Here is a 54,473-nt window from a genome sequence, read left to right as displayed (position 1 = left end):
CTCTACCCGCCGATCCAGTAGTTGGCGCAGATGGGCTGGATTGGCGGCCTGCTCCAGGAGCCAAAGCAGGGCACCGCTACGGGGATTGAGGGTCCGAAGTTGCAGCTCCCCCAGGGAGCTGGGGGCTGCGGGGCTGGTGGTGGAGCCGGGGGCAGTGGCGCCGGAGGCTTGCCAGCACCAGAGCTGGTCCGTGCGCAGGGGTTGGAATCCCTGCTCCCTCAGCATCGCCAGCCGCTGGCTATCGAGGCTGGAGGCGGAGGCAATCCAGCTAGCCGCATCTTTGGCCCGGTGAATGGCCTCCCTCAGCAGGGTTGTGCCCAGGTCCTGCTGCCCTGCCGGACCGGCCAGGCGCAGGTGCTGGACCTGCCAGCAGCTGCCGCTGCGGTTCAGACGTCTGGTGATGATTAGTGCCAATGGGACCTGGTGACTGAAGGCCACCAGCACCACCGGGGCTATTGCCTGGCGGGCGGTCAGGGCGTGGATCAGGCGCTCCGGCAGCCCCAGCAGCACCGCCCTTTGCAGGACCGGCTGCAGGGGTACAAAGGCCGGGTCGCTCAGCAGGGGAAGGTGCCAGCCCGCCAAGGGCTCCAGACGCCAACTGGTTGGTATGGGTTGGGGCTCAGCTGCCATGGCGGGTCCAGTGGTAGCTCTCGCTGCAACTTTAGGGCGGCCAGACCGGCGCTATGGGCGCACTAGCACCAGGGGTGTGCGTTCGTTGGCGTTTCCGGCCGGATTTGGGCGCAGGGCCCGCTGCAGCAGGGCCTCATCACACCCCCTGCTGGCGGCCAGAACCTTGACCCGGCCCAGGTCGTTTACGTCAACCACGGCCACGGCCACGCCCAGGGCCCGGGCCATCTCAGCGCAGAAGGCGGCGGGCTGTTCTGGTCCAAGGACAATCGTCTGGTCGTAGGGGGGAGTGGTGCCGGTGATGTCGTCGATCAGGCGGGCCTGGTCTCCGGCCAACCGGTAGAACCAGCCCTTGGATCCCAGGGCCTTCAGGGCTGTGCCGATTAACCAGGCCCCAAGCACCCTGGCGGGCCCTTCCACGTCGATCAGGCTCTGCAGTCCGCAGGCGGTGGCCAGGCTGCTGGTGGGGTGGAACACACGGCAAAGCAGGCGTGCCAGGGCCGAGGGCTCCACGGTGGCAGGGTGGTGGTAGCGGCCCTGCATCACGGCAAGGGGGGTTTCACCAATCGTGAGGACATCCCCTGGCTGGATCAGGTCGCTGGCATAACGGCTCAAAACTTCCCCAGGGCTGTCGAGTACGCCAAGCAGGTGGGTACGCAGGGGCAGAACCTGGCAGTTATCGCCTTTGCGCCATTGGGCGCTGGCGGCATTGATGGTTTCGGGCTGGCGCAGGGGCACAAGCCAGCCATCCCGGCGATTCAGGCGGCCGAATGGTCCGTAGTTGATCCAGTGGAGATCTAGCCAGAGGCTGTCTACGAGGCGCTCCAGGGATAGGCCTGGAGCTGCGCTGAGCTGGATCTCGATCCTGGCCCTGGTGCTTTTGCGGCCTTTAACGATGTAGGCCGCCCAGTAATTGTCGGGCCGTGTTTCCTCGTCGGGGTGGAGGGCCACAACCCGGCTTTTGATAATCACATCACGCAGATCACCCTGGCCAAGCAGCACGGGCTCCACTGCTATCTCAGGCACCATCACCTCCATCCGTCGATGGGGGTTGCTGATCGTGATTTCGCCCTGCACTGTGACCCCCTGGGGGCTGGATTGAACGCTGAAATCGTGGGCCTTCAGCTCCAGTGGCGAGGCGGGCCGCAGCCGATGGCGTAGCTCCAGCCACACCAGGGTCAGGCCCAGGGCCAGGGCGGCCAGGAGGAGGACCGAAAGCAGGGGGTTCAGCAACAAGGCCGGCGGGGCGTTAATCGCCGGAGCGTAATGGCAGCTCCACCTGCTTCAGACCATCAGCTCAGGCTTTACCCACTGGTCAAATTCCCCGGCACTGATTTCGCCCAGCACCAGGGCGGCCTCCTTGAGGCTCAGCCCGTGTTTATGGGCATGCTTGGCAATGCAGCAGGCCCGGTCGTAGCCAATGGCCGGGGTTAGGGCAGTCACCAGCATCAAGCTCTGGTTGAGCAGCCGTTCGATTCTTGAAATATCCGCTTCCAATCCCTCTAGGCAAAAGGCCCTAAAGCCTTCGCAGGCGCCAGTCAGCAGCTCGATGCTCTCCAGCACGTTGTGGGCGATCAGGGGTTTAAAAACGTTGAGCTCAAAATTGCCCTGGCTGGCTGCTGTTTGAACAGCACTGTTGTTGCCCATCACCTGCACGGCCACCATGGTCAGGCTTTCGCACTGGGTGGGATTGACCTTGCCCGGCATGATCGAGGAGCCCGGCTCGTTCTCCGGGATTACCAGTTCGCCGAGGCCGCAGCGGGGTCCGCTACCGAGCCAGCGCACATCGTTGGCGATCTTCATCAAGGAGCCGGCCAGCACCGTCAGGGCCCCGTGGGTGGCGGCCAGGGCCTCTTGACCGGCTAGGGCCTGAAACTTATTTGTTGCACTGGTGAAGGGCAGTCCAATCCGTTCGGCCAGCCTTGCCGCCACCGCCTCTCCAAAGCCGCTTGGGGCATTGAGGCCGGTGCCTACGGCCGTGCCCCCAATGGCCAGCTGGTAGAGCTGCGGCAGGGAGTGGCGCAGGGTCCCAAGGCCCATATCCAGTTGGGCCCCATAGCCGCCGAATTCCTGGCCCAGGCTCAGGGGCACGGCATCCTGCAGGTGGGTGCGGCCGATCTTGATGATCGAAGTAAAGGCCTCGGCTTTTATGGCCAGTGCGGCGCGCAGCGCCTCCACGGCGGGCAGCAGAGTGCGTTCCAGCTCAATCGCCACGGCCACATGCAGGGCGGCCGGAAAGGTGTCGTTGCTCGATTGGCTCAGGTTCACATGGTCGTTGGGGTGCACGGGGCTCTTGCTGCCCAGCACGCCCCCGGAGGCCTCGATCGCCCGGTTGGCGATCACCTCGTTGGCGTTCATGTTTGTTTGGGTGCCAGAGCCCGTCTGCCACACCTTCAGGGGAAACTCCCGATCCAGTTTTCCGCTCGCCACCTCTTCTGAGGCGGCCACAATTAGGGCAGAAATTTCCGCGCTGAGCTTGCCCCTATCGCGATTCACCTCGGCGCAGGCCGCCTTTAGCTGGCCGAAGGCATGCACCACCTCCAGGGGCATCAGCTGGCCGAAGGGGAAAAAGTGGATCGAGCGTTGGGTTTGGGCGCCCCAGTAGTGCTCTGAGGGCACCTCAATGGCCCCCATGCTGTCGGTTTCGCGCCGCATGCCGCCATCGGGCCCCAACCCAGCCATCACCTGCTCACCACTTCGGAGTTGAGTTCGTTGAAGCTCACGGTGCTGCTGTTTGTGCCCCCCTCGGGCAGGGCAATGCCGGTGATCTCGCTGACTACCCCATTGATGCTGTCCACGTCCACCTGGCCACTGGCGTCGAAGCGCACCTTGCCCTGGCCATCGAATACGACCACCTGGGGTATTTGGCCTTTCCAGTAGTGGGCAGGATCAGTGGGGCCCAGCTCGGGCCGGTTCTGGAGTGGGTCGGTGACCAGGGGTATTAACTCGATGCTGTTGCCCCATAGGCGCTGCAGTTCCGAGACAACCGGGGAAAATTGCTTGCTCTCGGCATCGTCGTCGAGGTAGAAGATCACCACCGCTGGCCGCTGGTCGGCCATGGCCTGGGCCAGGCTGCTGCGGGGGGGCACCAGGGAGCCGTTGCCGGCATAAAGGGCGTAAATGTTGCCGTCGTAGCTGTTGGTGGTGAGGGCAGCCAGGGCGGGCTGGGAACCCCAAACCTGAAAAGCAATGATTAGGGCCAGCAGGGCCCTTGGCAGCCACCAACCCAGGTTGGGCAACAGGTTCAAAGCAGCCTTTCAGTTGGCGCCATTTTGGCCTCTGGCCAGGCCCTGGCGTATCCCCCTGCCCACAAGGCCAATCGATCTCCCCATCACCTGGGTGAGCAGCACCACCAGCAAATCTCCCAATCCCTTGATCAGGCCCTGAACCTGGGGTGCAAGGGCGTCGCGGCTCTCCAGGGCCAGGGTTACTAGCTGCTGGAGCCAGCCCAGTTGGCGCAGCTCCCCATCCCTGGGCTCAGTGAGCGAAAGGGTACCTATGGCCTTGGCCTGCAGGATGAAAAGGTTGCGGCGACTCTCGTAGAGGGCCACCGGCCGGCCATACCAGTTGAGCCAACGTTGTTGGGCATTGAGCTGGTTGCGGAGCCGCTCGAGCTGGCGGGTCGCCAGCAGGTTTGGCTGCAGCAGGTAGCGGCGCAATTCGGGCCAGCTTGAGCAGCAGGAAAGCAATTCCGCGCTCACCAACTCGGCGCTGCGCACCAACCAATTGCTGAGCAACTGCTCAAGGAACAGCACTGCCCTCGGTTCATCAATGGCCACCAGTTGGCCTTCTATTAGCAGGGGATTGCCATGAACCAGGGCACCGAGCATGGCCAGGGGGGCAGGCAGCTCCGGGTCGGCGCCAGCCAGTTCGGTGCTGCTGATAAGGGTTTCGGCCACGGAGTGCATGCCGGCCCCGTAGGGCAGCTGCACATAGGGGCTCACGGTGGTTTGCAGGGCCTGCTGCCGCAGTTCGAGCTGGAGGCCATTCCAGCGTTCTTGAAGCTCCTGCCCATGGAGATTTTCAGCCAGCAGGCGCTCCCGCAACAGGGCGCACTGCTCAATCAGGGCCAGGAGTAAATCCCTACGCCTTTGGGGAGTGAGGCCCTCGATTGCTAGCAACTGGCCGCTGCCATTGGCCAGCTCAGTGCGGACCCCAGCCTCCAGCCGGCTGCGCAGGGTTTGCCAGATGCCGGAGGCATTTGGCTGGGCCAGGGTGAGCTGGGTCCCCAGGGTTGGGCGGCTGGGGATTGGAGCGAGGGCTGCCGGATAGGCGCTGACAAGCGAACTGATCGGCCCCCAGAGCACGATCAACAATTGGCGGGCGCTGGCCAATTCCCGCAGCCTGCCCTGGAGCACCAACAGGCTCACCAAGCCCGTAGGTGGTGGATTCAGCAGGCGCTGGCAGGCCAGCAGATCCGCGTCTATTTGCTGCAGACCTCCCAGCAGCAAACGGTGGCCCAGGCCCACGCCCGCAGGAATTGGCAGGCGCTCTGGCAAGGGGCCATCGGCCAGGCTGACCACTCGGCCGCCCTGGAGCAGGGTGGTCAGTGCTTCCAGCAGGGTGGTTGTTTCAGGGGCCTCCAGTAGGCCCTGCACTGGCAGCTGCAGCAGCTCGTTGGTGGGGTGGCCGTGGCCACTGGCCAGCAAAAGGAGAAGGGGGGCGGGCTTCCAGCGCAGCCTGAGGGCTTCGAGCTCCTCGCCCAAGTTCTCTAGGTGCTGGTTGGCCCCTGCCTGCCAGATCACCAGTTTTGGAGCACCCTCTAGCTGGTCTGCAGCCGTAACCACCTTGAAATCGCCAGCCGAGCGCTCCAGCAGGCGCACCAGGCCTTCTCGAAGGAGCGGCTCAGCGAACAGCAGCAGCTGCGACGGCACGTTGGCAGAAACTTTCAATTGAACAACGCTAACTAAGGCGAGCCCTTTTCTCCAGGGGGGCTGGCTGGGATTTAGGGGCTTTGGCGGGGCCTGCCGCTCAGGCTGAGGGTGTATCCCTCGATGGCGAAGCCTGTCTGGGCTTCGATTTGTTCGAGCAGTTCCGCAGGCAGCTGCACATCCAGATCCTGGATCGCCCCTGTTTGCAGGCAGGTGAGATGGCTGTGGGGGTCGCTGCGGTAGCCGTAGAGGCGGCCATTGGCCCGGTCAAGACACTCAATCACCCCTGCGGATTGGAGTGCCTCGAGGTTTTGATAAACGGAAGTGTGGCCAATATTGCGATCAATGCTGTTGAGCTGCTCAAAAATATCCCTCGCACTCAGGTGGCTCTTGCCACTCCAAAGCAAATCGAGCACAAGCTTGCGCTGGCGGCTCAGGCGCATGCCCAGGTCCCGGCAGCGCCGGTACACCTCATGGACATCTTGGGGGGTGCCGGTGCTCACGCGACCCGCCTTGCTTACCTTTTTTAGTTATAGGTCAACAGGCAAGGGCCTGCTATGCCAATCGGCCAGGGGCCTGCTAAGCCATTCCTTCCAATGGGCTGAGGGGATCCTGCAGACGGCCATCGCCAATGGCCTGCAGGGCTTCGGCAAGGTCGACTCGGCCGTCGTAGAGGGCCCTCCCGACGATCACCCCAGTTACCCCGAGCGGTTCAAGGGCCAGTAAGGAGAGCAGGTGCTCCAGGTTGCCGATCCCACCGGAGGCAATTACCGGCACCGCACTGGCAAGCGCCATGGCCCTGAGGGCCCCCAGGTTTGGCCCGGCGAGGGTGCCATCGGTGGCAATGTCGGTGCTGATGATCGCGGCGATGCCTGAGTTGGCAAAGCGTTGCGCCAGCTCGGTTGCATCCGTATGGCTTTGTTCGATCCAGCCGCGGGTGGCGACCTTGCCGTTGTTGGCGTCGATGCCCACAATTATTTGGCCGGGGTGGTCGGCGGCCAGCTGTTCCACCAGCTCCGGTTGCTCCAGGGCCACCGTGCCCAGAATCACGCTGCTGAGGCCGTAGGCAAGTAGCTCCTGGGCCCGCGCCACCGTTCTGACCCCACCCCCCAGTTGGACGGGAATGGAGAGGGCTGCTGTGATTGCCTTGACGCTGGCGTCATTGCTGGCTTGGCCGCTCCTGGCGCCATCGAGATCCACCAGGTGCAGCCGCTGGGCCCCCTGCTCCTGCCAGCTCAGGGCCTGGGCCACCGGATCGTCGGAGAAGCGGGTCACCTGGCCGTAGTCGCCCTGGTGCAGGCGCACGCATTGGCCATCGAGCAGGTCAATGGCGGGAATTATCTGCATGGGCGGCGGCGGTCTTGAATGGCGCCCAGTTTGCGCGGCCGCTGGCGCCCCTTAACCGATGAAGATCCTTGTGATGGGTGGCACCCGCTTTGTGGGCAAGCCTCTAGTGGCCCATTGGCTGCGGGCTGGCCATTCCCTAACCCTGTTTACCCGGGGCAAGAAGGCCGCTCCAGAGGGGGTGGAGCACCTGGTGGGGGATCGCACCGACTCTGAGTCGCTCGACCAGCTCAAGGGCCGGCAGTTTGATGTGATCGCCGATAGCTCCGGCCGCAGCCTCGAGGATTCCCGGGCGGTGATTGAGCGCACCGGTGCCCCCAGCCATCGCTTTGTGTATGTCAGCTCGGCGGGGGTCTATGCCGACAGTGAGCTCTGGCCCCTCGACGAGGACAGCCCCACCGATCCGGCCAGCCGCCACTCCGGCAAGCAGGAAACGGAAACCTGGTTGCGCAGCCAGGGCATTGCCTTCACAAGCTTTCGGCCCACTTACATCTATGGCCCTGGCAATTACAACCCAGTTGAGGCCTGGTTTTTTGATCGGATCGTCCATGGCCAGCCGATCCCCCTTCCCGGTGATGGCAGCACCATCACCCAGCTGGGCCATGTGGCCGATCTGGCGGTGGCGATGGCCCGTTGCATCGATGTGGATGCGGCCAGCAACCGGATTTACAACTGCAGTGGCGCCCAGGGCGTGACCTTCCGGGGCCTGGTCTTTGCGGCAGCCAGGGCCTGTGGCAAGGATCCCGAGTCTGTCGATATACGCAGTTTTGATCCATCTGCCCTGGACCCAAAGGCCCGTAAGGCTTTCCCCCTGCGGATTGCCCATTTCCTTACCGATATCCATCGGCTGCAAAGGGAATTGGCCTGGCAGCCCGCCTACGACCTGGAGCGCGGTCTGGCCGATAGCTACCAAAACGACTACGCCAAGCGCCCAGCCACAACCCCTGATTTCAGCGGCGATTCCCTGCTTTTAGGTAACTAATTGCCGAGCTGAGGGCCAGCCCTAGGGAGGGCCAAAACAGCCACCAGCCGAGGCCGTGCAGACCTACGCCCAGCTGGGGAGCCAGACCAAGGCCCATGCCCCAGCTGTTCGGCCAGAGCAGCAATAGCAGCGCCGCAAATTGCAGGATCGTTTTGGCCTTACCGGCCAGGGAGGCGGGTCCGCCACTGCTCTGGGCTGATCGCCACCCTGAAATCAGCAGTTCCCGCGCCAGCAACAGCCACACCGCCCAGAGGGGCAGTGCCCCATTTGCCGCCAGCCAGAGCAGGGGGGCGGAGATCAGGATCTTGTCGGTGAGGGGATCGAGTCGGGCACCCCAGGTCGAGCCACCACCGGCCTGGCGGGCCAGCCAACCATCGGCCGCATCACTGACTCCGCCGAGGGCCAGGAGCCACCAGGCCAGGGATTGCTGGCCCATGGCCAGGGCCACTAGCAGGGGCAAGCCCACAACGGCACGGCCAATGGTGAGTCCATCGGCAAGTTGGCGTAGGCGGCATGGCCCCATTCGAAACCTCAGGCTGGCCCCCAGAATGCTTGCAGTTCAGCAATTCTGCCCGTGGTGCAACAGCCCGTATCTGCCGTGATGTCGAGCCCCGTGCTGACGGTCACGGCCGAGAGCCCCCTGCAGGAAGCTGTGCAGCTGATGAGTGATCACCACGTCAGTGGCCTGCCGGTGGTAGACGCCGATGGCCAGTTGGTCGGTGAACTCACCGAACAGGACCTAATGGTCCGTGAAAGCGGTTTTGACGCCGGCCCCTATGTGTTGCTGCTCGATTCCGTGATCTACCTGCGCAATCCCCTGCAGTGGGACAAGCAGGTTCACCAGGTGCTTGGCAACAACGTAGGTGATGTGATGGGCCATTCGCCCCACACCTGTCTGTCTGATTTGGGCTTGCCCGCCGCCGCCAAACTCCTGCACGAACGCAGTACCCAGAGGCTGATCGTGGTTGACGACCAAAAACATCCCGTTGGCATGCTCACCCGCGGCGATGTGGTTCGGGCCCTAGCGGCGGCCGGCTGAGCTATGGCTGCAGGCTGATCTAGGGCGGTGGCAGTGGCGGTGCGGCAGGGGCCCCGGGTTTAACCGAGCCCACGGTTGGTGGTGGCGGTGCCGTCGGCGGCTGGCTTGCAGCTTCCCCATTGGGGTCGCCACTCTCCTCAGGAGCTGTTGCTGCTGCCGGCTCCGCTGGTTCAGTTAGGCCATATCCATCTGGAAGTAGCAGTGGTGGTGGCAAATCCGCGGGCAGGTTTAGTTCTTTATTTGGTTTCTGGTAGTCGGCTCCCTGGGTCGCCTCTTGCTGCTGCTGACGAAGGGCAAGGGGGTCGGCGCTGATTGGTGTCTCCCGGAAGGGGGCCCTGTCGCTGTTGCTTCCACCCTTGCCCTTGGGTGCCCAGATCAGCCGGGCGATCGGATCAATCCCCTTTTCCATCAACCGGTTGAAGCCGGCTAGGGCCCTATCCACCAATTGGCCGCCGAGGGTCTGGCCGCATTGGAAGGGGTTGCCGCAACCGGATGGACCACTGCGGCTGGCCATGCCCGCCAGCAGTGAACCCTGCAGGATTTGGTTGCGGCGGCTGAGCCGCAGCATGTAGGGCACGTGCACAAAACTGGTGGCCCCGCCACTGATCCAATTGGCGTCAGCATCACTGAAGCCCTTCACCCCGGGGATGATGAAGCGGCTTTTTGAGGCGTGGTCGGGCAGGTAGGCAGCTCTGAGGCCGCGGCTTCTGGCCAGCTCCCTGGTTTGCTCCAGGGTGAGGCCGTCCTTGCTCATCAGCACTTCCACCCTGCCATCAGGCCGCAGGCCGATCACCATTCTGATTCGCGGCAGGAAGTAGCGAATCTGCTGGCCCATGGAGATGCTGTAGGCCCCCTTGTAGGCAGAGGGGGGCCGCTCTAGGTCGTTGTAGAGGCTGTGCAGGCCACCAATAAAGCTTTCGAATTCCCGGGCCCTGGCGGGGGTCAGTTCGCCATAACCGAATTCGACGCTGCCGTCATGGCGAATGCCAATGAAGGCGCGCTGCCGCGCTGCTGTGCGGTTTAGGCCCCGCCAGACCCGATCCCCCAGTTTGATGTCGCCCAACGGCACGGTGATTTCCTGGCCCCTGCGGTCCACATGGCGCTCGTACATCGGCCCGGAGATGTAGGCCAGGGCTGAGCGGTCGTCGTAGGCCTGCTGTTCCCTGTCCCAGCCCTCAAATAGATTCAGCTGTACCGCCCGGGGGTCGAAATCGAGGGCGTAGGTCTGGTCTTTTGGAAAGTACCGAAAGGGCTGGCCATCGGCGGCGGTGATCAGGGGTGCGCCGGCGTCGGGGCGCCCATTGCCGATCGGCGGGGCAATGGCCACCAAAAAGGTGAGTAGGCCCGCTGGAATGGCCACCACCAGGGCCCTTTTCCTCTTCCAAAGGGGTTTGGGCGCTCTCGCCGCAGCGGTTTCCAAGACGGGGGAGCCTGCGGCCGGCTAGCCAGAAGCACCCACGTTGGGAGCAGGTGGTTCCCGGCGTCAAGTGGCCGGCTTTACCCATGTCCCGGGTGTAGAGCGGCTAGACAAAGCCCGGCTCCGATTGCGAGGCTGCCCCATTGGTGATAGTTGGATTATTTATGGATTCTTCCTTCGTGACGATCGGCCTTCTCCTGGCCCTTGGCGGCTCCCTGGCCTTGATGGCCCTGATTGTCAAAAGGTTGGAGAAGGCTTCCTAGGTGCTCATGGCGAGCATCCGCTCGATTGGTGCCAGGGCCCTTTGGCGCAGGCCCTCCTCCAATTCGATGGCAGGGCTGAGGGTCTCCAAACAGCTCCAGACCTTCTCCAGGGTGTTAAGCCGCATGTAGGGGCAGGCATTGCAGCTGCAGCCATCGGCTCCGGGCACCTCGTAAAAGGCCTTGCCGGGCACCTGCAGGCGCATCTGGTGCAGGATCCCCGGCTCGGTGAGCACCAGAAAGCTGCTGGCCTCACTGCTGGCGGCCCGGCGCAGCAGGGCGCTGGTGGAACCGATGAAATCGGCCTGATCAAGCAAATGCTCCTGGCATTCCGGATGGGCCAGCACCTCCGCCTCAGGGTGGGCCAGTTTTAGGCGCAGCAGGGCCTCCTCGCTGAAGGTTTCGTGCACGATGCAGCTGCCTGGCCAGAGGGTGAGCTCCCGGCCGCTTTGCTGTTGAACCCAGCGCCCCAGGTTTTGGTCCGGGGCAAAAAGAATCGGCCGATCCGCAGGTAGCTGCTGCACCAGCGACACCGCATTGCTGCTGGTGCAGATCAAATCGCTCTGGGCTTTCACCGCCGCCGAGCAGTTGATGTAACTGACCACAAAGTGGTCGGGATGCTGGGCCCTAAAGCTGGCGAAGCCATCGGCTGGGCAGGCATCGGCCAGGCTGCAACCAGCCTCCAAATCGGGAATCAGCACCGTTTTATCTGGGCTGAGAATTTTGGCCGTTTCGGCCATGAAGTGCACACCGCAAAACACGATTACCTCGGCGTCGGTGGCCGCGGCCTTACGGGAGAGCTCTAAGGAATCGCCAATGAAGTCGGCGATGTCCTGGATCGAGTTGTCTTGGTAGTAATGGGCCAGGATGATGGCCTTGCGTTGCTTTCGCAGCTCCGCTATTGCCCCTGGAAGGTCAGCCGGAACCGTGTTCGAACCTCTCGCAAAAACCAACGAAATCCCCAGCTGATGCAGGATTATCACAGCCTAGGCACCGGGGTTGGCTGATTTGCGCATCGCCATTGCGGGCGATCTTCACGGCGCCTGGGACCACACCGACCAGGCGCTGCTTGAGACCCTCGCTCCAGATGCGTTGCTGGTGGTCGGCGACCTCAGCGATGGTCAGCAGCGCATCCCCGCCTTGCTGCGCCAGCTGACCCTGCCGGTGGCTTGCATCCTGGGCAACCACGACACGGGCAAGGACTCCTCGGGGTTAACCCTGCAGCGCCAAATTGCGGCCCTGGGCCAGCTCCACTGCGGCTGGCGGCTGCGGGAATTGCCCGGCCTGTCCGTGGTGGGGGGGCGGCCAGCTACGGCCGGCGGCGGCTATCACCTTTCCCAGGCAGCCCTGTCCGCCTTTGGCCCAGTCACTCTGCAGGATTCGGTGAACAGGATCACCACCGCCGCCCAGGGTGCCAACCCCCAATGGCCCCTGGTGCTCCTGGGCCATAGCGGTCCCACGGGCCTCGGCAGTGATGCCACATCCCCCTGCGGCAAGGATTGGAAGCCCCCAGCCTGTGATTGGGGTGATCAGGATCTGGCCCTGGCCGTCCAGCAGATCCAACGCCAGCGGCCCCTGCCCCTGGTGGTCTTTGGCCACATGCATCACGTCCTGCGGCGGGGCCAGGGACACCGTCTGACTTTTTGCACAGATCGGGCCGGCACTGCCTACCTAAATACGGCTTCCGTGCCTCGCCATGGCACCGATGAACAGGGTCGGGCGCTGCGCCATTTCAGCTGGGTGGAATTTGAAGGCATGCACCTGGTGCATGTCAGCCACCGTTGGTTTGGCCTGGGGGGCGAGTGTCTCTATGAGGAGAAGCTCTTTTCTGCCCCATCCCCAGCGCCAGTGCCATCTCCAGCCCCAGCTCTGGCACCGCATGTCGCCACTGGCGTTCTAGGCAAGTGCTGATCCTGGCCTGTATCAGCGGCCACGGCTTTGGCCATGGTTCGCGCAGCGCGGCGGTATTGACGGCCTTGCACCAGCTGCGGCCCGACTGGAGGCTGGTGCTCTCCACCTCCTTGCCGGAGTCGTTTTTAACCATGGCCCTGGGGCCCGTGCCCTTCGAGAGGCGCCATTGCCAGTGGGATGTGGGTGTGGTCCAGGCCGACGCCCTCGGGGCTGATCCAGCGGCGACCCTGTTGGCCCTGGAGGTCCTGGAGCAACAGCTGCCTGGCCAACTGGAAAGGGAGGTGGACTGGCTGTTGAGTCAGGCGGAACCAATCCTGGTGATGGCGGATGTGCCGCCAGCGGCGGCCCTTTTGGCCCAACGGCTCGGGGCGCCGCTGGTGTGGCTGGCCAATTTTGGCTGGGATGGCATCTACGGGGCCATGGGTCCCCACTTCGCTGGCTGGGCCGATGGGGCCCTGGCCCTCTATCGCCAGGGCCAGCTTCTGCTCCAGGCCCCCCTGGCGATGCCGATGCCCTGGGGATTGCCAACACTCAGCTTGGGTTTGACCGCAGGCACCCCGCGACTGGAGGCGTCGGCCCTGGCCACGCAGCTGGGCTTGCCCGCCGATCCGGCTCGCTGCGTTTTGATCAGTTTTGGGGGGTTGGGCATGGCTCTTAGGCCCGAGCTGCTCGACCTTTGGCCCGGCCATACCTTCATCAGCACCGATCCGCTGGTGGCGAGCCGGGCAAACGGCCGGCTGTTACCTCCGGGGATTCGCCCATTGGAGGTAATGGGACTGTGCGAAAGGGTCATCACCAAGCCCGGCTACAGCAGCTTTTGTGAGGCCCTCAGCCAGGGAGTGGGGATCCACCTGGTCCATCGCTCCGGTTTTGCCGAGGCAGGTGTTCTTGAGGAGGCCCTGCAGCGCCATGGCCGCCACCGCCTGCTGAGCCAGGAGCAGTGGCATCGCGGCGACTGGCAGCTCGATCGACCCCTGCTAGCGGCTAGCCGGGACCCCCTGCCGTCAGACGGTTGCGAGCAGGCCGCCCAAGCAATCATTCAAGTTGCCCTAGGCTAGTCGTAGCAGTTGTTTTGCTGTCATGCCAATTGACCTATTGGCATCCAAGACTTGCCTGTTTGACAGATATTCGGCAAATTGGCGCCATGTTGTTGGCCCTGCCAACTAATTGCGAGTTGATTGTTTTGCCAAAGCTCCGCACCAGTTGTTTGTTGTTATCCGCACTGGTGGCGTCAGCTTTTACGGTCCCCCTGGCTTCCGCGTCAGAGGCCTCTGTACCTGAAACGTCTGCATCTCAGCCTGAGGAGGCCGGCGAGCGCCTCGTGTTCAGGTTGCCTCCTCCGGCGCCACGGCTTTTCGCCATCACCCCCGAGCGGCGGGCCCTTTTAAACACCATTCGCTACGCAGAGGGCACCTGGGCTGGCGGCACTGCCGTTGGCTATCGGGTGATGTTTGGCGGCGGCTTGATGCCCTCCCTCGATCGGCACCCGGATCGGGTGATCCGCAAATCCGGCTATGCCAGTGCGGCTGCCGGGGCCTATCAATTCATGCCCTTCACCTGGTCACTGGCCTCCCGCAGCCTGGGGCTCACTGCCTTTGGGCCGGAGGTTCAGGACCAGGCTGCGATCTTTTTGATCCAACGGCGCGGCGCCCTGGCCCTGGCTGATCTGGGGCTGTTTACCCCCCATTTGGCGGCCAGGCTGGCACCGGAATGGGCCTCTTTCCCCACCATGGCCGGCAGGAGTTTCTATGGCCAGCCGGTGCGGCGCTTCCACGATCTCAGGCGCTTCTATGAAGACAACCTCAGCCAGTTGCGAGGCGACGTGGCCCAGGTGGCCGTTGAGCCCAGCTGCCTGCCAGCCGAATCAATTGAGTGTCGCCTTGAGGCCCTGAAGCGGCTTCCTTAGGCCGACCTATTCCTGAGGATTTGGTTTCCCCACGGTCTTTTGGGCCACCAGGTAGGCCACCACAATTCCACCCAGGAAGGCCAGGCTGTTGCGCAGTAGGGGCAGCACCTCTGTGGTGCGGGTGAGGATTGGCCCCAGGCCCAGGGCCCCAAACATGATCAGCCACAGGGGGGAGAGCAGCAAGACCCAGCCCCATTCGAAGCGGCGGCCCTCCTTGCGGGGATAGCCGGCGAAGCCCACCACCAGACCGCCCACAACCGAGGTGGAAAGGGTCAGTAACCACTGCTCCCTGGGCAGGCCGGGCACCACTTGGCAGCCGCCTTTCTCGAGGCAATCCTCCACCACTTGCACTGAATCCAGGATCGCTGCGGCCTGGCCGTGGTCGCGCACGTAGTACTGGTTGCCAAAGCGGGTTTGCAGCTCCACCCAGTAGGTGCGCGGCATTAGGGCAAATAGGCCCTCGCCCACGTTGAAGTTCAACAGGTTGCCGCCCCTTTCATCACCCACCACCAGCAGGCTGCGTTCATCCAGGTTCCAGAAGCTTTTCACTGCCTGGCCAGGGGTGCGGTCGTATTGGGTTAACACCCGCACTTTCCAGCCATTTTCTGCTTCGAACTTGGTGAGCTGCTCCTCCAGGCTGGTGCGCTGGGCGTCACTAAAAATTTTCGCCAGATCAATCACCGGGGTTGGGTGATCGGGCAGCAGATCCGGGTTGTCATAGGCCAGTGCTGGCCCGCAGAAACCAGGCAGAATCAGCACCAGGGCTGCCACCAGCGCGAACAACTGCCGGCCCCATGCCCTGGCTAAACGACCCATGCCCCTGCTTCGATGCTCGCAGCATTGTGTCTGAGCCGGGATATGGACCGTGGTTGAACCCCAAGTGCCCGATTGGCTGCGGCTGCGAATCGCTGCGGCGGGCGGTGCGGTGTCATTTGCCACCTACATGGATTGGGTGCTGCATGACGGTGAGCACGGGGCCTATGGCGCTGGTAGATTGAGGATTGGTCCAGAAGGGGATTTCGCCACCTCCCCGTCCCTCGGCCCCGACTTCGCGGGCCTCCTGGCTGTGCAGTTGGCCGATTGGTTAGGGCAATTCCCCCTCGACCAGCCCCTGGTCCTGGTCGAGACCGGCCCTGGGGAGGGCAGCCTGGCCCTAGACCTGGCCTGGCAAATGCAGCGCCACTGGCCCGATTTGGCCGGGCGGCTCAGCCTGGTGTTGGTGGAGCCCAATCCCGGCATGGCCGAGCGCCAGCGGACACTCCTGGCCAACTGCCCCCTACCCGTGCGTTGGAGCACCTTTGCCGAGCTGGCCGCAGACCCGGTTCAGGGGGTGGTGTTGGCCCATGAGGTACTAGACGCCCTGGCGGTTGAGCGGATTGTCTGGAGTGGTGGCAGGTGGTGTCAGCAGTTGGTTTGCCTGGTGGATGGTGGCGCTGAAGCGTCGCTCCAGTTGCTGCCTGGCCCTGCCCTTTCCCCTGCTGCCGAAGGCCAACTGGTTCAGCTGGGCCTGCTGCCGGCCAATCCCCAGCGGGGCGAGGGCTGGAGTAGCGAGCTCCATCCGGGGCTGGAACCCTGGCTAGGGGATTGCGCCGCCGCCCTCAGCGCCGGGATGTTGCTGGTGGTCGACTACGCCCACGAGGCCTGGCGTTACTACGCACCCCCGCGCAGTGAAGGAACCCTGATGGCCTACCGGGACCAGCAGGCCAGCGGCGATCCGCTGCTTGATCCCGGCAGCTGGGACCTCACCGCCCATATCTGTATTGAAAGCCTGGAGGCCGCTGCCGCCGCCAGTGGCTGGCAGGCCCTTGGCCAGTGCCGCCAGGGGCAGGCTTTGTTGGCCCTGGGTTTGGCGGAGCGTCTGCATGGGCTGCAACAACTCGAACTAGGGGAGCTGCTGCCCCGGCGTGAGGCCCTGCTGCGGCTTGTAGATCCCATTGCCCTGGGCGATTTCCGCTGGCTTGCCTTTAGTCGTAACCAGGCCCCACTCCAGCCCCTATTCAGCCGGGAACCTGGGCCGCCAACCACTGCTGCAGATTCGGGGCAGCCGGATCGGGTCGGCTAGTGATTTCGACAATCTGGCCAATGGCTGCCTGCGTTTCCAGGGCATCCAGGCAGACGCGAGCCACCAGCCGCCGGGGAATGCTGTCGCTTTCCTGTTGGTCTGCGCCGCTGAAAACAACCCCCTCCTTTTCCAGTTCCGCTTCGCTCTCCTTGAGGCCACCTGGGCGGATCACGGTCCAGTTGATACCGCTCTGCTCGAGCCAGCTTTCGCCGAGCCGCTTCCAGACCAGGATGAGACCAAACAGGTTTAGGGGGTGCAGCCAGCGACCGGCGCAAAGTGAACTGACCAGCACCACCCGCTTCAGTCCCACCGCCCGACAGGCCCGTATTTGGTCTGCCACACCAAAGGCATCGACCTTCAGGGGGCCCAGTAAATCCACCGAAGGCCTGGCGCCGGTGGCAATAACCAGGCCATCACAGCCCCGCAGGGCCGCTTCCAGCGCCTGGCTTTGATGCAGCTCCAGCCGCACCACCTCGGCCCCCTCCAGCCCCGCTGGCAGTTCGGATCCTGGCCGCACCAAGGCTTTCACCCGGTAACCGCGCTCCAGGGCTTCCTGCACCACCCGCCAACCGGTTTTGCCCGATGCGCCGCTGACGGCAAGGGTTGATCCAGGTACTGGTGACGCGGCAGGGCTTTGCATTGATCGGTTTGCGCAATCAGCGCCTCAGGCTAGGCAGAGTGACAGCCCCCTGAACCTTTCTGATTTGAGCTGGAGTGAGCAGTGGTACCCGGTGGCCTACGAGGTCGACCTTGATCCGACCCGGCCTACGGCCTTCACCCTGTTGGACCAGGACCTGGTGCTCTGGTGGGATCGCCATGGCGATAGCTGGCAGGCCTTTGCCGATGTTTGCCCCCATCGCCTAGTGCCCCTAAGTGAGGGCCGCATCAATGGCAGGGGCGAATTGGAATGCCCGTATCACGGTTGGAGCTTCGATGGCATGGGGGCCTGTACAACCATTCCCCAGCAGCGGGAGCCGGCCGAAGTCCTTCCCCAACGCAGCTGTGCAAAGCGCTTTGAGACGCGACTGGCCCAGGGGTTGTTGTTTGTTTTTGCCGGGCCTCCCGAGCATGCCGATGCCGTGCCTTTGCCCTTGGTGCCGGAGGTGGAGGCACCGGGCTGGGTGGTGCAGGACATCTTCCGTGATCTGCCGATGGATGCCCTGACCCTCCTTGAAAACGTGCTCGATGTGAGCCATGTCCCCTTCACCCACCACCGCACCGTGGGACGCCGCCAGAACGCTTCACCGGTGGAGGCGGAATTGACCAGCTTTGGGCCTGAGGGGTTTACGGCCTTTTGGCAGGAGGGGCCCCGCCGGGGTGCCCTTGGCAGCCAACACACCACCTTTGTGGCGCCAGCGCTGATGTGGCACGACCTGGAGGCCAAGGGATTTGCCCGCTTCCTGACGGTGGTTTACGCCACGCCGATGCGCCGGGGGGAATGCCGACTGTTTGCCAGGTTCCCCTTTCGCTTCTCCTCGCCCCTGCCTGGCCTGCTGCTGCGCCTGCGGCCCCAGTGGCTCCAGCACATTGCCAACCACACAATCCTCGAAGACGACCAGGTCTTCCTGCACTGGCAGGAAAGGGCCTTGGCGGAGCGGGGCGGCAGTGCCAGCTTTGCCCGCTCCTGCTTCCTGCCCACGGCGGCCGATGTCTACGTTCGGGCCCTGCACGACTGGGTGAATCGCTACGGGGGCGAACCTTTCCCCGGCCAAGAGCTACCGCCGCGCCTGGGCCGTGACGCCCTGATGGACCGCTACCAGGCCCATACGCTCCACTGCCGGGACTGCTCCAGGGCCCTCAAGCGGTTGCGCCGGATCCGCCCCCTGCTGCTGGCTGGTTGCGTGGCTGCAGCTGTGGCCGTTGGCGTCTTACCCAGCTTGGTGGCCCAGCTTGCTGCTGGGGTGGGGCTGCTTCTCCTATTTGGACTGCTGCGGCAATGCGGCATCTGGCAGCAGGGCCTACTCAGGGGAGATGGCCATCCCCCTCGAAACCGCCCAGATCCAACGGATAAGCGCTGCTGATGGCCTGGCTCCCTGGGGTTGGCAAGAACTCCGGGCGCCCCTAGGCAGTGATTACTGCGGGTGATGCCATGGCCCCCCTGCCCGATCCGATGACGCCCCATGCGGCGCCGATGTTCGACACCGAAGGCCACCTCACCTATACGGGCACCGATGGGCTCCGCTATGTGGTTTCCCTGCCACCGGAGGCAGAGCTGGAGAGCGCCGAGTGCTGGATGGCAAACCTGCGCCAGGGCGATGGCTTGTTTCGCCACATCGAGGAGCTCTGCGGCCAATGGCTCGCCAGCGTCAGCGGTGGGGAGCTGGATCGATCTGCGGCCCTGGCCCTACTGCTAACCACCCTGGAGGTGGCCCTGGATCCAGATTCACCGCCCACTGATTCGGCGTGCGCAGATTGATGGCCAGCTGATGCCGCGCTTGATTGGCGTTGATGGCTGCCGCGGCGGCTGGCTGGTGGTGCAGACGACTCCCCCTGGCCAGATCAGCTGGGCTATTCACGCCGAAGCAGAAGCTTTTATCGACCAAGGTGGGCCTGAATTGCCCCTGGTGGCGATAGACATGCCGATCGGCCTGGCAGAGGCGGGGCCCCGACCCTGCGATCGCCTTGCCAGGCAGCGGCTGGGCCCTAGGCGCAGCAGTGTTTTCCCTGCTCCGGTGCGGGCCGTGCTGGGGGCTGCCGACTACCCGGATGCCTGCGGCCGCTCCCAGGCCGCCTGCGGCCAGAAATTGAGCAAGCAGGCCTACTACCTGCTGCCCAAAATTCAACAGCTGGATCGCCTACTTAGGGCAGATCCGGGCCGGATTGATCGGGTGCATGAGGTGCATCCGGAGTTGGCATTTGCCCAATGGAATGGGGGCGAACCGATGGCTGGGGCCAAGCGCACCGCGGGGGGCCGGGCCCAGCGGCTGGCCTTAGTGGAGCAGCTTTTCCCTGGGGTGCCAGGGGCTATTCGCAGCGACTTCCCCCGGGCCCTCCTTGCCGACGACGACATCCTCGATGCCCTGGCCTGTCTTTGGAGCTGCCGCCGTATTTACGAGGGAACTGCCCTGGCCCTGGGCGGAGAGATCGATGGCCAAGGCCTGCCCATGCGAATCCAGGCCTAGGCCTTTGGTGCCCCAATCGCCTTGAGGATGGTGGCCGACTCCACATCACTGCGGATTTCTACCTTGCCAATGGCGGTGGGCAGCACGAAGCGCAGCTTTCCCTCCTTCACTTTTTTGTCGCCCTGGAGGCAGTTCAGCACCTCCCCACTGGCCAGGTCCGGAAAGACAGCTGGCAAGCCAGCCGCGGCAATCACCGCTATCTGGCGGGCCTGGTCGGCGGCGCTCCAGAGGCCCATGGTCTGCGCCACTGCCCCAGCGGCCACCATCCCGATGGCAACTGCCTCTCCGTGCAGATAGGTGCCATAGCCGCAGAGGGTTTCCACCACATGGCCGAGGGTGTGGCCGTAGTTGAGGATTGCCCTGAGCCCGCCCTCCTTCTCATCGGCGGCTACCACCTTGGCCTTTGCTGCGGCTGAGCGCTCCAGCAGGCTTTGCAATAGGTCGGGACCCACGGCCCCAAGGCTTGCCAAGCCGCCCTGGGGGTTGGCCCTGGCAACGGCCTCAAGTTCCGTAAATAGGTCTTTGTCGCCGATAACGCCGTATTTGATCACCTCGGCCATGCCGGCTCGAAATTCCCGCACCGGCAGGGTGGCCAGGCTGCTCGGGTCGATCAGCACCAATTTGGGCTGGTGAAAGGCGCCAATCAGATTTTTGCCGCCCGGATGGTTGACGCCGGTTTTGCCACCAATGGCCGCATCGACCATCGCCAGCAGGGTGGTCGGCACCTGCACCACGGCAATGCCCCGTAGCCAGGTGGCAGCAGCAAAACCTGCCATGTCACCCACCACGCCGCCACCAAGGGCCACGATCAATGAACCCCGCTCGAGCCGCTGCTGGAAGGCGGCATCGTGGATCAGCGCCACCGTGGCCGGGGTTTTTTGGTCCTCTCCGGCCTCAATCACCAGGGAGCTGGCCAGCAGGCCGGCGGCTTCCAGGCTTGTCATGGCCCTGGCTCCGTAGTGCTGTTCCACCACAGGGTTGGTGACCAGCAACACCTTGGTGCCTGGCTTGATGCCCTGGGCAATGATCCGTTCGCCGAGCTGGTCGAGGCTGCCCGTGCCGATCACGATCGGGTAGGGGTTGGCGTCCAGCTCCACCTCGATGCTGCGGATGGTGGATGCGGCGCCCATGGCTCTGGTCAGAGGAATTGGAGGTTACGGCGGCAGCCCTGGTATTGGGCCTAGGGTCTGGGCAACCACGCCAATCAGCGGCCACTTCTGGTCCGCTGTCTCCAGCACCGCCGACCGCTGCTCCCTTTGCGGCAGCGCTCGCCCCTTGACCCACCGCAGTCGCTGGCGGATCGGCCCGGTTTCCTTTGACACTTTTACCTCAGGTCCAGGACCTGACCCCCTCGGCTGCAGTGCGGCTAACTCCGCTGCGTCCCGGCGCCGTTGTCTATTGCGAAGGCCAGTTTGCAGGCCTTGATGGCAAAACCGCCCACGGACTGGTGCGCCATTGCGAAGCCTTTGAGATCCGTGCCGTTATTGACAGCCACTGCGCTGGCCTGGATGCGGGCATGGTGCTCGACGGTGTGGCCAACGGTGTGGCAATCGTGGCCGACCTGGCTGAGGCCCTCGCAATGCCAGGCAGCCGTCTGAATACGTTTATTTATGGCATGGCTCCAGCCAACGGCCTCTATGCGGCAGAGGATCGCAGCGCCCTCAGGCGGGCGATGGCTGCGGGCCTAAATCTGGTCAGTGGCATGCGGGAGTTTCTCAACGACGACTCCGAATTTGCGGCGGCGGCCCAGCTCCATCAGGTCTCGATCCGCGATGTGCGGCGCCCCCCCGAACTCAAGGATCTGCGGCTGTTCAATGGCTCTATCGCCCAGGCCAGTTGCCTGCGCATTGCCGTGCTGGGTACCGATGGCGCCGTTGGTAAACGCACAACCGCAACGCTGTTGGTGCAGGCCCTCCAGGACCATGGCATCCCAGCGCTGCTTGTCAGCACCGGCCAGACCGGCCTAATCCAGGGCGGCCGTTTCGGCATCGCCCTCGATGCGATTCCCTCCCAGTTCTGCTCAGGGGAGGTGGAGGCAGCGGTGGTCGAGGCATACCAGAGCGAGCGTCCCGCCGTGATCGTGATCGAGGGCCAGGGGGCCCTCAGCCACCCGGCCTACCTTTCGTCCGCTTTCATCCTGCGCGGCAGTCAGCCCCAAGCGGTGATCCTGCAGCATGCCCCGGCCCGGCGAAAACTCAGTGATTTCCCCTTCCTGCCGGTGCCCAGCCCGGCCAGTGAGATCCGTCTGATTGAGGCCTTCGCTCCCACCAGGGTGATCGGCCTGACCCTTAACCATGAGGGCCTGGATAGGGCTGCCCTAACCGCTGCAATCGCCCTCTATGAGGCAGAACTGGCCATCCCAGTGACCGATGCGATTAGCCGTGGACCCGAGCGCCTCGTGGCGATGGTGCTGCGCGCCTTTCCCGAACTGGCTGGTGCCTGCAGCGTGCCCGTTTGAGTCCATTGCGCCTCGAGATTGATCTCGGGCTGCTCCATCACAACGCCAGCACCCTGGTGGATCGGCTGGGCCGGCGCGGCATTGCCATAACCGGTGTCAGCAAGGCCACTTTGGGCCTGCCGGAGATTGTCCAGACCTGGGTGGCGGCGGGGGTGGGTTCGATCGGTGAATCGCGGATCGAGAGCATCGAAGCCCTGGCCCGTCTTGGGTTGGCGGTGCCATTGCTGCTGATTCGCTCGCCCCTGCTCAGCCAGGTGGATCGAGTAGTGGCCCATGCAGCGATCAGCTGCAATAGCGAGGTGAAGGTGCTGAAGGCCCTGGCGGCGGCGGCCATGCGCCAGGGGCTGCGCCATGGCGTGCTGCTGATGGTCGAACTTGGCGACCTACGCGAGGGGCTGCTGGTGGAGGAGCTCGAGGAGGTGGTCCAACTGGTGTTGGGGTTGCCCAGCCTGGAACTGAAGGGAATTGGCACCAACCTGGGCTGTCAGCACGGTGTAGCTCCTGATCAGGCCAACATGGCTGTCCTTACAGGCTTGGCCAACACCCTTGAGCGTCGCTTCCAGGTGCAGTTGCCCTGGTGTTCGGGGGGAAATTCAGCCAATTTGCCCTGGTTGGCTAGCGGTGCCGATTTGGGCCGGATCAACCATTTGCGACTGGGGGAGGCCCTGCTTTTGGGGCGAGAACCGCTTGGTCGCACGCCGATTCCAGGCATGCATACCGATGCCATCACCCTGGTGGCTGAGGTGATTGAAGCGAAATTCAAGCCCGTGGAGCCCTGGGGCCACCGCCAGCACACCAGCTTCTCTAAACAGCTTCCGGATCCTGAATTAGGCCAGCTCCCTTGCGCGGAGTTGCCTCCAGCCCATTCCCCTCGAGCCCACCGAGCCCTGTTGGCCCTAGGTGAACAGGATGTTGACCCGGCCGGCCTGACGCCCGCTGCGGGTATCTCAATCCTGGGGGCCTCCAGTGACCACCTGCTCGTGGGCTGTGAAGGAGCGCCCCTGCAGGTGGGCGATGAACAGCGTTTTCAACTCAGCTACAGCGCCCTACTGCGGGCGATGACCTCTCCGTTTGTGGATCGATCCTTTGTGGGGGGCCCAGACCAAGATGGGCCGGCAGAATGGTGAGCATGGCTTCCCGTTACCCATCAGCTACCGCCTGGGGCTTTTTAGGTCCGGCGATTGTTCTTTTGGCCATTTCGGTGCTGATCCCGGCGCTGATGGCCCTATTGATGAGCTTTACCCAAACCGGGCTCGATGTGAGTGAGCCCCTCAAATTTGTGGGCCTTGCCAACTTCCAGCGGCTGCTGGGCGATCCGATGTTTTTTCGGGTGGTGGGCACCACCCTGCTCTATCTGGTGGGTGTGGTTCCGCCCGTGGTGGTTGGGGCCTTGGTGCTGGCGGTGCTGGTCAACCGCAAGTTGCCCGCAATCCACTGGTTTAGGGCCGCTTTTTATACCCCGGTGTTGGTCTCGATCGTGGTGGCGGCCATTGCCTTTCGCTGGCTCTACGCCGAAAACGGCTTGATCAATGGTTGGTTGGCGGCGCTTTTAGGGGATCAGTTCAGCCCCATTGGCTTCCTCACCTCGCCGGCCCTGGCCCTGCCGGCGGTGATGTTCGTGACCCTTTGGAAGGGTCTGGGCTATTTCATGGTGATCTTTTTGGCCGGTCTCCAGGGCATCTCCCCAGATCTCTACGAGGCTGCAGCGCTTGATGGCAGCGAGGGTTGGCGCAAGCACCTAGACATCACCCTGCCGCTGCTGCGGCCATACATCACCCTGGTGGCTGTTATTTCAGCGATTGCGGCCACCAAGGTTTTTGAGGAGGTTTACCTAATGACCCAGGGCGGACCGGCCGATTCCACCCGCACCTTGGTTTATTACGTCTACGACCAGGCCTTTTCCGAACTGGAGATCAGCTATGCCTGCACCGTTGGTTTGGCCTTGTTTTTGATAGTGCTGCTGCTGAGCCTGATTCGCTTTGCCTTCGCCGGTGATCGCGGCCTCACCTAGGCCGACAGGCCGTTGCATGGGATGCGAATCTGGTTGATTGGCGCCGCGTGGGTGCTTTTTTGTTTTCCGTGAAACCCAGCTCTGCTGTCCACGACTCCATTGGGGTAGTTGGGGGAGGTCAGTTGGCCTTGATGTTGGCCATGGCCGGCCAGCAATTGGGTGTGGCTGTGCATGTGCAGACCCCCGGGGCGGCAGATCCAGCCACGGCAGTGGCGAGTTCTGTTGTGTTGGCTGCCCTGAGGGACAGCTCAGCCACCCGCAACCTGGCGTTGCGCAGCGGCGCGATCACCTTTGAGAATGAGTGGGTAGACCTCGATTCCCTGCTGCTCCTCCAGGAATCGGGCATTCTCTTTGTGCCAAAGCTGGAGGCCCTGGCCCCCTTGGTAAGTAAGCGCAGTCAGCGGCAACTGCTGGATCGGTTGCATCTGCCCACTCCCCGCTGGTTTGACCTCCCTGCCGATGGCGTTTTGCCCGAGGGCAAGACATTCCCATTGATGGCCAAGGTTTCAACGGGTGGCTACGACGGCAAGGGCACGGAGGTTTTGCACAGTCAGCAGCAACTTGATGCCCTGGTGGCCGGCGTAAAACCCGAGGAGTGGATTTTGGAGGATCTGGTCGACTTCAGCATGGAGTTGTCCCAGTTGGCCTGCCGTGACCATTCCGGCCAGGTGCATTGCTATCCGTTGGTGCAAACCCACCAGCAGCAACAGGTTTGCGATTGGGTTCTGACCCCTGCGGCAGTGCCCCATGGGGCCCAGGCCTTTGCCCGCAACATTGCTGCCTCCCTACTCACCGCCCTCGACTACGTGGGAGTGCTGTCGGTGGAATTGTTCTATGGGCCTGGGGGAATGCAGGTGAATGAGATCGCCCCCCGCACCCACAATTCAGGCCATCTCACAATCGAGGCCTGCCAAACCAGCCAGTTTGAGCAGCAGGTCCGAATTGTGGCGGGTATGGCCCCAGGCCCCGTGGGTCTGAAGCTGCCTGGAGCCCTGATGGTCAACTTGCTCGGCTTTGAGCATTCCCAATCGGATTACGCCGAGAAGAGAGAGCAATTGGCCTGTTTGCCAGCTGCCTCTGTGCACTGGTATGGAAAGCAGGGATCCAGCCCCGGCCGAAAACTTGGCCATGTGACCTTGGTGCTCGATGGCAATTCGCACGACCACAGACTGGAGCAGGCCCAGCAGCGGCTAGCCCAGGTGCGGGCGATTTGGCCCCTGCTTATGGAACACCCCTTGGCCTCCTGAAAAGCCGTTTAAGCTGGCGATGAACTGCTGTGTTGGTGACTGCCTTTCACAGTTTTCTGATCTGACTCTCTTTCGACATGGGGGGTCTGCAGCGACGGCAAAGTAAACCGGCCTCGTAGCCGGAAACGGAGCCACGCCTTTGACCCCCCTTCTGGTTCTGCCAGGTCGAACACTGGGGCAAAACGGTACGGCGGTTCACCCTTTTCCAGATTGGCTATTTCCGCTTCGATTCAGGTGGCGATCAGGATGGCCTTGGGCCCGATCGCACCAGCAGACCATCCCTGGGAGAAGGGCTGGGAATCACCTTGAGCGTCAGGTCCTGTTCCGGTTCCAATGCCAGGCTCAACTGCTTGAGAATCCCTACTGCCAGTAGGCGAATTTCCAGCTCAGCCAGGGCCTTGCCAAGGCAGACCCGTTCGCCACCTCCAAAGGGCAGCAGGGTTGCAGAACTGCATCGGTCGTAATGGCGCTTGGGCTGGAAGTTTCCAAGATCTTCTTCGTTGTTGCCGTGGAGATGGCTGGCGCTGATGCTTACCTGCACCACCCTGTTGGCCGGTACCAGCACATCTGCCAACACAATTGGCTCCAGGGTTTTGCGAAAGAAGCCGCCCACGGGCGGGGCAAGCCTCATCACTTCCTTCAAAACGGCATCAAGTCTTGGGGCTCGGCTTGCGTCGTAGGCCGTTGCGGCCTCCCCTTCGCTCGGAGGCCAGGCCAATTCAGCCAGCTCCCCTTGAAGCCAAGCCAACTCTTCAGGGTGCTCCAGCAAATTCAACAGCAGACAGCTAAGGGATGAAGCTGTGGTTTCGTAGCCGGCAAATAACAGCAATAGCAGTTGTTCTGCTACGTCTTCATCGCCCAGGCTGAGGCCAGCTTCATCCAGGCCGCCAGCAAGTAGGTCGAGCCCACCGCTGGCGAGGGCAGATCCTTTCGCTGCGGCTTCCTGGGCCTCCCCCAGCAGTTTCAACAGTCTTCTAAGTAGCCGTTGGCGAGCCTGAAGCGCACGGGAGTAGGCACTACCTGGCAGGGCAAATGGCAGGGAAAAAAGGCCCTGACACCAGGTTTCGAAGTCAACGAAGAGGTCTTCGCGATCAACAGCATTGAGCCCTAAAACCGTGCTGGCAATCACGCTGAAAGCAAATCGCCTCAGCTTTGGAACCAGAGCAACGGGATTTGCTTCGGCGAGTAAATCTTGCCGGAGTTCATCTACCAGTTTCACGATTGCCGGGCTGTAGCGCCTAAGGGCAGCTGTAGTAAACAGCTGCCCCACAACACGGCGACGGGCTCTGTGCTCGGCCCCATTTCGATTTGCCAGGGATAGGGGGCCCAGCAGGTTGCGCACGCTGTCTGGCCACCAGCCCTCTATGGCATCGCCCTGGGCGAAGAGGTCCTGGATCGCCCTCTCGCCCCTAATAAAAACTGTGCGCTGCCCCAAAAGGGTGGTGCCATAGACATCGCCGTAGCGCTCAAAGCGCGAAAGGGCGAAATTTGGATCACGCAGGAAGGAGAGGGTTTCGATTATTCCAGTCACAGCAGGTGTGATTGGCATTGGTCGAAGCGTGGCGGCTTCTTTTGTCAACAGGCAACCTCCAGGGCAATTACGAGGTTGTCTAATCGCTACGGCGAACTGCCCGCTTGGGCGCGCCAACATGAACTGCCTTGTTGCAACCTGTCCCCATGTCCAGCCCTGCCAATCCCGGTCCTGCGCCCCTGCTTGAGCGTCTGGCTGGCGTGGCCGAGATGGGGCCTGGGCGGCGCCGCCTAGTGCTACTTCTTCCCCAGCTGGGGGATTTTGACAGCATCGAATACGCCCAGGTCCTGGTGCCTGTGCTGCCGAAACTGGAGTCCGCCGGCATCTCCGTGTTGGCGATCGGCATCGGCCAGGCTGCCGGTGCCGACCGCTTTTGCGAGTTCACTGGATTCCCCCGCGATCGACTGCTTGTCGACGCCGAACCCCAACTGCACCGTGACCTAGGGCTGTATCCGGGGTTAGGCCAGATCGGTGGACCCTGGCCAAACCTACTTTTGATGTGTGCCGGCATTGGCTCTCCCGGCACCTTGGCTGAGGTGTTGCGCGGTTATACGGGCGATCGCCAAGCCCCCCAGCGCATCGCCGACGATGAAACCATCCAGGCCGGGCCCCTGCCGCCGATCAAGGGTTCGTTCTTTGCACGAGCTGGTGGCACTGGATTCCAGCGCCCCTTTGAGTTGGCCACCGTCAGGTTGCGCAACATGGCTGAGGTGCTGGGCCACTGGCGCACCTATGTGCCCTGCGACGACTTCCTCACCCAGCGGGGTGGCACCTTCCTGCTGGATGCAGACGACTCCCTCCTCTATGGCTACCTAGACAAGGGCATCCTTGGTTTTTCCGAAACCATGGCCAGACCCCTCAGCTTCCTGGATCCCTTCCTCGGCTGAATAAGTCGGTACGCCTCCCTATGGGCCCCCTACAGGTTGTGTGGTTTAAGCGGGATCTGCGCACCGCAGACCATCGCCCCCTTGTGGAGGCGAGTCGGCGTGGTGCGGTGCTGCCCCTGTATGTGGTGGAGCCCGACTACTGGCAGCAGCCCGATAGCTCGGAGCGCCAATGGCTGTTTTGCCGAGAAAGCCTGCTGGAGTTGCGCGATTGCCTGGCCCGCCTTGGCCAACCCCTGGTCGTGCGTGCCGGCAAGGTGGAGCAGGTACTGGAGCGTGCCCATCGCCAGTTTGGTATTGCCGGCCTATGGAGCCATGAGGAAACCGGCAATGGTTGGACCTACGCCCGTGATCTGCGGGTGGCGACCTGGGCAAAGCATCACTCGATCGAGTGGCAGGAAATTCCCCAGTTCGGTGTAAGTCGACGGCTGGCAAGCCGGCAGGGCTGGGCACGCCGTTGGGAGGGGCGCATGGCCGAGGATCTGGTTGCTCCGCCGCCCCAACTCGAGACCCTTTCCGGCCTGGAGCCCGGACCCATCCCGAGCTCCCAGGAGTTAGCCCTGGCGCCGGATCCATGTCCTGGTCGTCAGCTGGGCGGTCGCAGCCAGGGGATAGGGGAGCTGCAGAGTTTTTTGGCCAAACGGAGTCGCCGCTACCAATCTGAACTTTCAAACCCGAGCACGGCAGTGGTCAGTTGCTCGCGCCTTTCACCGCATCTCAGCTGGGGAACCCTTTCTTTGCGCGAGGTGGTGCAGCAGACCCGGCAGCGTCGCGCTGGCTTGGCAGATGGAACCGGGGACCGCTACTGGAGCCGCTCCCTACAGCGCTTTGACGAGCGCCTTCACTGGCATTGTCACTTCATTCAGAAGCTCGAAAGCCAGCCCAGCCTCGAATATCGCGAGCTCCATCCCGCCACGGCCCAGCTCCGCAGCAGCGATCCAGAACGACTTACGGCCTGGGCAACCGGTCGCACTGGCCTGCCATTTGTGGATGCCTGCATGCGGTCCTTAATTGCCACCGGCTGGCTCAATTTCCGGATGCGGGCAATGTTGGTTTCGGTGGCCAGCTACCAGCTGTGGCTCCCCTGGCAGGAGAGCGGTCTCCACCTGGCCCGGTTGTTTGTGGATTACGAGCCCGGAATCCACTGGAGCCAGTGTCAAATGCAATCGGGCACCACCGGCATCAATTCAATTCGCATCTACAACCCCCTCAAGCAGGGCCTCGACCACGATCCCCAGGGCCAGTTCATCCGTCGCTGGATACCCGAATTGCGCCAGTTGCCGGCTGTGTATCTCCATCGGCCTTGGACCATGGATCTGCCAACCCAGGAGCGGGTGGGCTGCCTGTTGGGCTCCAGCTACCCACTGCCGATCGTCGACTGGGTAGAAGCTGCAGCCACTGCCCGTAGCAAGATCTGGGCCCTGCGCCAGCAGGAGGGATTTTCGGCCTTGGCCAGTGCCATCCACCAACGCCATGGCTCCAGGCGTGCTGGTGCCAGGAGCCATGGTTCCAGGCGTTCTGGTTCCAGGCGCTCCGGTTCCAGCAGCAGAGCAGCCCGGTTGGAGGCCGAAGGTCAGCTATGCCTTGACCTGGCCTGAAGCTCCGACCCTTTGTAACGACCTGGTTACATTTGCCGGCCCAGGCGGGTCTGGCTAGGGCTTTGGATCTGGGCCTAGGGGCTGAGAGTTACTGGCTTGACTGGAATGGGCGCCCATGGTCCGCCTGCTTCACGATTCTTAATTTGGCCTGCCAAGATTTAATAAATGCTTTTTTGCAATGTCAACTTCCTTGCTGCTGGAGCTGATCGGGGGCTTTGCGGGGGGCTGCTTCGCCCTCTGGCTAGCGAGCCAGAGTCTGCCTTCGCCCCGTAATTCCGTATTGGCGGGATTGGCTCGAATCAGGCCAACCCTCCTCTCCTACCTGACAGGCCCAGGAAAACTTGCTTCCTTTGGTCTTTTGCTGCTGCGTCTCAGCATCGGCGTGATGATGATCCACCACGGCCAGGAGAAACTCGCAGACCCGCAGCAATTTGCCAGCACCTACGTGGCCTCGTTGCACCTGCCTTTCCCCCTGTTTTTTGCCTATGCCGCCGGTTTCTCAGAGTTGATTGGCAGCTGGCTTGTGATCCTCGGACTCCTTACGCCGATTGGAGCCCTGGCCCTCACCGGCACCATGGCAACGGCTGCCTACCAACACATCCTCACGGCTGGCCTGAACATTTACGTGCTGGAGCTGGTGGTGCTCTATCTGGGCGGCAGTTTGGCGTTGCTGTTTAACGGTCCAGGGCGCTTCTCCTTTGACGCCGCGATGCTGCCCCAAGTTTTGGAATCCCTTGATTCAATCAACCCTGCTCCGGAATCTGGGGATTCGGCGGCCTCGGAAGCGTTTACCCCAGCGGCCATCCCGGTGGAGGCCTTCGATCGGGTTGGCTGAATCTGGCAGGGGCATCAGATCCCTGGCTTGCCAACGCCTGTCACAATGCGTTACAGTTTTCGTAACAATCCGCAACACCCATGGCTGATTCCACCTCCCGCTTCGGTTTTGTTGAATTCGCTGAAACCTGGAATGGTCGCCTAGCCATGCTCGGCTTCGTGATTGGCCTGGGCACCGAGCTGCTTACGGGCCAGGGCATCCTTTCCCAAATCGGCTTGGGTTGATAGCCATGGACACCGATTACACCGCTGCTATTGCCTTTTTGATTGGCCTAGTAGTTGTTTTTGGTGGCATGAGTACTTACGTGCTTAGCCGCCCCACCGACCTTTCTCAGAGATCCTGATGGTCGCGGCAATCACCGTTTTGCTTTTTGGCTCTTGGGTGATTACAGCCCTGAGCCAGCCGGATTTAGCTGGTTGATTCTTTCCCCACCCTTACCCGTTCTGGGCACCCGAGAAAAAACATGACCGATTCACCTGCAGGCCGCGAATGGCTGGAGCATCGGGCAGAGGAACTGATCCTTATGGAACAACTCAAGCTAGTTGAACTTTTTAATGGTCGCGCCGCCATGGTTGGCATTGTGATCGGCATCATCACAGAAGGCCTCACTGGTTCTGGTATTGCCCATCAAATTGGCCTGGGAGCTCTGGTTGACGGCTTTGCTGCCTGCCGCACCCAGTTTTTGCCCTTCTGTTTCTAAGGGCTACTTATCCACCTGATGGCTGATCACATCGGGCGACCAACCAAAATTTGCCCGGCCTGTGGTCGGGCTTTTCAATGGCGCAAAAAATGGAAGGCCGTCTGGGAAGAGGTGCGCTATTGCTCGGAGCGATGCCGCCGCAGACGATCCCCTGCCCCGAAAGGTTATTAGATGTGGTCAATTAGTTCGCCCGCCGGGTAGCGCACTTTGGCCAGGCTGGCGTATTTGTCACTTGCATCTCGATAGCCCGCTGCACAGACCACGCAGCTGCGATAGGGGCTTTCCTCCAGTTTCAGGATCCGGTCGTATTCGGCGGGTGAAAAACCCTCAATCGGGCACGTATCCACCTCCAGTAATGCCGCAGCGGCCATAAATGTGCCAAGGGCGATATACACCTGGTTGCTGGCCCATTGGCCAATTTGTTGGCTGCGGGGACCGTTGATCAGGTCCTTGGCGATCATTTCCCGGTAAAAGCCAAGCGATTCACTTTCCACCGCTCTGGTATCGGCCATGCAGCTGATCAAGCGATCGGCTTCGGCCGCCTGAATGGTGCGCTCGGCCAAAAACACCACCAGGTGGGAGCCATCGGTGATTTGGCTTTGATTCCAGGAATGGGGCCGCAACTCAGCCCTCACCGCTGGGTTAGTTATCACCAAAAACTTCCAGGGCTGTAGGCCATAGCTAGACGGGCTCTGGACCAGGCTGTTTTCCAGGGCGGCCCAGGTGCTGGCGTCGATCTGCCGCTGGGGATCAAACACCTTGGTGGCGTAGCGCCAGGCCAGGGCTTCGTTTAGCTGCTGGGCAGTGATCGCCATGGCTCGAACTAGGGATGCTCGAGCGTCATTGTGGGCCTTGGCTCCCCTGACTGCACCACCCTTCCGTTAGCGATGCCTGTCTTCCAGAACGCCTTTGGCTCCCTGCTTTCCCTGGCACCGAGCCCCCTATTTGCCAAGGCACGCCAGCTGTACCTGCGCAAGTACCCCCTCGAAACCACCCCCGCGGCCAGTGCAGAGCCCCTGGCCAACTTCCGAACATTTCTCCTGGAGGAAACGGTTCAGGAATCCAGCGAAGGCGTGTTGCGGGTTCGATCGGAAGGCTTTGCCGTGGTCCATTGGCAGGCAGGCCAAACAACCCTCTCCAACTACCGCACCTATCTGCTGCAGCGCTGGCAAATCGAGCCAGACAGCCTCGAATTGATGGTTGAACCATGGTTTCGAGAGGGCGGAGCCTGGGCCCTCTTTCGCACTCCAGCGGTCTACGAACGCTCGTTTACCCCCGCACCCCAGCCCTAGCAATCAGCTGGCCCTAGCTGGCGTCGGCCGCCAGGTTATTGAGCCGATCCTGCAGCAGCTCCTGACTCCAGTTGCAAACCACAAAAACCTCCTGGGCACTTGTGCCCCGGCGGGCCATCAGCTTGTAGCCCCCCCGAATCGGCGCCGATACCCGTAGCCGCAAACCAATTGACCGCCCCCGTACCCGGCTGATCACCGCCGGGGTGATGGTTTCAATCCCCGGTTCCTTGACCAGCTTTTGCAGCAGGGGGATCAGCCCCTCCACATAGGTGCTGTGGGTGATGACCAGGCGACCCATTGCTGTCCTCGGTTAGGCCGCCTCGAGGGGAGCCATGGTGAGTCCCTCGGCGCCGAGTTGCTGGTGGTAGAGCTCGGCCTGCTCCTGGGGCCCGCTCCAAACGATCGCTACCCCCTCCTGGTCAATCCTGTGGGCTAATTCCCAGGCCTGGTCGGGCTGCATGGCAGGGATGTAACGCACCAGGCAATCCACCACATGCTCAAAGGTATTGACCTCATCGTTGAGCACCACAACCTTGAAATTGGGATAGGGGGCCCGCACCAGGCTTCTCTCTTGAACAGCCTGGCGTCCTTGAACAGCTGCTACAAAATTGGGGGATATGGCCAAGGCAGGGGCTCGCTCCAGATCCCAGCCTAGGTAAGCTGCCGTCAGCTTTTGTTTGACACCATGCTGATTACCGCTGGTTGGGCGTCGCTTGCAGCCCTGTTCAGCTTCTCGATCGCCATGGTTGTTTGGGGTCGCCATGGCGACAACAGCATCAAGTTCTGAGCTGCTGTCAGCGCGATTTTTGAGCCTTCCTTCGGCGATCCCTAGCTTTGGCTGAGCTCTCAATTTCAAGCTCCCAGCTGCTCTCAGGCCTGGCCGTAGTGCTTTTGGTCTTTGTCAGCGGCGGAGTTATCTATCTCTCCACAGTTGAATGGCGCGACAGACGGCGGCGCAAGGCTGGCCCAACTTCCCGTCGCAGCTAAGGGCAACTTCTGCAGCGGTAGGCCTGCTGGTGATCTTGCCGGCCCTATCCCTGTCCCTGTTCCCCAGGCCCAGGGCCCAGGGACTGGAGCGCCTACTCGGCCACGCATCCCTGCTGCAGAGCTTTCCGGTTCAGCCCGGTGTGGCTACGCCGCCCCTTTGGCAGCAGTTGCTGGGCCCCCAACTTGCCAACCAGGCCTGGAATCGCCCCGGTCTGTGGTGGCAATTCTGGGCTGAACACGGCAATGGCCAGCCATTCCTCGCTATTTCCTGGGCGGCCCTTTCCAGCCAGGCCCAACGCCAGCTTCCTGCCAACAGCCTGCGGGTCGATGACCTCCTGGTTGTAGCTCCAGATCCCCTTTCCCAGAAGCTGTTGGGCGGGGAGTTACGCACCAAGCAAAGGCGGGGCAGGGGCCTGGATCAGCGCTGTCTGGGCCGGCTCCAACAGCAACAGTCCGTTTACTGGCGCCCGGCCGGCCTGGGGGCCCTGCTTGGTCCGATAGCTCCCCTGTTGCAGCGCTTCCAGCAGGGCTGCATGAGCTTTGAGCTGCAAGGTAACCAGCTCCTGTTTTCCGGGGAGAGCACCGCCACCGAGGGCCTCTGGGTGGATGGCCTGAGGGCGTCTTCCCCCAGCAACAGCAGCAAACCCCTCGATGCCAAGGTTTTGCTCGAAATGGGCGGCCCTGGCCTGGGAATCCTGCTCGATGGTTTGTTGAACCGCCAGTTGGTTCGCCAGCCCCTGCAGGACCGCTATGGCCTCGGCGCTGCCCAGCTCGCCGTAATCCGCAAAACCCCATTTGTTCTGCAGCTCAGGCCCGTGGCCAAGGGGCCCTTCCAGGCAGCTTTGCAATTGCACCTGGCCGTTGGCAATCAGCGACGGGCCTGGGCAGAGATTCTCCAGGGCCTGCGCCAACCCTTGCTAGCCCAAGGCCTGAGCGACGGACCTGCAGTCCCCAGTTCGCCCTCTGCGACAATCCGCTCCAATGCCCTGCCTGCGGCCCAGTGGCGCAATGGCGACGGAGTCCTGTTGGGTGGCTGGCGCTGGCTCGTCCAAGCGGGCCGTGACCCCGAGCTCCTGGTTTTCCTTGGCCCCGATCAAGCTGGCCCCGATCAAGCTGGCCCCGATCAAGCTGGCCCCGATCCCGCTGGCTCCTATACCCAAACAGAGCTCCGCCTCAGGCCAGCGGCCCTAGCCCGGCTGAACCTGTTGCCCCCCGATTTGCCGGCCGCCGTGCAGAGGTCCCTCCAGCTAGAGCTGGCCGCGGGTGGTGCCCCATCCCAACCCCTCAGCCCGCTGTCGGGGCGCTTGCAATGGGATCGCCTTCGCTAGCCGCTTCTCCACTGGCTGCAGCAGCAGCCCCGGCCTTGCTTTCCTCAAGAATCCGTTCGCGCTTGCGGCGATCAGCGGCGAGGGTTTCTTCCATTAATTCAACCGCCTGGGCCATCTTCTCCAGGTTGGTGGCATAGAGGCTGATGTCCTTGTCGAGGCGATCGCGCATGAAGCCCATCGATGCGCCCAGGTCGTGGGCATAGCTGCGCAGGGCTGCCTGGTCCATGGCGTCGGCGCCCTGGGCCTGCTCAAGCAGGCACAAAAGACCAACGGCCATCAGCCTGGAGTAGTGGAAATCTGGCCGCTGGATGCTGGCAAGTGCCGAGGCCAGGGGCTGGGGAGCCCCCTTGCCCTGCTGCTCAACCCATTGCTTTACCGCATCAACACTGTGCTCACCCATGGCAGCCATGGCGGATTCAGCCTGCTGGCGCAGCTTCTGGGCATCGAAACCCGAGGCACTGCAGAGGGCTGAGAGCAGTGCCTGGCGATGGCCTTCGGGCTTGTAGCCCTTGGCAAAGCCGTCAAATACCTGGATCAGGCCGCAGGCAAAGAGCGAATCGGCCTGGAAGCCCTGTTGCCGGCTCAGCAGGTGCAATTCCACCAACAGCTCGTCCACCATGCGGCGGTGCAGCGGAGCAATCACATAGGGGAAGGCCTGGTGGAAGGCGCGCTTGCTATCGGCAACGGTTAGGGCAACGCCCACGCTTGTACTCCTAAGGGTCCGACGACCCTAGCGGCTCAAGATCAGTAAGATCGACCCAGATTTCAGACTTGCCCCATGATCCCGATTGTCATTGAAGAGTCGGGCAGAGGCGAAAGGGCATTCGACATCTATTCCCGTCTGCTGCGGGAGCGCATCATCTTCCTCGGCGAACCGGTCACTGCCGAATCAGCCAATCGGGTTGTGGCCCAATTGCTGTTTCTGGAGGCGGAGGATCCCGAAAAAGATATTTTCATGTACATCAACTCCCCGGGGGGCTCCGTATATGACGGCCTCGGCATCTTTGACACCATGCAGCACATCAAGCCCGATGTGCAGACCGTGTGTGTGGGCCTAGCAGCCTCGATGGGTGCCTTCCTGCTCTGTGCTGGCACCAGGGGCAAACGCAGCAGCCTTACCCACTCGCGGATCATGATTCACCAGCCCCTTGGCGGGGCTAGGGGCCAGGCCAGCGATATCCGCATCCAGGCCGATGAGATTCTCTATCTCAAGAAAAAGCTCAACCAAGAGTTGGCCGACCGCACCAGCCAGCCCCTCAGCCGCATTGAAGAAGACACCGACCGTGACTTCTTCATGTCTCCGGCTGAGGCGGTGGCCTATGGCCTCATCGACAAGGTGATCGAAAAGCGCCCGGTGCGCCCTGTTTAGGAGGCTGCAGAATCCTTGAGCAGGGGTGAATAACGCTCCTTCTCAGGGATGGTGGCGAACTCGCTGACGATGGCCCGGAACTCGTCGCCATCAAGGCTTTCCTTCTCAATCAGCAGTTCCACAACCCGATCCATGCAGTCGCGGTGGGCGGCCACCAGGCTCACGGTCTCTGCGTAGCAATTGTGGACCATCTCCCGCACGGCATCGTCAACCTTGCTGGCGAGTCGATCGGAACCGTCGCTGCGGGTCATCAGGTCGCGGCCAAGGAATACCTCCTGGTTGCCAGCCTCAAGGGAAAACTGGCCGACCTCGCTCATGCCGAAACGGGTAACCATTTGGCGTGCAATGGAGGCCACCTGCTGGATGTCGCCGCCTGCCCCTGTGGTTACTTCTGCGTAGCCAAAGACCACATCTTCTGCAGCCCTGCCGCCGAGGGCACCCATGATGCGGGCCCGCAATTGGGAGCGACTCACCAGCATCTGCTCCTCATCTGGGGAAAACCAGGTGAGGCCCTGGGCTTGGCCCCGGGGAATCAGGGTGACCTTTTGGACTGGATCATGGGCCTTAACCAGGGTGCCCACTAGGGCGTGGCCGACCTCGTGGTAGGCGATCAGGCGCTTGCTACGGCCATCGGTGAGGGGCTTGCCCTCCATGCCGGCGATGATCCGATCAACGGCATCGTCGATTTCAGCTAGGCCAGTTGCCTCCTTGCGGCGGCGAGCGGTAAGGATTGCCGCCTCATTCAGCAGGTTTGCTAGATCGGCTCCCGAGAAGCCGGGGGTGCGCCTGGCAATGGCCTCAAGACTTACATCATCGGCAAGTTTCTTGTCGCGGGAGTGCACATTCAGAATTGAAAGCCTGCCCTTGATATCAGGCACATCCACCTGCACCTGACGGTCAAAGCGACCAGGCCGAAGCAGGGCTGAATCGAGCACATCGGCCCGGTTGGTGGCGGCAATGATGATGATGCCGCTATTGCCCTCAAAACCATCCATCTCTGTTAGCAACTGGTTGAGGGTCTGCTCCCTCTCATCGTTGCCACCGCCTACCCCAGCTCCCCGCTGACGGCCAACGGCATCAATTTCGTCGATAAAGATGATGCAGGGGCTGTTCTCCTTGGCCCGCTTAAACAGGTCGCGCACCCGGGAGGCGCCCACGCCCACAAACATCTCCACAAATTCGGAACCCGAAAGGGAGAAGAAGGGCACGCCGGCTTCACCGGCAATTGCTTTGGCAAGCAGGGTTTTACCCGTACCAGGGGGGCCCACCAGAAGCACACCCTTGGGAATCTTTGCGCCCACAGAGGTGAAGCGCTCAGGCGTCTTGAGGAAGGTAACCACCTCTTGGAGGTCCTGTTTGGCCTCTTCGACCCCAGCCACGTCGTCAAATTTGACGCCCGTTTCGGCTTCCATGGCAAAGCGCGCCTTGGTCTTGCCGAATTGCATCGCCTGGCCTGGGCCGCCTGGCATGCCGTTGGAGCGGCGCGCCAGAAGGATTAGGGAGCCGATTAGGAGCAGGGGGAAGAGCAGGTTGCCCAGCAGGCCCAGCACTGGTGGGGTGGGCTTGGGGGGATGGATGTCGAAGCTGATGCCCTGCTCCTTGAGCTTGTTAACCAGCTCAGGGGCCAGGCCAGGCAGGTCGACCCTTAGGCGTTGAACCCGGTTGTCGAGATCGGGATCTACCGCCTCTATGACGGCACTGCGGCCGCCATCAAAAATATCCACCGCCGTTACCCGGCCAGCGTCCACGTAGTCGAGGAAGCGGCCGTAGCTCATGCGGGCAACCGCAGCATTGCGGGGGGCCACCGTGGCTGGAGCAGCTCCGGTGCTGCCCAGTTGGGCCGTTCCACCAGAGCTGAGGAGCTGCCATCCGAAGAATGCGGCCACTGCAAGGGGCAGGGCCCAGAGGGCAATCAGGCGCCAGCGCTGGTTCATAGCTGAGAGACTTGTTTAACAACTGTAACGTTGCCGCCCCACCTCCGTTTTAGTTGCTAGCCGGCTATCAGGCTGCCACCCAGTGCTGTTGGGGCTGGGCTTGTTCCTGGGGTTTGGGCTGGGGTTGCTCCAGGAGCAGGGTTGAGGCCAAAAAGTGCTCCACCAGTTCTGGTCCGCCCAGGCTGTGGGTCCAAATTTCAATTTCAGCGCTCTTGGGGCATTCAAAACTGAGCAGGTCGAAGGGAAACACCACCCGCTCTAAAAAGAACTCTTCAGGACCAACACAGCGCAGGATCACCATCCGATCGGTTGCGTTGCGGTAGCCGCAGGCGAAGAGCTCCACGATGAATTGCCAAATATCTCCCTATCAAGACATCACCAGAACCACTGCCCCCGTAGCAGTTGGCACAGATTTGCCTTTTTCAGCATTTCTTTGGTTTTTGGCCGGTTCAATCTCCACGGCTGGCCTATAGGCTGCGGAGGGCTGCGATCGGATCTAGGCGCGCTGCCCGTCGGGCGGGCACCACCCCAAAAAACAGGCCGATCGAGCCAGAGAGGAGCACCGTCACCAAAACCGTGCCGGCCCCAATTGTGGCGGGCAAGGGAGTTACGGCGGCCACGATGCCAATGGCACCCATGCCTAGGCCGCTGCCGATCACGCCCCCCAGGCTTGAAAGCACCAGGGATTCCACCAGAAATTGCAACAGCACGTCGCCACTGCGGGCCCCAAGGGCCTTGCGCAGGCCGATTTCCTCGGTGCGTTCGCTAACCGATACCAACATGATGTTCATGATTCCGATGCCGCCCACCAGCAGGGAAACGGCGCCAATGGCCCCCAGCATCAGGGTCAGTCCACCGGTGATCGTGCTCACAATTGTCAGGGCGTCCTTCTGGGAGCGCACGGCAAAGTCGTCCTCCCGCAGGATCCGGTGCCGCTGCCGCAGCAGATTGGTGATCTGAAAACTGGCGGCCCCGGTGCTCTCCTGATCCCGGGCTTCCACACTGATGAAATTGAGGCTCACCCCATAGGTGGGATCCCTGCCCGACAGCTGGCTGACCATGGTGGTCAGGGGCACATAGGCGTTCTCATCCTGGTTTTGGCCAAATACGGCACCCTTGGCCTGGAGCAGGCCAATTACCTCGAAGGGTTGGTTGCGAATCCGCAGTTGGCGGCCAATCGCCGGTTTGTTGCCAAAGAGCTTGGTGGCCAGATCCGGGCCAATCACGGCCAGGTTGCGGGCCCCCTCCAAATCGCCCTTGCTGAAAAAACGTCCCTGGGCCACCTCGAACTGGCGGACCGGTAAAAACTCTGGGGTCACCCCGGCTATGGAGGTGGAGCTGCTCACCTCCCCCGCCTGGACCACCTCAGAAAGGGTGATTTGGGGAGCCACCCTTTTGACGCTCGGCACCTGCTCGGCGATTGCCTTGGCATCCTCAAGCACGAGGGTTTTGGGAAAGTCGATGCCCTGACGCCGGGTGTCGTTGTTGCCTGGCACCACAAACAACACGTTGGCCCCCAGGTTGCTGAGCTGGCCTTCGGCGAGATTTTGGGCACCCCTGCCCACGCCCACAAGGGTGATCACCGATGCGTTGCCGATCACGATGCCCAGCATCGTCAGCAGACTTCTCAAGCGGTTTGCCCTGAGGGTGCTCAAGGCCATCCCAACGGTTTCAGCCAGGGGCAGATTTTTGGCCATGGCTGCCTACTAAACCGAGGTGCGCCTACCCAGGATGTCGGCCACGGTGCCCACCTGAACTAAATCAGTCGAACCACTGACCCCAAGCACGGTGCCGGCGGTCTGAACCACAAGGTCGGAATCCTGGAGCAGGCCAAGGTGCTTGGCCTGGTCAATGGCCACCGCAAAGGTCAGGGCCGGACTGTCCTGCTCCTCCACTAAAAGGGGATTGACGCCCCAGACCAGCTGCAGCTGGCGGGCCACATCCTTCTCGCTGGTGATCGCCAGGATTGGGGTGCTGGGGCGGAACTTGCTCACATTGCGGGCCGTAGATCCGGATTTTGTAAGCGGCAGGATTGCGGACGCATTCAGTTGTCTGCCGATACTGCCAACGGCCTGGCAGATCGAATTGGAAATGCTTGAGGCCATGTGGTTGTCAACCACCCGGTGGGGGTAGTCCCGCTCAATGCGCCTGGCAATGGTGGCCATGGTGGCCACAGCTTCCACGGGGAAATCGCCCACGGCACTCTCGTTTGAAAGCATCACCGCATCGGTGCCATCGAGAATGGCATTGGCCACATCGCTCACTTCGGCCCGGGTGGGCCTGGGGCAAGACACCATCGAGTCGAGCATTTGGGTGGCGGTAATCACCGGAATGCCCATGCTGTTGGCCTTGCGGATCAATTCCTTCTGCAGCAGCGGCACCTCCTCGGCGGGCATCTCCACCCCCAGGTCACCCCTGGCCACCATCACGCCATCGCAGAGGGGCAGGATGTCGTCGATCTGGTCGATCGCTTCGAACTTCTCAATCTTTGCCACCACTGGCGTTTCATGGCCGTGGCTGCGGATCAGGTCGCGGATTTCGCGCATGTCCGAGGGGTTGCGCACAAAGCTGAGGGCTACCCAATCAACCCCCTGGGCCAGACCAAATTCCAGATCCACCCGGTCCTTATCGGTAAGGGCGCGGATCGAGAGCTGCACATCCGGGAAGTTCACCCCCTTGTTGTTGGAGAGCACCCCTCCCACTGTCACGGAGCAATAGAGGGTTTGCAGGCCCTGGTCGACCCGGTCGACCACCATTTCAACCCGACCGTCGTCGAGCAGGATCCTGCTGCCTGGCACAACTTCATCCGCCAACTTGTCGTAGGTGACATTGGCGATGCTCTGGTCGCAGGAAACGTTCCGGGATGTAAGGGTGAAGGGATCTCCCTTGGCCAGGGTGATGGGGCCTGCGGCAAAGCGGCCCAGGCGAATTTTGGGGCCCTGCAGGTCCTGCAGGATCGCAACGTGGATGCCTAGCTCTTCACCAACTTGGCGAATAGTGGCGATGCGGGCAGCGTGCTCGCTGTGGTCGCCGTGGGAGAAATTGAGGCGGAAGGTGGTTGCGCCGGCCCCGATTAACTCGCGCAGCATTTCAGCTGATTCGGTGGCCGGACCGATTGTGGCCACGATCTTGGTACGACGAGTCAGATCTGGCTTCGGCATCTGATGGTCATCTGTAAGTCGGAAACTACCATCCGGGCTCCCATCCCCAGGCGTTTCGATGGACTTTCAGGCCTACCAACAGCAGTCCCGCTCAACCGCCCGCTACCCCGGCGCCGGTGCCAATCCGATCTACCCCACCCTTGGCCTGAGTGGTGAAGCGGGCGAAGTGGCCGACAAGGTAAAGAAGGTGCTGCGCGACCAGGGCGGCGTTTTTTCGGCCGAAGCGGTGGCCAGCCTCAAGCTGGAATTGGGGGATGTGCTCTGGTACGTGGCCCAACTGGCTACTGAGCTGGGCCTAGACCTCGACCAAATCGCCCTGGCCAATCTCGACAAACTGGCCAGTCGCGATGCCCGTAACGTGATCTCAGGCAGTGGCGATAACCGTTGAAGAGAACTAGCTCGATCACCCTTGGGCCCAGCAAGCGCCTGTTGCTGGCGGGCCTGACCAGCTGCCTGGCCCTACTGCTGCTTTGTTGGCCAGCTCCTGCCTGGGCTGTGGAGCTGGCTGTTGCCGAGGTGACCCTCGAGCCCTGCCCTGCGGGGGATGCCGGCGCCCAACCTGAATTGCGCCGCCCCACTGGGGCCAGTTGCTACGCCCTGAGGGGGGTGGTCACAAATCCCACTAAAAAGATCGTTGCCGATACGGATGTCTTTGCCCTGATCCTGGATTCGAGCGGTGAACCCGTGCTCCAGAACCGCACCAGGGTTGGTTCGATTGGCGATGTGCCACCCGGCAAATCGAGCTTTGCCCTGCGCCTGGCCGTGCCCTCAGGCACCCCTGGTCCGATCACTTTCCGTAGCGTTAAGGCCCGCGGTTTCAGTGCCCCGGTGCGCACCCGTGCCGGGGTCGACGACGAACTGCTGCCCCTGGAGCAGGAGCTGCTTGGCTAAAGGCTGCTGGCCAGCAAGCTGACGCTGGCGCTGCCGAGAAGTTGCTGGCCAAAGCTCAGGGCTAGGAAGGCCAAAATTGACGAGATATCCAGGCCGCCAATCGGTGGGATCAGACCCCGAAAGGCATTGAGATAGGGATCCGTAATCGAGCTAACCGTTGCCAAGAGGGGGTTGCTCCAATCCAGATTTGGGAACCAGCTCAACAGCACCCTTACCAACAGGATCAGGGAGTAAATCTCCAGAGTCCGGCTGAGCACACTCAGCAACAGGGCAAATATTTCCATGGACCTCGGGGTGAACGGAACAGCGTTTCGAGAATCTAGGCAGCCTCCTGCCAGTCACCTACCTTTTCTGGCTTGTCCACACTTGCACTTTTTGAGCGGGGCTGGATTTCATCGGTTTTGACGGCGAAGGTGCGATGAAATTTCTCGCTAAGGGTCAGCCAAAAGGAACGCCCTTCGCTCTGGCGTTTGCGCTCGATGAAGTTTTGGGCCAGCAATTCCTTGATGTGGTCGTAGGCGCCTGATCCCCGCAACTCCACCAGATCCGATTGCAGGATCCGCTTTTTCAGGGCAATCGTCGCCAGGGTGCGCAGGGCCGCCGTGGAGAGATCCACCGGCAAAAGGTTTTGGACCAGGTCACCCAGGCCATCGCGCAGTTGCAGGCTGTAACGCTGCCCCTCCTGGCGCACCTCCAGGGCGGTTTCGCGGTGGGCGTAATCGGCCATCAGGCTGATCAGACCTATCTCCGCCTCCTCCCTGCTGATGCCAGCTATCGCCGCCAACTCAGCCAGGGTCATCGCCCGACCCTTCAAGTAGAGGATTGCCTCCATGCGGGCTGGCAGGGAGAGCCCAGCCAGGGCTTCCGGGTTAGCACTACTCAACGGCCCTCCCATCGCCAATGGCCGAACGGTACCGCAGCTATTTGGCTTTGGCCCTAGGCCTGCACACCGTTTGCAAGAACTGGGCTGCTACCCAAAAACAGCCCGTAGGCGGGGTTGGCTGTTTCATCCACGTATTCGTAGCCGAGGCCGGTTAAAAAACTCAGCCATTGCGGTCTTTCGGCTGGGGGAACCTGCACACCCACCACGATCCTGCCCACATCGGCGCCGTGGTTGCGGTAGTGGAAGATGCTGATATTCCAGTTGGGGTGCAGGCTGGTCAGGAAGGCCATCAAGGCCCCAGGGCGCTCTGGAAAGGCAAATCGATAGAGCAGTTCCTCGCTATGGCCCTCCCCATTGCCACCCTCCGTGCCGGCTGCCTTCAAGGCGCTGGCCGGCAGCCGCCCGCCCACCATGTGGCGCAAATGCAGTTTGGCGAGTTCGTTGTTGGATAGGTCGAGGCAGGGAAAACCTGCCGCCGTGAGATCCGTGATCAGTTGCTGCTCGTCGGCGCTGCCGCTGGTTTGCACCCCCACAAAAATGTGGGCCACCTTTGGATCGGCAAGGCGGTAGCTGAATTCGGAGAGATTTCTTTTGCCCAGCAGGGTGCAGAAACGCCGCAGGCTTCCTGCCTCCTCTGGGATCTCCACCGCCAACATCGCTTCGCGGTCTTCACCTATTTCGGTGCGCTCCGCCACAAAGCGCAGTCGATCGAAATTCATATTTGCGCCGCAGGCCACGGCCACCAGGGTTTGCCCCTGCAGGCCCTGGGCCGCCACATCGGCCTTCATGCCTGCCACCGCCAGGGCTCCGGCCGGCTCAAGGATCGAGCGGGTGTCTTCAAATACGTCTTTGATGGCGGCACAGATCGCATCGGTGTTTACGGTCACCATCCGATCCACGCAGCGCTGGGCCAGGGCAAAGGTGAGCTCGCCCACCTCCCTTACGGCCACCCCATCGGCAAACAGGCCCACCTGATCGAGCCGCACCCTTTTGCCAGCCGCCAGGGATTGGGTCATGGCGTCGGCATCGGTCGGTTCGACACCCACCACCTGGACCTGGGGCCAGAGCTCTTTTACATAGGTACCAATTCCGGCAATCAGGCCACCACCGCCCACCGCCACATAGATCACATCGGGCGGATTGGCGCATTGGCGCAGGATTTCCATGGCAATCGTGCCCTGGCCAGCAATTACATCCGGATCGTCGAAGGGATGGATAAAGCTGAGGCCCCGCTCCTGCTCCAACCGCCTCGCCTCCCTACAGGCCGCGTCGTAGTTGTCGCCAAACAAAACCACCTCCGCACCCCGGGCCGCCACCGCCTTCACCTTCATCTCTGGGGTGGTGACTGGCATCACGATCACCGCCTGGCAGCCCAGCTTTTGGGCGGCCAGGGCCACCCCCTGGGCGTGGTTGCCCGCACTGGCGGCGATCACCCCCTTGGCCAGATCCGCCGCTCCGAGGTGGACCATCTTGTTGAAGGCGCCCCGCAGCTTGAAGCTGAAGACCGGCTGCAGGTCTTCGCGTTTGAGCAGCACCTTGTTGCCGAGCCGGGCTGAGAGGTTTGGCGCCGCTTCCAAAGGGGATTCAATGGCCACGTCGTAGACGCGGGCCCGCAGGATTCGCTGGAGGTAGTTGGCTTCGGCCTGACTCATGCTTCCAGTGTCGCAATCCGTACAACCCGGCAGGGCGAAAGGCCTAGATTGCACGCCAATTAAGGGCCCGTTGCATGCACCTCAGCGAGCTGAGCCATCCGAACGAGCTGCACGGCCTCAGCACCGCTGAACTGGAAGCCATTGCCCGCCAGGTGCGCGAGCGCCACCTAGAGGTGGTCTCCACCAGCGGTGGCCACCTGGGCCCTGGGCTGGGGGTGGTTGAGCTCACCCTGGCCCTCTACCAAACCCTCGACCTAGACCACGACAAGGTCGTCTGGGACGTGGGTCACCAGGCCTATCCCCACAAATTGCTCACCGGCCGCTACAAGAGCTTCGACAGCCTGCGCCAGAAGGACGGGGTCGCCGGCTACTTGAAGCGTTGTGAGAGCCGCTTCGACCACTTCGGCGCCGGTCATGCCTCCACCTCCATTTCCGCTGCCCTGGGCATGGCCCTGGCCCGCGATCGCCGCGGCCTGGATTTCAAGTGTGTGGCCGTAATTGGCGATGGCGCCCTCACCGGTGGCATGGCCCTGGAGGCGATTAACCATGCGGGCCATATGCCCCACACCAAATTGCTGGTGGTGCTCAACGACAACGACATGTCGATCTCACCGCCCGTGGGGGCCCTCTCCACCTACCTCAACCGGATGAGGCTCAGCCCACCCCTCCAGTTTTTACAGGACAACGCCGAGGGGGCGATCAAGCAACTTCCCTTCCTCCACGGTGAATTGCCCTCCGAGCTCAAGAACCTCAAGGAGAGCATGAAGCGCCTGGCCGTACCCAAGGTGGGAGCTGTGTTTGAGGAGCTGGGCTTCACCTATATCGGCCCGATCGATGGCCACAACATCGCCGAGATGGTGCGCACCTTTGAGCAGGCCCACCGCACCGATGGACCGGTGCTGGTTCACGTTGCCACCACCAAGGGCAAGGGCTATCCCTTCGCCGAGGCCGACCAGGTCGGCTACCACGCCCAATCAGCCTTTGATCTGAAAACCGGTAAGGCCTACCCCTCCAGCAAGCCCAAGCCCCCGAGCTACAGCAAGGTCTTTGGCCAGACCCTGGTCAAACTCTGCGAACAGGACCCCACCGTGGTGGGCATCACCGCCGCCATGGCCACGGGCACGGGCCTTGATCTGCTGGAAAAGGCCTGCCCCCAGCAGTATTTCGATGTGGGCATCGCCGAGCAGCACGCCGTGACCATGGCCGCCGGCATGGCCTGCGAGGGGGTAAAGCCCGTTGTGGCGATCTACAGCACTTTCCTGCAGCGGGCCTACGACCAACTGATCCACGACGTGGGCGTCCAGAACCTGCCGGTCACCTTCGTGCTCGATCGGGCCGGCATCGTTGGCGCCGATGGTCCAACCCACCAGGGTCAATACGACATCAGCTACTTCAGGGCCGTTCCCAATTTCACGGTGATGGCCCCTAAGGATGAGGCTGAGCTGCAGCGCATGTTGGTGACCTCCATTCACCACAGCGGCCCCTGTGCATTGCGCATTCCCCGGGGCGAAGGCGAGGGCGTGCCCTTGGCGGAGGAGGGTTTTGAGCCCTTGGAAATCGGTCGCGGTGAGTTGCTTACCGATGGCGATGACCTTCTGATCGTGGCCTATGGCGCCATGGTGGCTCCTGCCATGGCCACGGCAGGACTGCTGCAGGAGCAGGATGTGCGGGCAGCCGTCATCAATGCCCGTTTCCTGCGTCCCCTTGATGAAGCCCTGATCCTGCCGATGGCCGAGCGCATCGGCAGGGTGGTCACCATGGAGGAAGGCAGCCTCGCCGGTGGCTTTGGCTCAGCCGTGGTGGAAACCCTCGTAGACCACAACGTCCTGGTGCCCGTCTACCGCATCGGCATTCCCGATGTGCTGGTCGACCATGCCACCCCCGACCAAAGCAAGCAAAGCCTGGGCCTTACCCCAGCCCAGATGGCCGATTCGATCCTGCAGCGTTTTCAGCCTGCCTTCAGTAATCAAAACCGCCAGGCGGTTGCCGTTTAGGGCCCTTGCTCGACCGGCGGTGTGATGTGTTGGTGGTGGGCGCCGGCCCTGCTGGAGCAGAGCTAGCCCGCAGCCTTGCCCAGGCTGGCGTTGATGTGGTGCTGATCGATCGGCTGGCCGACCTCAGCCAGGCTGCCTTCAGCAGTGCGGCCATGCCCCTGGCCAGCCTGGATCGTTTTGGCCTGCCAGCTGAAATTATTGCCACTCGCTGGAATGGCTGGCAGCTCTTCGGGCCCCAGCAGGCCAGGCGCCAATGGCTCGCCGAGCAACCCCTCGGTGCCGTCTTGGACTTCGCCAAGCTGCGCCTTTGGTTGGTGCAGCAGGTAGATGCCTGGGGCGGGCGGATCCTTTTGGGCTGGCAGGCCCTCGGCTGCCAGCAGCAGGCCGACCATGTCCTGACCCAATTGCGTGGGCCATCGGGCCAGATCGCCACGGTTACAAGCCGCTGGGTGGTCGATGCAACGGGGGAGCGCCGCGCCCTGCTGGGTGAACCGGCGCAGGCCTCCACCAGGGGCCGGGATGGCCTGGTCAGTGGCCTGGGGGTTGAGTGGTTGCTGGAAACATCAGCCGAGCAGGCGGAGGCCTGGTCAAGCCGGCTCAGCTTTTTTATCGGCAGCACCTGGGTGGAGCAGGGCTACGGCTGGATCTTTCCGATGGCCAACCACCAGCTAAAGCTCGGCGTATGCCGATTGGTGGACCCCCGTCGACGGCAGTTGCCCCTGCAGCGGGAGCTCGCCCACTTAATCGAATTCACTGGCCTGGGGAAGGCCACGGTGCTTGATCGCCACGGCGGCCGCATCCGCAGCACCGTGCGGCGCCAGGAAGCCCATCAACGGGGCCGCTTGCTAGGCCTTGGCGATGCAGTCAGCACTGCAAACCTGCTGGGGGGTGAGGGAATTCGCCATGCCCTCACCAGTGCCAGGGTGCTGGCTCCCCTCTTGCTGGAAACCCTGGCGGATCCAACTAATGCCGATCGACTGCTGGCGGCCTATCCACAGCAATTGCGCCAGGCCCTGGGCCGCCGCTGGAGCTTGAGTGGACGTTTGGCCCGTCGCACCTGGCTGGGTCTGACCGATCAGGTGGCTGACCGTCGGTTGGATCGTCTACTTACGGGCTTGCAAGCAAAAAGGGCAGAGGATCTCTCTGCCCTTTTCTTTGATTACCGCTTTGAGCGCTATGGGCTCAAAGCCCTGGCCTATGGCCTGGGCTGGCGCTAGGGCCAGGTTGCTTCAGACAACGCCGCGGGTGGCCAGGCCCAGGATCGCTCCCATGCCGAGGATGTGGCCCAGGCTCAGGGTGCCCAGCATGGCGCCGTGGCTAAATCCGCCGAAGAGGGCGTTGTTAGGTAGCTGCAGGCCGGTGTTTTGGTGCTTGATCGTGGCCTTGCCGATGACAATGGCAATCACGTTGCAAACGATCATCACCAGGGCCGCCGTGGGCGTCCAGGTGATGGAGGCAGGGGCCACAGCCAAAAGTGGAGCGATCATGGAGCTACAAAACCGACGCCCCATTCTCAGAGGGGTCCTTGCCGCTGGGCACAATCCTTAAGACTTGTTCATTCCCGGGCCTGTTGAACAGCCCTGGAGAACCCCAGCGCCACCACCAAATTCGAAATGGTGAGAAACGATTCGGCGGCGCCATGGAGGGAATCCACATTGGCCAATACCTGGCCGAAACGCAGCTCGGCGATTAGGGCAGCGGCAATGGTAACGGCCACAAACACCAGGGTCAGTTGGAAACCCTTGAATGCTAGGCGGGGAAAGGCTTCTACCTTTCCAGCCCACCACAGAAAGGCCAGGTAGGGCAGCAGGGAAATAACGAATAGGGGGCTGGGATCAATTCCCGCTAGCCAAGCCATTAGGGAATTAGCCGCCTGGGCTGAATTCATGGCTTGACCTGCATTTGTTGGCGCAGCAAGTTCCAGGCAGCCAGGGCCAGGGCCCCATTCCCGAGGGTAGTCAGGGCTGCTTGAAAAACCACCAGCCCCTCCAGCTCCGTGCTGTTATCAAATAAATGCCAGGTGCAGGCAGCCATTGCACTGATTAGGGCCGGCAGCATCGCCAGGCTCAGCCAGCGCCAACCACCCTCGTTGCGAACCTGGCCTAGGCGTTGAACCGCCAACATCGCGGCGGCCCACTCGAGCACCGAGGCAACGTGGATCCACCAGGTGGGTAGGGATAGGGCGTGCAAGCGGTGAGACTGGAATGGTTGCAATTTACGGGCAGGGATCTCGCTTTGGCGCCAGGCAAAACCTTCTTGCTATGCGGCTACTACGGGGAGCACAACCTCGGTGATGACGCCCTCCTGGAGGTGGCCCTTTCCCAGCTGCCCCAGGGCTCCAGGGCGATAGTCACGGCCCACGACCAAACCCAGGTCCAGGAGCGCTTTGGGGTGGCAACCGTGCAGCGCCGCTCCCTGGCCCAGGTGCTTGCGGCCCTCAGGCAGGTGGACGCCCTGGTGCTCGGTGGGGGCAGCCTCCTGCAGGATTCCACCAGCTTCAAAAGCCTGATTTATTACGGCGCCCTGATTGCTGCGGCCCGAATGAGGGGCAAGCAGGTGTTGCTCTGGGGGCAGGGGCTCGGGCCCCTAGGCCGCCGCCGCAGCCGATGGTTCGTGCGCAGGCTCCTACCCCTGGCTGCCGCCATCAGCTGGCGGGATCAGGCATCGGCGGACCTCGCCGGCCGCTGGGGTGTAACCGCCCCGGTGGCACCCGATCCGGTTTGGGGCCTGGCGCCCCAACCGTGGCGAGGCCGGGGTGGACCGATTGTGGTTTGTCTGCGGCCCACCTCCCTGCTCGATACAGCCCAACTCGATGGGGCGGGCTGGCATCCCTACCTAGAAGCCCTGGCCTCCCTTGCAGAGGCAGGCAACCGGGAGGTGATCTGGCTGGCCTTCCATGGCCACCAGGACCAGGGCCTGTTGGCCTCCCTCCGGCAGCAAGATCTCCTGCCTCCTGCCCTTGGGGCCCGCAGTCGGGAGGTGATTCCCAAACACCCAAGGGAGGCGATGGCCGTATTTGCCGGGGCAGGTTTGGTTGTGGCCATGCGCCTGCACGGCCTGATTTTGGCGGCCCTGGCAGGGTGTCCCGTGGCGGCCTTGAGCTACGACCCCAAGGTGGCGGCGGCGGCCAAGGATCTGGGCTGTCCATGCCATTCCCTGGCAGATCCAGCCTTTCCTGAGCTGTTGCTGGAAAGCTGGCGCAAGGCCCTGGATCAGCCCCTGCCCTCTGGCCAGGTTTTGGAGCTACATCTGCAGGCCCAAGAGCACCGCAAGGTGTTTGCTTGATTAGAAGCTGGTTTTAACTAACAGCTAAAGGCATAAGAATCTCAGGGCCTAGTCAGCACAACCTCGTCGATCTTGGCGCCACTGCTGCTCCAGGCATCTACCCGGAGACGGGAGGGAGTTGCGGCTAGCTCAAGGAAGCCAAAGGTACCGGCAACTTTAACGCTGCGCCCATTGGCAATGATTGGCCGTAAATATGCTCCGCCATTGCCAGAAATTATATAGGTTGTGCCGCCGATATTCTTTGTACGCTCGTAATTGTGTTCATGGCCATTTAGATACAGCTGAACTCCGTATTTCGCAAATACTGGGGTTAGTTTGGCGATGGCGCTGGGGTCATCTCCGTAGAGACCTGCTGAATAGATTGGGTGGTGACCCACCACCACTTTCCAAGGTGCGCTGCTCTTGGCAAGTGCATTTTTTAGCCAGGGCATTTGGAATTGCCACTGGGCATTGGTGTTGGTGTCGAGCATGAAGAATTCAATGGGCCCCTTTCTCAGGGTGTACCAGCGGCCCTTCATGCCAAAGGGTTTGTAGGCAACCTGGGGGTCCCCATTGCCCGTGCGTATGTCGTGGTTGCCCAGTACGGCATGGAAGGGAACTCCTGCCTTCAGCAGGGCCGCGTAGGGCCTGTTGAAATGGGTTTCGACCAGGGTCAAATTGCCATCGGGATAGATATTGTCTCCACCTAAAATCACAAAATCAACGGGGCGTTGGCCATGGATTGATGCCATTTGCTTTCCATTGGCCTTTTGGTCTGAAAGGCCACTGCCCATGTCGGCAGTAAAGAAAAAACGTGTGCTATCAACAGCCTTGGGGGGCGCATTCTGGGCCAGGAGAGCCGGTTGCACGGTCGCAGCCAATGCGGTTGCCAAGGCTCCAGCTAGGGACGCCTTGACCGTGAAAGAAAGACCCTTGAGAAGAAAGCGGCGATTAAAGGTCATTTATTTTTTTAAGGTCAATACCTTATGCAAGATCAATCGGTTCGGCTTGAAGTGCCTTCAGCTGTGTAAGTACTTCATCGCTGTGGCCCGTGGGCCTAACGGCCACAAATTGCTCCCTCAGGATGCCGTTGGGATCAATTAAAAAAGTGTGGCGCTGGGAGTAGGGCGCAATCCAGCTGCCATAGGACCTGCTGACCGCACCACCAGGGTCGGAAAGTAGGGGGAATGCCAGCCCTTCGCTGCTGCAGAACTCCGCGTGGGATTCAGGATCGTCTGCACTGATGCCCACCACCTGGGCACCAATTTTTTTGTACTGGGGCAAGTCTTTTTGGAAGCCCCTGGCCTCGATGGTGCAACCCCCGGTGAAATCGCGGGGGTAGAAATAGAGAACCAGCCACTGGCCGGCAAAATCGGCGAGTGCCAATTCGGCAGGGATGGCCTCACTCACTTCGCCAGCCACCGATGGCTGTACGCCGGCCAGCCGGAACTGCGGGGCCGGTTGCTGAAGGGCCGGCAGGGTGCCTCCCAAGGCAAAAGCCTGCTGGCCAGAGACCAACAGGCTTGCTATGAAAATGAAGATGGGTAGAAGCAGTCCTGTAGCAACTACAAACCTTCGCCTAACCATGGTTTTTGAAGATTCTGACTTCGATCAGATCTTGGCCAGATTAATGCCAAGCTCCTTGGCATAGGGGCCCAAGCCCTTCTTTTGGATGGTCTTGAGGGCCCGGGTCGAGACCCGAATTTTGATGAAACGCTTGCCTTCAGCCCACCACAGACGACGCTCCTGCAGGTTGACCTGCTGGAGCTTTTTGGTGCGCACGTGGGAGTGGCTGACAGCCATGCCGTTGTTTGCGCGCTTGCCGGTGAGTTGGCAGACCCGGGACATAACTATCAGCCATTAATGGTGCGATCTTACCAAAGTGCTTGCCCCTAAAGGCCACGCTCCATCAGCTGGCCCATCAGATCACAGCTGCGCTGCTGGTAGCCGGCCAGTTCGTTGGGCTCCATGCCACCCACTGCCAGCCGGGCGGTTTCATAGAGATGGCGGCTGAGCCCATTGGCCAGTTCCTGGCTGGGGGAAATGCCAGAACCCGTAATCACGGAACCCGCACTCAGCTTCAGCACACCCTCAACCAAGCTGTGCTTTCGATTCACCAGCAGCACATGGTGGTCGGGTAGGCCCGGTAGGCGCTGCTCCATCAGGGCGCCCATGTCGTTGATGCGGCGCATCTGTTCCGGCAGAAGGATCAGGGCCGCAGGGGAGTTTTCACCCTTCAGGGCCTGCACCTGAATTGTGATCTTGTCGTTGGCCAGGGCTGTTTTGAATAGGTCGCGGATCTTCTCGGAGCTGTCCTTGCCATCGGCATCGGCCAGCTCACTCTCCTTCTCCTGCAGGGAGTCATCCAGTTCGGCATCGACCCGCTGAAACTTCAGTTCGCCGTGGCGCATCTCCAGCCAGGGGATGAATTGACTGTCTATGAAGGTGTCTGCCAGCAAAACCTCAGCTCCCTGGCTGGTCCAGAGTGAGAGGGGCCCGGCTTGGCCGGCCTCGTCGGTGCAATAGAGAATCCGCTGGCTGGTGTCTGCTGCAAGCCGGCCGCGGTACCCCGCCAGGGTTGTGTAGGAACTGGCACCACTGGCCCTTTGGCGATCCGTGGGAATCGGATCCGGGTTGGCAAGTTCAGCCTCCCCACCCTCCTGGGCCCGTGCTGTCGTGCCAAACAGCACCAGATCAGCCACCTGCTCCGCAAATTTGTCGTCCTCCATGGCGCCGATCTTGATGAAGGGGGCCAGGGATTCCCAGATCTCGGCATAGCGGCGGGGTTCATCGCTATGCAGTTGCTTGAGGCGATCCCCAACTTTTTTGGCCACAAATGACCCGATTGAGCGCACTCTTCTGTCTGTTTGCAGGGCAGAACGGCTGACATTGAGGGGGATATCAGGGGAATCGATCACACCCCGCAGGGGCAGCAGGTAGCGGGGCACCACCTCCTTGATCGAATCGCTAACGAACACCTGGTTGCAGTAGAGGCGAATCTCTCCCTTCTCCCAGTCAGCCCGGCCGCCCAACTTTGGGAAGTAGAGGATTCCTTGGAGGTTGTAGGGGTAATCGGTGTTTAGGTGCACCCAGAGCAGGGGGTCCCCCTGGAATGGATAGAGGTAGCGATAGAGCTGGATGTAGTCGTCGTCTGAGAGGTCCCGGGGGCTCTTGCGCCAGGGCGCCTCGCGCTTGTTGACCGTTTCACCCTCCAGCTGCACCGCTACGGGCATGAAGTCGCAGTAGGTGGTGATCAGGGTGCGAATCCTGGATGGCTCGATGTATTCGAGCTCCTCATCCATCAGGTGCAGGACCACATCGGTGCCGGGCGCATTTCGCTCGGCGGCCTCCAGGGTGAAATTGGGTGAACCATCACAGCTCCAGCGCACGGCCTCGCTGCCCTGCTTGGCGCTGAGGCTGACCATTTCCACCTGCTTGGCCACCATGAAACTGGAGTAGAAGCCCAGTCCAAAGTGGCCAATGATTGCGTCGCTTTCCTGCTTGTATTTCTCGAGAAAATCCTCTGCGCTCGAGAAGGCCACCTGGTTGATGTAGCGCTTCACCTCATCGGCGTCCATGCCGATGCCGTTGTCGGAAATTGTGAGGGTGTTTGCTTCTCGATTGATTCGGATCGAAATCAGGCCCTCGCTGCCCTCCTGGCAATCACCAGCCATGGCTGCCATCCGGCGCTTGCTGATCGCATCAACGCCGTTACTGACCAGCTCCCTCAGGAATACCTCATGGCCGCTGTAGACAGCCTTTTTGATGATCGGGAAGATGTTCTCTGTATGGATCTGGATCTGACCCTGTTCTGCCTGCAGCACGGAGGTGTTATGCGGATCCATCCAGATTCCCGTGCTCACGTCCCCGGCGCCAAGGGGGGTGCATGGGCAGGAAACCGCACCGTGATTTGAAGCGTTTAGCTGGGCTCGAAAGCGGATCTCAGCCTGCCTTTTGCAGGTCGGGCTTCTCCTCAGGAATGATTGCCCCAGCTACCGGACAGACCTGCAGGCAGATTCCGCAGTCGATGCAGGTGTCGAAATCAATCCAATAAAAGTTGGTGCCCTTGCTATTAGCCCCCTGGCCAGGGTGGATGCAGGCCACTGGGCAGGCATCCACGCAATCTGCAACCCCCTCGCAGACGTTGGTCACGATGGTGTGGGCCATGGGGAGCGCAGGTACTGCTTAGGCAGAAAAACCAGCTTGATCCTAGTCAGTGACCCATTCCAGGCTGCTGGAATTGCGCCCATTCGCCCTGGCCTGGGCCTCCCCCTGGCTGGCCGCCGGCTCACCAAGCAACTCAGCTGCCACCCCCATGGCGTGAAGTTCCTCCAACCGATCCAGGGCTGCCGCCAGGGGGACCGTCGGGCCATAGCCGACTAGCACTGGTTTCTCCCTGATCGGATCAGCGACTTCCCCGTAGAGCAACTCCCTGACCGCCTCCACCGCGAAGCCAAAACCCATGCCCGCTGCATCTTCACCCGCAGGGCTAAAGCGGCCCACCAGGGCGTCATAACGGCCGCCACTGGCGATCTCTAGGGGGGCCTCTGCCCCTTGGCACACCAACTTGAACACCAGTCCGTCATAGAGATCGAAATGGGGCTGGAAACTGGGATCCAATTGCACCGACACCCCCAGTCTTCCTGCTGCAGGGGCCAGCAGGGCCAGGCTGAATTCCATTTGATCAATTATTTGGTTGGGGCCAATCGCCTGCTTCAACTGCCCGATCACGGCTTCCGGTGTTCCCCTCAGACGCATCAAGGAAGTCAGCAGTCTTTGCTCGCCCTCTGATTCAGCTAATTGGGTAAGGGCGAGGCTGTCAAAATTTGTAAGGGCTGAGCGGGCCGCCGATCGCTTCTCCTCCGGCAATTGGCCCAACAGGGCGGCCAGCAGGCCATGGTGACCAACCAGCA

General features: G+C 62.0%; 61 protein-coding genes, 1 other RNA gene and 1 pseudogene (1 of these 63 running past the window's edge). 29 read left to right on the top strand and 34 right to left on the bottom strand.

Annotation, left to right across the window (positions count from 1 at the left end; translation table 11 throughout):
* From KBY58_RS03250 to hisA, 7 genes are all read right to left on the bottom strand, one after another.
* A protein-coding gene (locus KBY58_RS03250) for a hypothetical protein (protein WP_255002855.1) crosses the window boundary here: on the bottom strand, positions 1–630 show its 5' portion. Its footprint begins 426 nt before the window's first position; the window shows 630 of its 1,056 coding nt (coding positions 1–630); the start codon lies at positions 628–630; its stop codon lies beyond the left edge, outside the window.
* 51 nt (positions 631–681) lie between these two features.
* Complete coding sequence (locus tag KBY58_RS03245) at positions 682–1,857, bottom strand: F420-0:Gamma-glutamyl ligase (RefSeq protein ID WP_255002875.1); 1,176 nt, start codon at positions 1,855–1,857, stop codon at positions 682–684.
* Between the two features lie 54 nt (positions 1,858–1,911).
* The gene (gene fumC / locus KBY58_RS03240; protein ID WP_255002852.1) at positions 1,912–3,309 is read right to left on the bottom strand and encodes a class II fumarate hydratase; all 1,398 of its coding nucleotides are present in this window, start codon (positions 3,307–3,309) and stop codon (positions 1,912–1,914) included.
* Positions 3,309–3,875, bottom strand: coding sequence for a thylakoid membrane photosystem I accumulation factor (locus KBY58_RS03235; RefSeq protein WP_255002848.1), 567 nt, complete (start codon positions 3,873–3,875; stop codon positions 3,309–3,311). The genes fumC and KBY58_RS03235 overlap by 1 nt, the downstream gene beginning before the upstream one ends.
* A gap of 9 nt (positions 3,876–3,884) precedes the next feature.
* The gene (locus tag KBY58_RS03230; protein WP_255002846.1) at positions 3,885–5,519 is read right to left on the bottom strand and encodes a DUF3685 domain-containing protein; all 1,635 of its coding nucleotides are present in this window, start codon (positions 5,517–5,519) and stop codon (positions 3,885–3,887) included.
* 53 nt (positions 5,520–5,572) lie between these two features.
* Entirely contained in the window at positions 5,573–5,941 is a 369-nt protein-coding gene (locus tag KBY58_RS03225; protein ID WP_254933985.1) for a transcriptional repressor, read from the bottom strand.
* A gap of 136 nt (positions 5,942–6,077) precedes the next feature.
* Complete coding sequence (gene hisA, locus KBY58_RS03220; protein WP_255002845.1) at positions 6,078–6,845, bottom strand: 1-(5-phosphoribosyl)-5-[(5-phosphoribosylamino)methylideneamino]imidazole-4-carboxamide isomerase; 768 nt, start codon at positions 6,843–6,845, stop codon at positions 6,078–6,080.
* A gap of 58 nt (positions 6,846–6,903) precedes the next feature.
* Between hisA and KBY58_RS03215 the strand changes: the two genes are divergently transcribed.
* Positions 6,904–7,824, top strand: a complete 921-nt coding sequence (locus KBY58_RS03215; RefSeq protein ID WP_255002842.1) for an NAD-dependent epimerase/dehydratase family protein — start codon at positions 6,904–6,906, stop codon at positions 7,822–7,824.
* Here KBY58_RS03215 and KBY58_RS03210 read toward each other — a convergent pair.
* On the bottom strand, positions 7,793–8,347 hold the full coding sequence (locus KBY58_RS03210; RefSeq protein ID WP_255002841.1) for a CDP-alcohol phosphatidyltransferase family protein: 555 nt from the start codon (positions 8,345–8,347) through the stop codon (positions 7,793–7,795). The two genes, KBY58_RS03215 and KBY58_RS03210, sit on opposite strands and share 32 nt — an antisense overlap.
* 78 nt (positions 8,348–8,425) lie before the next feature.
* Here KBY58_RS03210 and KBY58_RS03205 point away from each other — a divergent pair, with 78 nt between their 5' ends.
* A complete protein-coding gene (locus KBY58_RS03205; protein ID WP_255002839.1) occupies positions 8,426–8,863 on the top strand; it encodes a CBS domain-containing protein in 438 nt (145 codons plus the stop codon).
* Between the two features lie 19 nt (positions 8,864–8,882).
* On the opposite strand, the gene KBY58_RS03200 is transcribed toward KBY58_RS03205, so the two are convergent.
* Together KBY58_RS03200 and nadA are read right to left on the bottom strand one after the other, a co-directional pair.
* Positions 8,883–10,229 (bottom strand): hypothetical protein, encoded by a 1,347-nt coding sequence (locus tag KBY58_RS03200; protein ID WP_255002874.1) that lies wholly within the window; start codon positions 10,227–10,229, stop codon positions 8,883–8,885.
* A 310-nt stretch (positions 10,230–10,539) separates the two neighbouring features.
* The gene (nadA, locus tag KBY58_RS03195) at positions 10,540–11,493 is read right to left on the bottom strand and encodes a quinolinate synthase NadA (protein WP_255002838.1); all 954 of its coding nucleotides are present in this window, start codon (positions 11,491–11,493) and stop codon (positions 10,540–10,542) included.
* Positions 11,494–11,539: 46 nt separating this feature from the next.
* Between nadA and KBY58_RS03190 the strand changes: the two genes are divergently transcribed.
* The 3 genes from KBY58_RS03190 to KBY58_RS03180 all read left to right on the top strand — a co-directional run bounded on the left by KBY58_RS03190 (position 11,540) and on the right by KBY58_RS03180 (position 14,357).
* Complete coding sequence (locus KBY58_RS03190; protein ID WP_255002836.1) at positions 11,540–12,451, top strand: TIGR04168 family protein; 912 nt, start codon at positions 11,540–11,542, stop codon at positions 12,449–12,451.
* Complete coding sequence (locus KBY58_RS03185) at positions 12,445–13,509, top strand: hypothetical protein (RefSeq protein WP_255002834.1); 1,065 nt, start codon at positions 12,445–12,447, stop codon at positions 13,507–13,509. The genes KBY58_RS03190 and KBY58_RS03185 overlap by 7 nt, the downstream gene beginning before the upstream one ends.
* Before the next feature lie 86 nt (positions 13,510–13,595).
* On the top strand, positions 13,596–14,357 hold the full coding sequence (locus KBY58_RS03180; RefSeq protein WP_255002873.1) for a glycoside hydrolase family 104 protein: 762 nt from the start codon (positions 13,596–13,598) through the stop codon (positions 14,355–14,357).
* Between the two features lie 6 nt (positions 14,358–14,363).
* Here KBY58_RS03180 and KBY58_RS03175 read toward each other — a convergent pair whose 3' ends face one another.
* Positions 14,364–15,173 (bottom strand): TPM domain-containing protein, encoded by an 810-nt coding sequence (locus KBY58_RS03175; protein ID WP_255002833.1) that lies wholly within the window; start codon positions 15,171–15,173, stop codon positions 14,364–14,366.
* A 49-nt stretch (positions 15,174–15,222) separates the two neighbouring features.
* Between KBY58_RS03175 and KBY58_RS03170 the strand changes: the two genes are divergently transcribed.
* Positions 15,223–16,419 (top strand): class I SAM-dependent methyltransferase, encoded by a 1,197-nt coding sequence (locus tag KBY58_RS03170; protein WP_255002831.1) that lies wholly within the window; start codon positions 15,223–15,225, stop codon positions 16,417–16,419.
* Here KBY58_RS03170 and KBY58_RS03165 read toward each other — a convergent pair.
* Complete coding sequence (locus tag KBY58_RS03165) at positions 16,355–17,059, bottom strand: SDR family oxidoreductase (RefSeq protein ID WP_254933190.1); 705 nt, start codon at positions 17,057–17,059, stop codon at positions 16,355–16,357. The two genes, KBY58_RS03170 and KBY58_RS03165, sit on opposite strands and share 65 nt — an antisense overlap.
* 64 nt (positions 17,060–17,123) lie before the next feature.
* Between KBY58_RS03165 and KBY58_RS03160 the strand changes: the two genes are divergently transcribed.
* The 3 genes from KBY58_RS03160 (at position 17,124) to KBY58_RS03150 (ending at position 19,541) form a co-directional block, all read left to right on the top strand.
* Positions 17,124–18,440 (top strand): Rieske 2Fe-2S domain-containing protein, encoded by a 1,317-nt coding sequence (locus tag KBY58_RS03160; protein ID WP_255002829.1) that lies wholly within the window; start codon positions 17,124–17,126, stop codon positions 18,438–18,440.
* A 68-nt stretch (positions 18,441–18,508) separates the two neighbouring features.
* Positions 18,509–18,835 (top strand): hypothetical protein, encoded by a 327-nt coding sequence (locus tag KBY58_RS03155; RefSeq protein WP_255002828.1) that lies wholly within the window; start codon positions 18,509–18,511, stop codon positions 18,833–18,835.
* Between the two features lie 10 nt (positions 18,836–18,845).
* Positions 18,846–19,541 (top strand): DUF429 domain-containing protein, encoded by a 696-nt coding sequence (locus KBY58_RS03150; RefSeq protein WP_255002827.1) that lies wholly within the window; start codon positions 18,846–18,848, stop codon positions 19,539–19,541.
* Here KBY58_RS03150 and aroB read toward each other — a convergent pair.
* A complete protein-coding gene (gene aroB / locus KBY58_RS03145) occupies positions 19,538–20,671 on the bottom strand; it encodes a 3-dehydroquinate synthase (protein WP_255002826.1) in 1,134 nt (377 codons plus the stop codon). The genes KBY58_RS03150 and aroB overlap by 4 nt on opposite strands.
* 185 nt (positions 20,672–20,856) lie before the next feature.
* Between aroB and KBY58_RS03140 the strand changes: the two genes are divergently transcribed.
* From KBY58_RS03140 to ssrS, 5 genes are all read left to right on the top strand, one after another.
* A complete protein-coding gene (locus KBY58_RS03140) occupies positions 20,857–21,999 on the top strand; it encodes a DUF1611 domain-containing protein (RefSeq protein ID WP_255002823.1) in 1,143 nt (380 codons plus the stop codon).
* Positions 21,996–23,126, top strand: a complete 1,131-nt coding sequence (locus tag KBY58_RS03135; RefSeq protein ID WP_255002822.1) for an alanine/ornithine racemase family PLP-dependent enzyme — start codon at positions 21,996–21,998, stop codon at positions 23,124–23,126. Before KBY58_RS03140 ends, KBY58_RS03135 begins: the two co-directional genes overlap by 4 nt.
* A gap of 2 nt (positions 23,127–23,128) precedes the next feature.
* Complete coding sequence (locus KBY58_RS03130; protein ID WP_255002820.1) at positions 23,129–24,010, top strand: carbohydrate ABC transporter permease; 882 nt, start codon at positions 23,129–23,131, stop codon at positions 24,008–24,010.
* A 68-nt stretch (positions 24,011–24,078) separates the two neighbouring features.
* On the top strand, positions 24,079–25,257 hold the full coding sequence (locus tag KBY58_RS03125; protein WP_255002819.1) for a 5-(carboxyamino)imidazole ribonucleotide synthase: 1,179 nt from the start codon (positions 24,079–24,081) through the stop codon (positions 25,255–25,257).
* An 18-nt stretch (positions 25,258–25,275) separates the two neighbouring features.
* A non-coding RNA gene (gene ssrS / locus KBY58_RS03120) (6S RNA) lies at positions 25,276–25,458 on the top strand.
* A 40-nt stretch (positions 25,459–25,498) separates the two neighbouring features.
* On the opposite strand, the gene KBY58_RS03115 is transcribed toward ssrS, so the two are convergent.
* The gene (locus KBY58_RS03115; RefSeq protein WP_255002818.1) at positions 25,499–26,788 is read right to left on the bottom strand and encodes a cytochrome P450; all 1,290 of its coding nucleotides are present in this window, start codon (positions 26,786–26,788) and stop codon (positions 25,499–25,501) included.
* 209 nt (positions 26,789–26,997) lie between these two features.
* Here KBY58_RS03115 and KBY58_RS03110 point away from each other — a divergent pair, with 209 nt between their 5' ends.
* From KBY58_RS03110 to KBY58_RS03085, 6 genes are all read left to right on the top strand, one after another.
* Positions 26,998–27,675 (top strand): peroxiredoxin-like family protein, encoded by a 678-nt coding sequence (locus KBY58_RS03110; RefSeq protein WP_409995710.1) that lies wholly within the window; start codon positions 26,998–27,000, stop codon positions 27,673–27,675.
* A 20-nt stretch (positions 27,676–27,695) separates the two neighbouring features.
* Positions 27,696–29,270: a cryptochrome/deoxyribodipyrimidine photo-lyase family protein gene (locus KBY58_RS03105; RefSeq protein WP_255002815.1), complete on the top strand. Its 1,575-nt coding sequence runs from the start codon at positions 27,696–27,698 to the stop codon at positions 29,268–29,270.
* A 178-nt stretch (positions 29,271–29,448) separates the two neighbouring features.
* Positions 29,449–30,105, top strand: a complete 657-nt coding sequence (locus KBY58_RS03100; RefSeq protein ID WP_255002812.1) for a DoxX family protein — start codon at positions 29,449–29,451, stop codon at positions 30,103–30,105.
* An 80-nt stretch (positions 30,106–30,185) separates the two neighbouring features.
* On the top strand, positions 30,186–30,329 hold the full coding sequence (locus tag KBY58_RS03095; RefSeq protein ID WP_254933204.1) for a chlorophyll a/b-binding protein: 144 nt from the start codon (positions 30,186–30,188) through the stop codon (positions 30,327–30,329).
* A gap of 239 nt (positions 30,330–30,568) precedes the next feature.
* Positions 30,569–30,805, top strand: a complete 237-nt coding sequence (locus KBY58_RS03090; protein WP_255002809.1) for a high light inducible protein — start codon at positions 30,569–30,571, stop codon at positions 30,803–30,805.
* Positions 30,806–30,823: 18 nt separating this feature from the next.
* Positions 30,824–30,976 (top strand): DUF2256 domain-containing protein, encoded by a 153-nt coding sequence (locus KBY58_RS03085; protein ID WP_255002808.1) that lies wholly within the window; start codon positions 30,824–30,826, stop codon positions 30,974–30,976.
* Here KBY58_RS03085 and KBY58_RS03080 read toward each other — a convergent pair.
* The gene (locus tag KBY58_RS03080; RefSeq protein ID WP_255002806.1) at positions 30,973–31,620 is read right to left on the bottom strand and encodes an NAD(P)H-dependent oxidoreductase; all 648 of its coding nucleotides are present in this window, start codon (positions 31,618–31,620) and stop codon (positions 30,973–30,975) included. The two genes, KBY58_RS03085 and KBY58_RS03080, sit on opposite strands and share 4 nt — an antisense overlap.
* A gap of 72 nt (positions 31,621–31,692) precedes the next feature.
* Between KBY58_RS03080 and KBY58_RS03075 the strand changes: the two genes are divergently transcribed.
* Positions 31,693–32,097, top strand: a complete 405-nt coding sequence (locus KBY58_RS03075; protein WP_254933208.1) for a hypothetical protein — start codon at positions 31,693–31,695, stop codon at positions 32,095–32,097.
* 13 nt (positions 32,098–32,110) lie between these two features.
* Here the strand turns inward: KBY58_RS03075 and KBY58_RS03070 are convergent, their stop codons facing one another.
* Positions 32,111–32,395 (bottom strand): DUF2103 domain-containing protein, encoded by a 285-nt coding sequence (locus KBY58_RS03070; RefSeq protein ID WP_255002805.1) that lies wholly within the window; start codon positions 32,393–32,395, stop codon positions 32,111–32,113.
* 12 nt (positions 32,396–32,407) lie between these two features.
* Positions 32,408–32,716: an ATP-dependent Clp protease adapter ClpS gene (gene clpS / locus KBY58_RS03065; protein WP_315858022.1), complete on the bottom strand. Its 309-nt coding sequence runs from the start codon at positions 32,714–32,716 to the stop codon at positions 32,408–32,410.
* A 66-nt stretch (positions 32,717–32,782) separates the two neighbouring features.
* Between clpS and petN the strand changes: the two genes are divergently transcribed.
* Complete coding sequence (petN, locus tag KBY58_RS03060; protein WP_254933210.1) at positions 32,783–32,884, top strand: cytochrome b6-f complex subunit PetN; 102 nt, start codon at positions 32,783–32,785, stop codon at positions 32,882–32,884.
* 148 nt (positions 32,885–33,032) lie between these two features.
* Entirely contained in the window at positions 33,033–34,412 is a 1,380-nt protein-coding gene (locus tag KBY58_RS03055) for a hypothetical protein (RefSeq protein WP_255002803.1), read from the top strand.
* Here KBY58_RS03055 and psb29 read toward each other — a convergent pair.
* Entirely contained in the window at positions 34,369–35,115 is a 747-nt protein-coding gene (psb29, locus tag KBY58_RS03050) for a photosystem II biogenesis protein Psp29 (RefSeq protein WP_255002802.1), read from the bottom strand. The two genes, KBY58_RS03055 and psb29, sit on opposite strands and share 44 nt — an antisense overlap.
* Positions 35,116–35,190: 75 nt before the next feature.
* On the opposite strand from psb29, the gene clpP reads away from it, so the two are divergent.
* Positions 35,191–35,781, top strand: coding sequence for an ATP-dependent Clp endopeptidase proteolytic subunit ClpP (clpP, locus tag KBY58_RS03045; protein WP_254933214.1), 591 nt, complete (start codon positions 35,191–35,193; stop codon positions 35,779–35,781).
* On the opposite strand, the gene ftsH is transcribed toward clpP, so the two are convergent.
* The 4 genes and pseudogenes from ftsH to pyk all read right to left on the bottom strand — a co-directional run.
* Positions 35,778–37,715 (bottom strand): ATP-dependent zinc metalloprotease FtsH, encoded by a 1,938-nt coding sequence (gene ftsH, locus KBY58_RS03040; protein ID WP_254933215.1) that lies wholly within the window; start codon positions 37,713–37,715, stop codon positions 35,778–35,780. The two genes, clpP and ftsH, sit on opposite strands and share 4 nt — an antisense overlap.
* Positions 37,716–37,782: 67 nt before the next feature.
* Positions 37,783–38,058, bottom strand: a complete 276-nt coding sequence (locus tag KBY58_RS03035) for a DUF1830 domain-containing protein (RefSeq protein ID WP_254933216.1) — start codon at positions 38,056–38,058, stop codon at positions 37,783–37,785.
* A 124-nt stretch (positions 38,059–38,182) separates the two neighbouring features.
* Positions 38,183–39,412, bottom strand: coding sequence for an ABC transporter permease (locus KBY58_RS03030; protein ID WP_255002800.1), 1,230 nt, complete (start codon positions 39,410–39,412; stop codon positions 38,183–38,185).
* A gap of 12 nt (positions 39,413–39,424) precedes the next feature.
* Positions 39,425–40,876 (bottom strand): annotated as a pseudogene (gene pyk, locus KBY58_RS03025) (pyruvate kinase); the annotation flags it as partial.
* Between the two features lie 58 nt (positions 40,877–40,934).
* Here pyk and KBY58_RS03020 point away from each other — a divergent pair.
* On the top strand, positions 40,935–41,264 hold the full coding sequence (locus KBY58_RS03020) for a nucleoside triphosphate pyrophosphohydrolase family protein (protein WP_255002799.1): 330 nt from the start codon (positions 40,935–40,937) through the stop codon (positions 41,262–41,264).
* A 38-nt stretch (positions 41,265–41,302) separates the two neighbouring features.
* Positions 41,303–41,767 (top strand): hypothetical protein, encoded by a 465-nt coding sequence (locus KBY58_RS03015; RefSeq protein WP_409995709.1) that lies wholly within the window; start codon positions 41,303–41,305, stop codon positions 41,765–41,767.
* On the opposite strand, the gene KBY58_RS03010 is transcribed toward KBY58_RS03015, so the two are convergent.
* The 3 genes from KBY58_RS03010 to ilvA are packed head-to-tail and all read right to left on the bottom strand — an operon-like array spanning position 41,764 to position 44,302.
* Complete coding sequence (locus KBY58_RS03010; protein WP_255002798.1) at positions 41,764–42,051, bottom strand: YggT family protein; 288 nt, start codon at positions 42,049–42,051, stop codon at positions 41,764–41,766. The genes KBY58_RS03015 and KBY58_RS03010 overlap by 4 nt on opposite strands.
* A gap of 35 nt (positions 42,052–42,086) precedes the next feature.
* Entirely contained in the window at positions 42,087–42,662 is a 576-nt protein-coding gene (gene scpB, locus KBY58_RS03005; RefSeq protein ID WP_409995708.1) for an SMC-Scp complex subunit ScpB, read from the bottom strand.
* A gap of 41 nt (positions 42,663–42,703) precedes the next feature.
* Positions 42,704–44,302 (bottom strand): threonine ammonia-lyase, biosynthetic, encoded by a 1,599-nt coding sequence (gene ilvA, locus KBY58_RS03000; protein ID WP_255002797.1) that lies wholly within the window; start codon positions 44,300–44,302, stop codon positions 42,704–42,706.
* Between the two features lie 74 nt (positions 44,303–44,376).
* Between ilvA and dxs the strand changes: the two genes are divergently transcribed.
* Positions 44,377–46,296: a 1-deoxy-D-xylulose-5-phosphate synthase gene (gene dxs / locus KBY58_RS02995; RefSeq protein ID WP_255002796.1), complete on the top strand. Its 1,920-nt coding sequence runs from the start codon at positions 44,377–44,379 to the stop codon at positions 46,294–46,296.
* Positions 46,297–46,301: 5 nt separating this feature from the next.
* Positions 46,302–47,513, top strand: a complete 1,212-nt coding sequence (locus tag KBY58_RS02990; RefSeq protein ID WP_255002795.1) for an NAD(P)/FAD-dependent oxidoreductase — start codon at positions 46,302–46,304, stop codon at positions 47,511–47,513.
* 12 nt (positions 47,514–47,525) lie between these two features.
* On the opposite strand, the gene psaK is transcribed toward KBY58_RS02990, so the two are convergent.
* From psaK to KBY58_RS02975, 3 genes are all read right to left on the bottom strand, one after another.
* Entirely contained in the window at positions 47,526–47,783 is a 258-nt protein-coding gene (gene psaK, locus KBY58_RS02985; protein WP_255002793.1) for a photosystem I reaction center subunit PsaK, read from the bottom strand.
* 68 nt (positions 47,784–47,851) lie between these two features.
* Positions 47,852–48,184 carry a DUF3593 domain-containing protein gene (locus tag KBY58_RS02980; RefSeq protein ID WP_255002792.1) on the bottom strand — a complete coding sequence of 111 codons (333 nt, stop codon included), beginning with the start codon at positions 48,182–48,184 and terminating at the stop codon, positions 47,852–47,854.
* Positions 48,181–48,486 (bottom strand): DUF2499 domain-containing protein, encoded by a 306-nt coding sequence (locus KBY58_RS02975; protein WP_255002791.1) that lies wholly within the window; start codon positions 48,484–48,486, stop codon positions 48,181–48,183. Before KBY58_RS02975 ends, KBY58_RS02980 begins: the two co-directional genes overlap by 4 nt.
* On the opposite strand from KBY58_RS02975, the gene csaB reads away from it, so the two are divergent.
* Entirely contained in the window at positions 48,481–49,581 is a 1,101-nt protein-coding gene (csaB, locus tag KBY58_RS02970; protein WP_315858018.1) for a polysaccharide pyruvyl transferase CsaB, read from the top strand. The genes KBY58_RS02975 and csaB overlap by 6 nt on opposite strands.
* 41 nt (positions 49,582–49,622) lie before the next feature.
* Here csaB and KBY58_RS02965 read toward each other — a convergent pair whose 3' ends face one another.
* The 6 genes from KBY58_RS02965 to KBY58_RS02940 form a co-directional block, all read right to left on the bottom strand.
* Positions 49,623–50,522: a metallophosphoesterase gene (locus KBY58_RS02965; protein WP_255002790.1), complete on the bottom strand. Its 900-nt coding sequence runs from the start codon at positions 50,520–50,522 to the stop codon at positions 49,623–49,625.
* A 22-nt stretch (positions 50,523–50,544) separates the two neighbouring features.
* Complete coding sequence (locus KBY58_RS02960; RefSeq protein ID WP_409995707.1) at positions 50,545–51,078, bottom strand: peroxiredoxin; 534 nt, start codon at positions 51,076–51,078, stop codon at positions 50,545–50,547.
* Between the two features lie 93 nt (positions 51,079–51,171).
* A complete protein-coding gene (gene rpmB / locus KBY58_RS02955; RefSeq protein WP_254933229.1) occupies positions 51,172–51,408 on the bottom strand; it encodes a 50S ribosomal protein L28 in 237 nt (78 codons plus the stop codon).
* A gap of 44 nt (positions 51,409–51,452) precedes the next feature.
* Positions 51,453–53,405 (bottom strand): molecular chaperone HtpG, encoded by a 1,953-nt coding sequence (htpG, locus tag KBY58_RS02950; protein ID WP_255002787.1) that lies wholly within the window; start codon positions 53,403–53,405, stop codon positions 51,453–51,455.
* Positions 53,406–53,502: 97 nt separating this feature from the next.
* Positions 53,503–53,727, bottom strand: a complete 225-nt coding sequence (locus KBY58_RS02945; protein ID WP_254933231.1) for an indolepyruvate ferredoxin oxidoreductase subunit alpha — start codon at positions 53,725–53,727, stop codon at positions 53,503–53,505.
* 42 nt (positions 53,728–53,769) lie between these two features.
* The coding region (locus KBY58_RS02940) for an ATP phosphoribosyltransferase regulatory subunit (RefSeq protein ID WP_255002785.1) at positions 53,770–54,473 on the bottom strand (704 nt) is incomplete at its 5' end.

Origin of the sequence: Cyanobium sp. HWJ4-Hawea, assembly GCF_024345815.1 — a bacterium.
Taxonomy (GTDB): Bacteria; Cyanobacteriota; Cyanobacteriia; order PCC-6307; family Cyanobiaceae; genus Cyanobium_A.
Note: the sequence above shows the minus strand (reverse complement) of the source record. Positions and strands in the feature narration are given on the sequence as shown.

Coding starts and splice junctions, on each gene's coding strand:
- fumC (WP_255002852.1), bottom strand. CDS start 3,309: ATGGCTGGGTTGGGGCCCGATGGCGGCATGCGGCGCGAAACCGACAGC.
- KBY58_RS03225 (WP_254933985.1), bottom strand. CDS start 5,941: ATGCGCCTGAGCCGCCAGCGCAAGCTTGTGCTCGATTTGCTTTGGAGT.
- hisA (WP_255002845.1), bottom strand. CDS start 6,845: ATGCAGATAATTCCCGCCATTGACCTGCTCGATGGCCAATGCGTGCGC.
- KBY58_RS03215 (WP_255002842.1), top strand. CDS start 6,904: ATGAAGATCCTTGTGATGGGTGGCACCCGCTTTGTGGGCAAGCCTCTA.
- KBY58_RS03210 (WP_255002841.1), bottom strand. CDS start 8,347: ATGGGGCCATGCCGCCTACGCCAACTTGCCGATGGACTCACCATTGGC.
- KBY58_RS03205 (WP_255002839.1), top strand. CDS start 8,426: ATGTCGAGCCCCGTGCTGACGGTCACGGCCGAGAGCCCCCTGCAGGAA.
- KBY58_RS03180 (WP_255002873.1), top strand. CDS start 13,596: ATGTTGTTGGCCCTGCCAACTAATTGCGAGTTGATTGTTTTGCCAAAG.
- KBY58_RS03175 (WP_255002833.1), bottom strand. CDS start 15,173: ATGGGTCGTTTAGCCAGGGCATGGGGCCGGCAGTTGTTCGCGCTGGTG.
- KBY58_RS03165 (WP_254933190.1), bottom strand. CDS start 17,059: ATGCAAAGCCCTGCCGCGTCACCAGTACCTGGATCAACCCTTGCCGTC.
- KBY58_RS03155 (WP_255002828.1), top strand. CDS start 18,509: ATGGCCCCCCTGCCCGATCCGATGACGCCCCATGCGGCGCCGATGTTC.
- KBY58_RS03150 (WP_255002827.1), top strand. CDS start 18,846: ATGCCGCGCTTGATTGGCGTTGATGGCTGCCGCGGCGGCTGGCTGGTG.
- aroB (WP_255002826.1), bottom strand. CDS start 20,671: ATGGGCGCCGCATCCACCATCCGCAGCATCGAGGTGGAGCTGGACGCC.
- KBY58_RS03130 (WP_255002820.1), top strand. CDS start 23,129: ATGGCTTCCCGTTACCCATCAGCTACCGCCTGGGGCTTTTTAGGTCCG.
- KBY58_RS03110 (WP_409995710.1), top strand. CDS start 26,998: ATGGGGCCTGGGCGGCGCCGCCTAGTGCTACTTCTTCCCCAGCTGGGG.
- KBY58_RS03105 (WP_255002815.1), top strand. CDS start 27,696: ATGGGCCCCCTACAGGTTGTGTGGTTTAAGCGGGATCTGCGCACCGCA.
- KBY58_RS03100 (WP_255002812.1), top strand. CDS start 29,449: ATGTCAACTTCCTTGCTGCTGGAGCTGATCGGGGGCTTTGCGGGGGGC.
- KBY58_RS03095 (WP_254933204.1), top strand. CDS start 30,186: ATGGCTGATTCCACCTCCCGCTTCGGTTTTGTTGAATTCGCTGAAACC.
- KBY58_RS03090 (WP_255002809.1), top strand. CDS start 30,569: ATGACCGATTCACCTGCAGGCCGCGAATGGCTGGAGCATCGGGCAGAG.
- KBY58_RS03085 (WP_255002808.1), top strand. CDS start 30,824: ATGGCTGATCACATCGGGCGACCAACCAAAATTTGCCCGGCCTGTGGT.
- KBY58_RS03080 (WP_255002806.1), bottom strand. CDS start 31,620: ATGGCGATCACTGCCCAGCAGCTAAACGAAGCCCTGGCCTGGCGCTAC.
- KBY58_RS03075 (WP_254933208.1), top strand. CDS start 31,693: ATGCCTGTCTTCCAGAACGCCTTTGGCTCCCTGCTTTCCCTGGCACCG.
- KBY58_RS03070 (WP_255002805.1), bottom strand. CDS start 32,395: ATGGGTCGCCTGGTCATCACCCACAGCACCTATGTGGAGGGGCTGATC.
- petN (WP_254933210.1), top strand. CDS start 32,783: ATGCTGATTACCGCTGGTTGGGCGTCGCTTGCAGCCCTGTTCAGCTTC.
- KBY58_RS03055 (WP_255002803.1), top strand. CDS start 33,033: ATGGCGCGACAGACGGCGGCGCAAGGCTGGCCCAACTTCCCGTCGCAG.
- clpP (WP_254933214.1), top strand. CDS start 35,191: ATGATCCCGATTGTCATTGAAGAGTCGGGCAGAGGCGAAAGGGCATTC.
- ftsH (WP_254933215.1), bottom strand. CDS start 37,715: ATGAACCAGCGCTGGCGCCTGATTGCCCTCTGGGCCCTGCCCCTTGCA.
- KBY58_RS03030 (WP_255002800.1), bottom strand. CDS start 39,412: ATGGCCAAAAATCTGCCCCTGGCTGAAACCGTTGGGATGGCCTTGAGC.
- KBY58_RS03020 (WP_255002799.1), top strand. CDS start 40,935: ATGGACTTTCAGGCCTACCAACAGCAGTCCCGCTCAACCGCCCGCTAC.
- KBY58_RS03010 (WP_255002798.1), bottom strand. CDS start 42,051: ATGGAAATATTTGCCCTGTTGCTGAGTGTGCTCAGCCGGACTCTGGAG.
- scpB (WP_409995708.1), bottom strand. CDS start 42,662: ATGGGAGGGCCGTTGAGTAGTGCTAACCCGGAAGCCCTGGCTGGGCTC.
- ilvA (WP_255002797.1), bottom strand. CDS start 44,302: ATGAGTCAGGCCGAAGCCAACTACCTCCAGCGAATCCTGCGGGCCCGC.
- dxs (WP_255002796.1), top strand. CDS start 44,377: ATGCACCTCAGCGAGCTGAGCCATCCGAACGAGCTGCACGGCCTCAGC.
- psaK (WP_255002793.1), bottom strand. CDS start 47,783: ATGATCGCTCCACTTTTGGCTGTGGCCCCTGCCTCCATCACCTGGACG.
- KBY58_RS02980 (WP_255002792.1), bottom strand. CDS start 48,184: ATGAATTCAGCCCAGGCGGCTAATTCCCTAATGGCTTGGCTAGCGGGA.
- KBY58_RS02965 (WP_255002790.1), bottom strand. CDS start 50,522: ATGACCTTTAATCGCCGCTTTCTTCTCAAGGGTCTTTCTTTCACGGTC.
- rpmB (WP_254933229.1), bottom strand. CDS start 51,408: ATGTCCCGGGTCTGCCAACTCACCGGCAAGCGCGCAAACAACGGCATG.
- htpG (WP_255002787.1), bottom strand. CDS start 53,405: ATGGATCCGCATAACACCTCCGTGCTGCAGGCAGAACAGGGTCAGATC.
- KBY58_RS02945 (WP_254933231.1), bottom strand. CDS start 53,727: ATGGCCCACACCATCGTGACCAACGTCTGCGAGGGGGTTGCAGATTGC.